This is a genomic window from Streptomyces sp. NPDC027663 (assembly GCF_055566415.1).
This window is the reverse complement of record NZ_JBVHSK010000005.1, coordinates 396,110-451,397: the sequence shown is the minus strand read 5'-3', so window position 1 is coordinate 451,397 and position 55,288 is coordinate 396,110. Positions and strand designations below refer to the sequence as shown.

53 protein-coding genes and 1 riboswitch (1 of these 54 only partly in view) are annotated in these 55,288 nt (G+C 72.5%); of the genes, 21 read left to right on the top strand and 32 right to left on the bottom strand.

Features of this window, described 5'->3' with window-relative positions; translation table 11 throughout:
* The 5 genes in view from ACZ4SF_RS17585 to ACZ4SF_RS17565 are tightly spaced (at most 47 nt apart) and all read left to right on the top strand, a layout consistent with a single transcriptional unit that may run on beyond the window.
* A protein-coding gene (locus tag ACZ4SF_RS17585; RefSeq protein WP_468384737.1) for an MFS transporter crosses the window boundary here: on the top strand, positions 1–786 show its 3' portion. The gene continues 534 nt to the left of window position 1, outside the view; 786 of the gene's 1,320 nt are visible here — the last part of the coding sequence; its start codon lies off the left edge, out of view; the stop codon is at positions 784–786.
* Between the two features lie 5 nt (positions 787–791).
* A complete protein-coding gene (locus ACZ4SF_RS17580) occupies positions 792–1,622 on the top strand; it encodes a putative hydro-lyase (protein WP_468384875.1) in 831 nt (276 codons plus the stop codon).
* Between the two features lie 47 nt (positions 1,623–1,669).
* On the top strand, positions 1,670–2,428 hold the full coding sequence (locus ACZ4SF_RS17575; protein ID WP_468384734.1) for a LamB/YcsF family protein: 759 nt from the start codon (positions 1,670–1,672) through the stop codon (positions 2,426–2,428).
* On the top strand, positions 2,425–3,042 hold the full coding sequence (gene pxpB, locus ACZ4SF_RS17570) for a 5-oxoprolinase subunit PxpB (RefSeq protein WP_468384731.1): 618 nt from the start codon (positions 2,425–2,427) through the stop codon (positions 3,040–3,042). Before ACZ4SF_RS17575 ends, pxpB begins: the two co-directional genes overlap by 4 nt.
* Positions 3,039–3,908, top strand: coding sequence for a 5-oxoprolinase subunit C family protein (locus ACZ4SF_RS17565; RefSeq protein ID WP_468384728.1), 870 nt, complete (start codon positions 3,039–3,041; stop codon positions 3,906–3,908). The genes pxpB and ACZ4SF_RS17565 overlap by 4 nt, the downstream gene beginning before the upstream one ends.
* 131 nt (positions 3,909–4,039) lie before the next feature.
* Here the strand turns inward: ACZ4SF_RS17565 and ACZ4SF_RS17560 are convergent, their stop codons facing one another.
* The 5 genes from ACZ4SF_RS17560 to ACZ4SF_RS17540 form a co-directional block, all read right to left on the bottom strand.
* Entirely contained in the window at positions 4,040–5,017 is a 978-nt protein-coding gene (locus ACZ4SF_RS17560) for an SGNH/GDSL hydrolase family protein (RefSeq protein WP_468384725.1), read from the bottom strand.
* Positions 5,014–6,189 (bottom strand): glycosyltransferase, encoded by a 1,176-nt coding sequence (locus tag ACZ4SF_RS17555; protein ID WP_468384722.1) that lies wholly within the window; start codon positions 6,187–6,189, stop codon positions 5,014–5,016. The genes ACZ4SF_RS17560 and ACZ4SF_RS17555 overlap by 4 nt, the downstream gene beginning before the upstream one ends.
* Positions 6,186–7,313 (bottom strand): glycosyltransferase family 4 protein, encoded by a 1,128-nt coding sequence (locus ACZ4SF_RS17550; protein WP_468384719.1) that lies wholly within the window; start codon positions 7,311–7,313, stop codon positions 6,186–6,188. The genes ACZ4SF_RS17555 and ACZ4SF_RS17550 overlap by 4 nt, the downstream gene beginning before the upstream one ends.
* Before the next feature lie 202 nt (positions 7,314–7,515).
* On the bottom strand, positions 7,516–8,934 hold the full coding sequence (locus ACZ4SF_RS17545) for a HEAT repeat domain-containing protein (RefSeq protein WP_468384716.1): 1,419 nt from the start codon (positions 8,932–8,934) through the stop codon (positions 7,516–7,518).
* A 300-nt stretch (positions 8,935–9,234) separates the two neighbouring features.
* Entirely contained in the window at positions 9,235–9,627 is a 393-nt protein-coding gene (locus tag ACZ4SF_RS17540) for an ankyrin repeat domain-containing protein (RefSeq protein ID WP_161287044.1), read from the bottom strand.
* 323 nt (positions 9,628–9,950) lie between these two features.
* Here ACZ4SF_RS17540 and ACZ4SF_RS17535 point away from each other — a divergent pair, with 323 nt between their 5' ends.
* Positions 9,951–10,145 carry a hypothetical protein gene (locus tag ACZ4SF_RS17535; RefSeq protein WP_468384713.1) on the top strand — a complete coding sequence of 65 codons (195 nt, stop codon included), beginning with the start codon at positions 9,951–9,953 and terminating at the stop codon, positions 10,143–10,145.
* 39 nt (positions 10,146–10,184) lie between these two features.
* Positions 10,185–11,798: a hypothetical protein gene (locus ACZ4SF_RS17530; RefSeq protein ID WP_468384710.1), complete on the top strand. Its 1,614-nt coding sequence runs from the start codon at positions 10,185–10,187 to the stop codon at positions 11,796–11,798.
* A 58-nt stretch (positions 11,799–11,856) separates the two neighbouring features.
* Here ACZ4SF_RS17530 and ACZ4SF_RS17525 read toward each other — a convergent pair whose 3' ends face one another.
* Positions 11,857–13,365 (bottom strand): SCO1417 family PLP biosynthesis transcription factor, encoded by a 1,509-nt coding sequence (locus tag ACZ4SF_RS17525; RefSeq protein WP_468384707.1) that lies wholly within the window; start codon positions 13,363–13,365, stop codon positions 11,857–11,859.
* A gap of 64 nt (positions 13,366–13,429) precedes the next feature.
* On the opposite strand from ACZ4SF_RS17525, the gene yczE reads away from it, so the two are divergent.
* The 4 genes from yczE to ACZ4SF_RS17505 all read left to right on the top strand — a co-directional run bounded on the left by yczE (position 13,430) and on the right by ACZ4SF_RS17505 (position 17,054).
* Positions 13,430–14,230 (top strand): membrane protein YczE, encoded by an 801-nt coding sequence (yczE, locus tag ACZ4SF_RS17520; protein WP_468384704.1) that lies wholly within the window; start codon positions 13,430–13,432, stop codon positions 14,228–14,230.
* A complete protein-coding gene (locus tag ACZ4SF_RS17515; protein WP_468384701.1) occupies positions 14,227–15,003 on the top strand; it encodes a glycerophosphodiester phosphodiesterase in 777 nt (258 codons plus the stop codon). The genes yczE and ACZ4SF_RS17515 overlap by 4 nt, the downstream gene beginning before the upstream one ends.
* A gap of 54 nt (positions 15,004–15,057) precedes the next feature.
* Positions 15,058–16,401: an MFS transporter gene (locus ACZ4SF_RS17510; RefSeq protein ID WP_468384698.1), complete on the top strand. Its 1,344-nt coding sequence runs from the start codon at positions 15,058–15,060 to the stop codon at positions 16,399–16,401.
* A 278-nt stretch (positions 16,402–16,679) separates the two neighbouring features.
* Positions 16,680–17,054: an RNA polymerase-binding protein RbpA gene (locus tag ACZ4SF_RS17505; RefSeq protein WP_003977404.1), complete on the top strand. Its 375-nt coding sequence runs from the start codon at positions 16,680–16,682 to the stop codon at positions 17,052–17,054.
* Between the two features lie 182 nt (positions 17,055–17,236).
* Here the strand turns inward: ACZ4SF_RS17505 and fxsA are convergent, their stop codons facing one another.
* The 4 genes from fxsA to ACZ4SF_RS17485 form a co-directional block, all read right to left on the bottom strand.
* Positions 17,237–17,788 (bottom strand): FxsA family membrane protein, encoded by a 552-nt coding sequence (gene fxsA, locus ACZ4SF_RS17500; protein WP_468384695.1) that lies wholly within the window; start codon positions 17,786–17,788, stop codon positions 17,237–17,239.
* Positions 17,789–17,926: 138 nt separating this feature from the next.
* Positions 17,927–18,721: a polyprenol monophosphomannose synthase gene (locus tag ACZ4SF_RS17495; RefSeq protein WP_468384692.1), complete on the bottom strand. Its 795-nt coding sequence runs from the start codon at positions 18,719–18,721 to the stop codon at positions 17,927–17,929.
* A gap of 556 nt (positions 18,722–19,277) precedes the next feature.
* Positions 19,278–20,891, bottom strand: coding sequence for an amidohydrolase (locus ACZ4SF_RS17490; protein WP_468384689.1), 1,614 nt, complete (start codon positions 20,889–20,891; stop codon positions 19,278–19,280).
* 52 nt (positions 20,892–20,943) lie between these two features.
* Positions 20,944–21,384, bottom strand: a complete 441-nt coding sequence (locus ACZ4SF_RS17485) for an Lrp/AsnC family transcriptional regulator (protein WP_201825251.1) — start codon at positions 21,382–21,384, stop codon at positions 20,944–20,946.
* Between the two features lie 233 nt (positions 21,385–21,617).
* Between ACZ4SF_RS17485 and ACZ4SF_RS17480 the strand changes: the two genes are divergently transcribed.
* A complete protein-coding gene (locus ACZ4SF_RS17480; RefSeq protein ID WP_468384685.1) occupies positions 21,618–22,052 on the top strand; it encodes a hypothetical protein in 435 nt (144 codons plus the stop codon).
* A gap of 6 nt (positions 22,053–22,058) precedes the next feature.
* Here ACZ4SF_RS17480 and ACZ4SF_RS17475 read toward each other — a convergent pair whose 3' ends face one another.
* The 3 genes from ACZ4SF_RS17475 to ACZ4SF_RS17465 form a co-directional block, all read right to left on the bottom strand.
* Positions 22,059–23,156: a phosphotransferase family protein gene (locus ACZ4SF_RS17475; RefSeq protein ID WP_468384682.1), complete on the bottom strand. Its 1,098-nt coding sequence runs from the start codon at positions 23,154–23,156 to the stop codon at positions 22,059–22,061.
* An 11-nt stretch (positions 23,157–23,167) separates the two neighbouring features.
* Positions 23,168–24,268 (bottom strand): Rv3169 family protein, encoded by a 1,101-nt coding sequence (locus tag ACZ4SF_RS17470; RefSeq protein WP_468384679.1) that lies wholly within the window; start codon positions 24,266–24,268, stop codon positions 23,168–23,170.
* 342 nt (positions 24,269–24,610) lie between these two features.
* Positions 24,611–25,783, bottom strand: coding sequence for an acyl-CoA dehydrogenase family protein (locus ACZ4SF_RS17465; RefSeq protein WP_468384676.1), 1,173 nt, complete (start codon positions 25,781–25,783; stop codon positions 24,611–24,613).
* A 331-nt stretch (positions 25,784–26,114) separates the two neighbouring features.
* Here ACZ4SF_RS17465 and ACZ4SF_RS17460 point away from each other — a divergent pair, with 331 nt between their 5' ends.
* A complete protein-coding gene (locus ACZ4SF_RS17460; protein WP_468384671.1) occupies positions 26,115–27,347 on the top strand; it encodes a glycoside hydrolase family 18 protein in 1,233 nt (410 codons plus the stop codon).
* Between the two features lie 55 nt (positions 27,348–27,402).
* Here ACZ4SF_RS17460 and ACZ4SF_RS17455 read toward each other — a convergent pair whose 3' ends face one another.
* The 5 genes from ACZ4SF_RS17455 to ACZ4SF_RS17435 all read right to left on the bottom strand — a co-directional run bounded on the left by ACZ4SF_RS17455 (position 27,403) and on the right by ACZ4SF_RS17435 (position 32,535).
* Positions 27,403–28,050: a TetR/AcrR family transcriptional regulator gene (locus tag ACZ4SF_RS17455; protein ID WP_468384668.1), complete on the bottom strand. Its 648-nt coding sequence runs from the start codon at positions 28,048–28,050 to the stop codon at positions 27,403–27,405.
* Positions 28,051–28,151: 101 nt separating this feature from the next.
* Positions 28,152–28,292, bottom strand: coding sequence for an SCO1431 family membrane protein (locus tag ACZ4SF_RS17450; RefSeq protein ID WP_356124600.1), 141 nt, complete (start codon positions 28,290–28,292; stop codon positions 28,152–28,154).
* Between the two features lie 104 nt (positions 28,293–28,396).
* Positions 28,397–29,764, bottom strand: a complete 1,368-nt coding sequence (locus ACZ4SF_RS17445) for a peptidase C39 family protein (protein ID WP_468384665.1) — start codon at positions 29,762–29,764, stop codon at positions 28,397–28,399.
* A 234-nt stretch (positions 29,765–29,998) separates the two neighbouring features.
* Positions 29,999–31,525 (bottom strand): amino acid permease, encoded by a 1,527-nt coding sequence (locus ACZ4SF_RS17440; protein ID WP_468384663.1) that lies wholly within the window; start codon positions 31,523–31,525, stop codon positions 29,999–30,001.
* Between the two features lie 53 nt (positions 31,526–31,578).
* The gene (locus tag ACZ4SF_RS17435; protein WP_468384660.1) at positions 31,579–32,535 is read right to left on the bottom strand and encodes a hypothetical protein; all 957 of its coding nucleotides are present in this window, start codon (positions 32,533–32,535) and stop codon (positions 31,579–31,581) included.
* Between the two features lie 212 nt (positions 32,536–32,747).
* On the opposite strand from ACZ4SF_RS17435, the gene ACZ4SF_RS17430 reads away from it, so the two are divergent.
* Positions 32,748–33,413 (top strand): uridine kinase family protein, encoded by a 666-nt coding sequence (locus tag ACZ4SF_RS17430; protein WP_468384872.1) that lies wholly within the window; start codon positions 32,748–32,750, stop codon positions 33,411–33,413.
* A 431-nt stretch (positions 33,414–33,844) separates the two neighbouring features.
* Positions 33,845–35,725 carry an AAA family ATPase gene (locus tag ACZ4SF_RS17425; RefSeq protein WP_468384658.1) on the top strand — a complete coding sequence of 627 codons (1,881 nt, stop codon included), beginning with the start codon at positions 33,845–33,847 and terminating at the stop codon, positions 35,723–35,725.
* Positions 35,726–35,896: 171 nt separating this feature from the next.
* On the opposite strand, the gene ACZ4SF_RS17420 is transcribed toward ACZ4SF_RS17425, so the two are convergent.
* The 9 genes from ACZ4SF_RS17420 to ACZ4SF_RS17380 form a co-directional block, all read right to left on the bottom strand.
* A complete protein-coding gene (locus tag ACZ4SF_RS17420) occupies positions 35,897–36,985 on the bottom strand; it encodes a hemolysin family protein (protein WP_468384656.1) in 1,089 nt (362 codons plus the stop codon).
* A complete protein-coding gene (locus ACZ4SF_RS17415; protein WP_468384653.1) occupies positions 36,982–38,316 on the bottom strand; it encodes a hemolysin family protein in 1,335 nt (444 codons plus the stop codon). Before ACZ4SF_RS17415 ends, ACZ4SF_RS17420 begins: the two co-directional genes overlap by 4 nt.
* Before the next feature lie 164 nt (positions 38,317–38,480).
* Positions 38,481–38,951, bottom strand: coding sequence for a PH domain-containing protein (locus tag ACZ4SF_RS17410; protein ID WP_468384651.1), 471 nt, complete (start codon positions 38,949–38,951; stop codon positions 38,481–38,483).
* 15 nt (positions 38,952–38,966) lie between these two features.
* Positions 38,967–39,815 (bottom strand): ATP phosphoribosyltransferase, encoded by an 849-nt coding sequence (hisG, locus tag ACZ4SF_RS17405; protein ID WP_468384648.1) that lies wholly within the window; start codon positions 39,813–39,815, stop codon positions 38,967–38,969.
* Between the two features lie 54 nt (positions 39,816–39,869).
* On the bottom strand, positions 39,870–40,142 hold the full coding sequence (locus ACZ4SF_RS17400) for a phosphoribosyl-ATP diphosphatase (protein WP_137305876.1): 273 nt from the start codon (positions 40,140–40,142) through the stop codon (positions 39,870–39,872).
* Positions 40,143–40,176: 34 nt separating this feature from the next.
* Positions 40,177–40,662, bottom strand: a complete 486-nt coding sequence (gene ribH / locus ACZ4SF_RS17395) for a 6,7-dimethyl-8-ribityllumazine synthase (RefSeq protein WP_351028309.1) — start codon at positions 40,660–40,662, stop codon at positions 40,177–40,179.
* A gap of 21 nt (positions 40,663–40,683) precedes the next feature.
* Complete coding sequence (locus tag ACZ4SF_RS17390; RefSeq protein WP_468384645.1) at positions 40,684–41,997, bottom strand: bifunctional 3,4-dihydroxy-2-butanone-4-phosphate synthase/GTP cyclohydrolase II; 1,314 nt, start codon at positions 41,995–41,997, stop codon at positions 40,684–40,686.
* Entirely contained in the window at positions 41,994–42,635 is a 642-nt protein-coding gene (locus tag ACZ4SF_RS17385; protein ID WP_468384642.1) for a nicotinamide mononucleotide transporter family protein, read from the bottom strand. Before ACZ4SF_RS17385 ends, ACZ4SF_RS17390 begins: the two co-directional genes overlap by 4 nt.
* Positions 42,632–43,237: a riboflavin synthase gene (locus tag ACZ4SF_RS17380; RefSeq protein WP_468384639.1), complete on the bottom strand. Its 606-nt coding sequence runs from the start codon at positions 43,235–43,237 to the stop codon at positions 42,632–42,634. The genes ACZ4SF_RS17385 and ACZ4SF_RS17380 overlap by 4 nt, the downstream gene beginning before the upstream one ends.
* Before the next feature lie 163 nt (positions 43,238–43,400).
* Positions 43,401–43,531: riboswitch (FMN riboswitch) on the bottom strand.
* A gap of 340 nt (positions 43,532–43,871) precedes the next feature.
* On the opposite strand from ACZ4SF_RS17380, the gene ACZ4SF_RS17375 reads away from it, so the two are divergent.
* Both ACZ4SF_RS17375 and ACZ4SF_RS17370 read left to right on the top strand, forming a co-directional pair.
* The gene (locus tag ACZ4SF_RS17375) at positions 43,872–44,762 is read left to right on the top strand and encodes an RNA polymerase sigma-70 factor (RefSeq protein WP_468384636.1); all 891 of its coding nucleotides are present in this window, start codon (positions 43,872–43,874) and stop codon (positions 44,760–44,762) included.
* A 104-nt stretch (positions 44,763–44,866) separates the two neighbouring features.
* On the top strand, positions 44,867–45,625 hold the full coding sequence (locus ACZ4SF_RS17370; protein WP_468384633.1) for an SDR family oxidoreductase: 759 nt from the start codon (positions 44,867–44,869) through the stop codon (positions 45,623–45,625).
* Between the two features lie 11 nt (positions 45,626–45,636).
* Here ACZ4SF_RS17370 and ACZ4SF_RS17365 read toward each other — a convergent pair whose 3' ends face one another.
* Positions 45,637–46,887, bottom strand: coding sequence for an ROK family transcriptional regulator (locus ACZ4SF_RS17365; protein WP_468384630.1), 1,251 nt, complete (start codon positions 46,885–46,887; stop codon positions 45,637–45,639).
* Positions 46,888–47,006: 119 nt separating this feature from the next.
* Here ACZ4SF_RS17365 and ACZ4SF_RS17360 point away from each other — a divergent pair, with 119 nt between their 5' ends.
* Complete coding sequence (locus tag ACZ4SF_RS17360; RefSeq protein WP_468384627.1) at positions 47,007–48,221, top strand: MFS transporter; 1,215 nt, start codon at positions 47,007–47,009, stop codon at positions 48,219–48,221.
* On the opposite strand, the gene ACZ4SF_RS17355 is transcribed toward ACZ4SF_RS17360, so the two are convergent.
* Positions 48,181–48,639, bottom strand: a complete 459-nt coding sequence (locus ACZ4SF_RS17355) for an acyl-CoA thioesterase (RefSeq protein WP_468384625.1) — start codon at positions 48,637–48,639, stop codon at positions 48,181–48,183. The two genes, ACZ4SF_RS17360 and ACZ4SF_RS17355, sit on opposite strands and share 41 nt — an antisense overlap.
* A gap of 283 nt (positions 48,640–48,922) precedes the next feature.
* On the opposite strand from ACZ4SF_RS17355, the gene ACZ4SF_RS17350 reads away from it, so the two are divergent.
* From ACZ4SF_RS17350 to ACZ4SF_RS17340, 3 genes are all read left to right on the top strand, one after another.
* Positions 48,923–50,326, top strand: coding sequence for a uracil-xanthine permease family protein (locus ACZ4SF_RS17350; protein WP_468384622.1), 1,404 nt, complete (start codon positions 48,923–48,925; stop codon positions 50,324–50,326).
* A 76-nt stretch (positions 50,327–50,402) separates the two neighbouring features.
* Positions 50,403–51,098 carry a DUF5995 family protein gene (locus tag ACZ4SF_RS17345; protein ID WP_468384619.1) on the top strand — a complete coding sequence of 232 codons (696 nt, stop codon included), beginning with the start codon at positions 50,403–50,405 and terminating at the stop codon, positions 51,096–51,098.
* 73 nt (positions 51,099–51,171) lie between these two features.
* Positions 51,172–52,101 carry a TIGR03619 family F420-dependent LLM class oxidoreductase gene (locus ACZ4SF_RS17340; RefSeq protein ID WP_468384617.1) on the top strand — a complete coding sequence of 310 codons (930 nt, stop codon included), beginning with the start codon at positions 51,172–51,174 and terminating at the stop codon, positions 52,099–52,101.
* A 35-nt stretch (positions 52,102–52,136) separates the two neighbouring features.
* Here ACZ4SF_RS17340 and ACZ4SF_RS17335 read toward each other — a convergent pair whose 3' ends face one another.
* The 3 genes from ACZ4SF_RS17335 to ACZ4SF_RS17325 form a co-directional block, all read right to left on the bottom strand.
* Positions 52,137–53,834, bottom strand: a complete 1,698-nt coding sequence (locus tag ACZ4SF_RS17335; RefSeq protein ID WP_468384614.1) for a flavin monoamine oxidase family protein — start codon at positions 53,832–53,834, stop codon at positions 52,137–52,139.
* A 77-nt stretch (positions 53,835–53,911) separates the two neighbouring features.
* Positions 53,912–54,700: a carbon-nitrogen hydrolase family protein gene (locus ACZ4SF_RS17330; protein WP_468384611.1), complete on the bottom strand. Its 789-nt coding sequence runs from the start codon at positions 54,698–54,700 to the stop codon at positions 53,912–53,914.
* A gap of 331 nt (positions 54,701–55,031) precedes the next feature.
* On the bottom strand, positions 55,032–55,288 hold a 257-nt coding region (locus ACZ4SF_RS17325; RefSeq protein ID WP_468384608.1), incomplete at its 5' end, for a hypothetical protein.

Here is a 55,288-nt window from a genome sequence, read left to right as displayed (position 1 = left end):
CTGGCGGCCGTCGTCTACACGCTGGTCTTCTCCTTCGCCGGCGACGACCTGGCCTGGCGGGTGATGTTCTGGACCGGCGCGCTGCCCGCGCTGCTGGTGGTGTGGCTGCGCCGCCGGGTGCACGACGCCCCCAGGGCGACGGCGGCGCGCGAACAGGACCCGGGCCGGGGCTCGTTCGCGGCGATCTTCCGGCCGGGCCGGGAGGGCCGGCCGGGCCTGCTGCGCACCACGCTCTTCGCGAGCCTGCTGTCGACCGGTGTGCAGGGCGGCTACTACACCCTGGCGACCTGGGTACCGACGTATCTGAAGGCCGAGCGCGGCCTGTCGGTGGTCGGCACCGGCGGCTATCTGACCTTCCTCATCTCCGGCGCGTTCCTCGGCTACCTGACCGGCGGCCACCTGACCGACCGCATCGGCCGGCGGAACAACATCTGGCTGTTCGCGCTGCTGTCGGCGCTGTGCATCGTGGCGTACGCGAACATCCCGCACGGCGCCGACACCCTGTTGCTGGTGCTCGGTTTCCCGCTCGGCTTCTGCATGTCGGCCATCTTCAGCGGCTTCGGCTCCTATCTGAGCGAGCTGTACCCGACGGCGGTCCGCGGCACCGGGCAGGGCTTCACGTACAACACGGGCCGCGCGGTGGGCGCGGTGTTCCCGACCCTGGTGGGCTTCCTCGCCGACAGCTGGGGCGTGGGCGGCGCGCTCGTCTTCGGCGCGATCGGCTACGGCCTCGCGGCGCTGGCCCTGCTCGGGCTGCCGGAGACGCGCGGGAAGGAGCTGGCGTGACGCAGGTGAACCGTACCGAGGACCGTCCCGTCACCACCGTCGACGAGCACGCGCCCGCCTGGAGCCCGCACACCGCGAGGACCCGCTTCCGCGCGGGCCTGGCCGGTCCCACGGCGGGGGTCGCTGCGGGCCACACGCAGGCCAATCTGATCGCGGTCCCCGCCGACTGGGCCTACGACATGCTCCTGTTCTGCCAGCGCAATCCCAAGCCGTGTCCCGTACTCGACGTCACGGACGCCGGCTCCCCGGCGACGGTCCTCGCCGAAGGCGCCGATCTGCGTACCGACCTGCCGCGCTACCGCGTGTGGCAGGACGGCGAGCTGGTGGACGAACCCACGGACGTGCGCGCGTACTGGCGGGACGACCTGGTGTCGTTCCTGCTCGGCTGCAGCTTCACCTTCGAGTGGGCGCTGGCACGCGCGGGCGTGCCCATCCGCCACGTCGAGCAGGGCCGCAACGTGCCGATGTACGTGACCGGCCGGGAGTGCCGTGCGGCGGGCCGGCTGCGCGGGCCGATGGTGGTGTCCATGCGGCCGGTGCCGCCCGAGCGCCTGGGAGCCGCGATCCGGGAGAGCAGCCTGCTGCCGGCCGTGCACGGCGGCCCGGTGCACTGCGGGGACCCCGCGGCCCTCGGCATCGAGGACCTCGGCAGGCCGGACTTCGGCGACCCGGTGACCGCGGAAGACGGGGACATCCCCGTGTTCTGGGCCTGCGGGGTGACGCCGCAGGCGGCCGTGATGGCCTCCCGGCCGCCGTTCGCGATCACCCACGCCCCGGGCCAGATGTTCCTGACCGACGCCCGCGACGAGCAGTACCGGCTGGTCGGCATCGACTGAGACCGTCGGCCGACGGCCCCCACGAGAACCGGAGACACGAGAGCACCATGACCGCGATCGATCTGAACGCCGACCTCGGCGAGGGCTTCGGCCGCTGGCGGCTGACCGACGACGAACAACTGCTGTCCGTCGTCACCAGCGCCAATGTGGCCTGCGGCTTCCACGCCGGGGACGCGGCGACCATGCGCCGGGTGTGCGATCTGGCGGCCGCGCGCGGGGTGACGATCGGCGCGCAGGTCTCCTACCGGGACCTCGCCGGGTTCGGGCGGCGCGCGATGGACGTCCCGCCCGCCGAACTGGCGGCCGAAGTCGCCTACCAGATCGGCGCCCTGGAGGTGTTCGCGCGGGCGGCGGGCGCGCGCGTGGCGTACGTCAAGCCGCACGGCGCGCTCTACAACCGGGTCGTGCACGACGAGGAACAGGCGCGTGCGGTGATCGAGGGCGTGCGCCTGGCCGACTCCTCGCTGCCGGTGCTGGGCCTGCCCGGCTCGCGGTTGCTGGAGCTGGCCGCGGAGACGGGGCTGCCGGCCGTCACGGAGGCCTTCGCGGACCGCGCGTACACCGACGAGGGCACGCTGGTGCCACGTGGCCGGGAAGGTGCCGTGGTGACGGACCCGGACACCGTCGTGGAGCGTTCGGTGAGCCTCGCCCGCTCCGGCGCGGTCGCCGCGCTGTCCGGCGCGCGCATCCTGGTGCGCGCGCGGTCGCTGTGCCTGCACGGCGACACTCCCGGCGCGGTGGACCTGGCCCGCCGGGTGCGCGAGCGGCTGCTGGCGGCAGGCGTACGGGTGGAGGCCTTCGCGTGAGGGCGCTTCCCGTCGGCGACGACGCACTGCTGGTCGAGGTGGCCTCCGGGGAGGAGGCGCAGGCCCTGCACGCGGAACTGCTGCGGCGCCGCTCGGACGGCACGCTCCTCGTCCGCGAGATCGTCCCGGCAGCCCGTACGGTCCTGCTCGACGGGCTCGACGACCGGGCCCGCTGGGTGGCCGAACTGGCGTCCTGCGGCGTACCGGCGGCGCCGCCACGCGCGCGTGAGCTGATCGAACTGCCCGTGCGCTACGACGGCCCCGACCTCGCGCAGGTCGCCGCGCACTGGCAGGTGCCCGAGCGGGAGGTGGCCCGCATCCACGCGGACACCGAGTTCACGGTGGCCTTCTGCGGCTTCGCCCCCGGCTTCGGCTACCTCACCGGCCTCCCCGCCCGCCACCACGTCCCGCGCCGCGCCACCCCCCGCACGGCGGTCCCGGCCGGCGCGGTCGCGCTGGCCGGACCGTACACGGGCGTGTACCCGCGCTCCTCACCGGGCGGCTGGCAGCTGATCGGCACGACGGACGCGGTCCTGTGGGACCACGCGCGCGTACCCGCCGCACTCCTGGTACCGGGCACGCGCGTGCGGTTCGTACCGGCGGAGGGCGCATGACCGACCGTGCGCTCGTCGTGGTGCGCGCCGGCGCGTTGACGACCGTGCAGGACCGCGGGCGGCCGGGACACGCGCATCTCGGTGTGCCCCGTTCCGGGGTGCTCGACCCTCCCGCGGCGGCGCTGGTGAACCGGCTCGTCGGCAATCCGCCGGACGCCGCCGTCCTGGAGACCACTCTCAACGGCTGTGCGCTCCGCCCCCGTTCGGCGGTGACCGTCGCGGTCGGCGGTGCGCACGGCCCGGTGTGGGTGGGCGGCCGCCCGGCCGCCTGGGGCGCCCCGGTCCTGGTCCACGCCGGTGAACTGCTGGAAGTGGGCGCGGCCACGGCCGGCGTGCGCAGCTACGTGGCCGTCTCCGGCGGCATCGCCGTGGAACCGGTCCTCGGCAGCCGCGCCACCGACCTGCTGTCCGGTCTGGGCCCGGCTCCGCTCGCGGACGGCACGGTGCTACCGCTGGGCAGCCCGGCCGGCCCTCCCGCGCGCGTGGACGGCACACCGCAGCCGCGTCCGCCGGCCGAACTCGTGCTCCGCGTGACACCGGGTCCCCGCGACGACTGGTTCACGGCGCAGGCGCTCCGGGACTTCACCACGCGCGCGTACCGGGTCTCCGCGGCGAGCAACCGCATCGGTCTGCGCACCGAGGGGCCCGCGCTGGAGCGGGCCCGGGCCGGTGAACTCCCCAGCGAGGGCATGGTCCTCGGCGCGGTGCAGGTCCCGCCGGACGGGCGGCCGGTGGTCTTCCTCGCGGACCATCCGACCACCGGGGGCTACCCGGTGATCGCGGTGGTCCGCTCCGCCGACCTGCCGGCCGCCGCGCAGGCACTGCCGGGTACCCCGCTCCGCTTCGTGCCGGTGCGGCACCGCTGAACCCCGACGACACCGCACCGGCCGGCCCGCCGGTACGGCCCACGGGGGGGTCGGTACCGCCCACGGAGGGATCCGTTCACGCCCAGCGAACCCGGCACCGTACGGCCCCGAGAAGCGGGCGCCGTACGGCTCTACGGCGCCGGCACCGCCTCCACGGCGCTCTCCGGTACGGCCGCGCTCTCGCCGGTCCGGCAGCGCTGCACCGGAACCGCCGCGGCACCTTCCGGCACAGCCGCGTCCTCCCCGGCGCGGTGCCGCCGTGCCCCGGCACCGACGGGGTCCGGGAGGGCCGCGAGGGCCGCGGAGACCGCTGTCGACGCGCGCAGGTCCAGACGGTCGCTGGTGCCCCGGGCGCGGTGGTGGAGTTCGTCGGCGGCGAGGCGCAGCAACTGCGGCAGCAGGTCGTTGCACCGCCGGATCACCCAGCCGGTCCCGGCCGTGGCCAGCCACCACAGGCTCGCCGTCCGGGTCGGCACGGGGAACTCCGGCTCGGGGGAGGGCGGTTCCCCGGTCGCGCGGCCGGCCCCGGCGAGCAGCGCATGGCAGCGGACGGCGAACTGCCGGTGGCCGCGCTCGCCCGGGTGCAGCCGGTCCGCGCTCCACAGGCTCCGGTCCGTGACCCAGATTCCGTCCGCCGCGTGCAGGTGGACGGCGCCGTACCGGTCCGACAGTGCGTGGACGACCGTGTTGACCGCGCGCTGCCGGCGGGCCAGCGGGCGGGCCAGGGCGTCCGGGAGCCGGAGCATCGCGCCTGGGTCGGGCAGGCAGGCGGTGAGCACAGTGGCGCCCTGTCGGGCGAAGGCCGCGTACACCTGGTCGAGATGGGCGGCCACGGCGTTGACGTCGAAGGTCCGGCGCAGCGTGTCGTTGACGCCGATGACCACGGACACCAGGTCGGGGCGCAGCTCCAGGGCGGCCGGAGTCTGCCGTTCCAGCACGTCCCGGGTCTGTGCCCCGCTGACCGCGAGGTTGGTGAACCGCACGCGGTCGCTGTTCTCGGCGAGCGAGGGGGCCAGCAGCGCGGCCCAACCCCGCCACCCGGTGCCGGCCGGGTCGCCCACGCCCTCGGTCAGCGAGTCCCCGAGGGCGACGAAGCGGAGGGGTCTCATGCCACGCCCTCCGGCACGGTGGGACGGGAGCCCGCGGGGCGCACGACCTCCGCGTCGTGGGCCGCGAGGAAGGCCTCCACGGCCGCTCCCCACCCGAAGCACTCCGCACGCGCGCGTGCCGCCTCCCGCCGCTCGGGCTCGCCGCGCTCCAGGAGCCGTTCCACGGCGTCCGCGAACGCCTCTCCGGTGCCGGCCGCGGTGGCCCCGGCGGACCCGATGACCTCGGGCAGCGCCGAGGACGCGCTGGCCACGACGGGCGTGCCGCACGCCATGGCCTCCAGCGCGGCCAGGCCGAAGGTCTCGGCGGGCCCGGGCGCGAGGCAGACGTCGGCGGACGCCTGGAGCGCACCGAGGGCGGCCCGGTCGCAGACGTGCCCCAGGAAGGCCGCCGGGAGCCCGCGGTCCCGCGCGCGCTGCTCCAGCCGGGCCCGCAGCGGCCCGTCCCCGGCCACCACGAGCACCGCCCGCCGCCCGCGCCGCAGCAGCGCCTCCAGGGCGTCCAGAGCCGTGCCGGGGCGCTTCTCCACGGACAGCCGGGAGGCCATCACGAGCAGTGCCTCGTCCTCGCGCGCGTGCAGCGTGCGCAGCCCGGCGTCGCGCAGACTGGGGTGGCGTTCCGTCAGGTCGACGCCGAGGGGGGCGCGTACGACGTTGCGGGCGCCGATGCGGACGAACTCGCGCTCGGCGAACTCGGTGGTGCACACCACCCGCGAGTAGACGTGCGCGGTGCGGGTGTTGAGGCTGTCGGCGGCGCGCCGTGCGAGGTGCTCGGGCAGGCCCCAGGTGCGCAGGACGCCGTCGGCGGTCTCGTGGGAGACCATGACGGCGGGCACGCGCGCGCGGCGGGCCCAGCGGCCGGTCCAGCGCAGGGTGGTCCGGTCGGAGACCTCCAGGCGGTCCGGGGCCAGTTGTTCCAGGAGGGCGGCCACGCGCCGCTTGTCGGTGAGGACGCGGTAGCCGCCGGTGCCGGGCAGCAGCGGGCCGGGCAGGGTGATGACCCGGCCCTGCTCGGTGTCACGGTCGGTGTGCCGCTCGCCGGGGATGATCAGGACCGGCTCGTGGCCGGCCGCGCGGAAGCCCTTGCCGAGTTCGCGCAGGGCGGTGCGCAGGCCGCCGGAGGCCGGGGCGACGAAGTTGGCGAGGCGGACTATGCGCAGGGACGGTCCGCTCATGCCGCCACCGCCGTCCGGCGGGCCGCGAGGACCTCGTCGTAGTGGCCGATGAGCTGGTCGCCGACGGCGGCCCAGGTGCGGCTCTCGACCATCGCGCGGGCGGCCGAGCCGTACGCGGCGCGCTGTGCGGGGTCGGCGGCCAGGGCGCGGACGGCCTCCTGTACGGCGTCGGAGTCGCGCGGCGGGACGAGCAGGCCGGTGCGGCCGTGGGCGACCAGGTCGAGCGGGCCGCCGGCGGCGGGCGCGACGACCGGGACGCCGCTGGCCATGGCCTCCTGGACGGTCTGGCAGAACGTCTCGAAGGGGCCGGTGTGCACGAACAGGTCCAGCGAGGCGAAGATGCGGGCCAGGTCGGGTCCGGTGCGGCGGCCCAGGAAGACGGCGCCGGGCAGGGCCTCGGTCAGCTGGGGCCGGCTGGGTCCGTCGCCGACGACCACGACCCGTACGCCGGCGAGCCCGCAGACCCCGGCGAGCAGTTCGACGTGCTTCTCGGGGGCGAGCCGGCCGACGTATCCGACGATCAGCTCACCGTTCGGGGCGAGTTCGCGACGCAGCGCCTCGTCCCGGTGCTGTGGCCGAAAACGTACGGTGTCCACGCCGCGCGGCCACAGCCGTACCCGCGGTACGGCGTGCGCCTCCAGGTCGGACTGCGCGGCGCTGGAGGGGGCCAGGGTCCGGTCGGCGGCGGCGTGCACGGAGCGGATCCGGCGCCAGGCGGCGGCCTCCCCGGCTCCCATGTAGGTGCGGGCGTAGCCGGCCAGGTCGGTCTGGTAGACGGCGACGGCGGGAATGCCGAGCCGGGCGGCGGCGGCCATGCCGCGGACGCCGAGGACGAAGGGACTGGCCAGGTGGACCACGTCGGGGCGGTGCGAGACGAGGGCCGCGGCGAGCCGCCGGCTGGGCAGGGCGACCCGGACCTGGGGGTAGCCGGGGAGCGGGAGGGAGGGGATCCGGAGTACCGGGCACGGGGCGTCCGTGTCCGGGCCGGTGCCCGGGGCAGGGGCGGGGGCGACGACGAGCGGATGGTGACCGCGATCTACGAGGTGCCGGGCGGTCTGAAGCGCGCAGTGGGCCACGCCGTTCACATCGGGGGGAAAGGATTCGGTCACGATGACGACACGCATACGGGTGTTGTCGCCGCGCCGGAAGTGCCCGCGTCGACTTCGATCTTTCCGCCCGGGGAACGTCCCATGAGCGTTGGGCTGCACACCCGAGCAGGTCAGACGGCCGTCATGGCCGCCTGACCTGCGGGCCACCCGGTGTTCACCCGGCGGGCGGTGGTCCGCCCGGGCGGGAGGTGCGGGTGAGGACCGGCCTGTGCGGGGCTCAGTCGAGGGCCGCGTCGGGTCCGATACGGCTGCGCACCGCCGTCTGTACCTCGGCCTCCTCGGCCGGATCCGCGGCCAGGCGGCGCAGTCGCTCCACGACCCGGGCGTCACCGGTCTCGGCGTGCCGGGCGGCGAGTTCTCGGGTGGTCTCCTCGCAGTCCCACAGGCATTCGACGGCGAATCCGGTGGCGAAGGAGGGATCGGTGGCGGTCAGGGCGCGGGCGGCGCGACCGCGGAGGTGGGAGGAGGCCGTCTCGCGGTAGATGTGGCGCAGGACGGGCGCGGCGCAGGCGATGCCGAGGCGTCCGGCGCCGTCTACGAGGGTCCACAGGGTGGGTGCGTCGGGGCCTTCGCCGCGCACGGCCTCACGGAGGGCGCCGAGGACCAGGTCGCGGTCCTGTGCGCCGCCGCGGCAGGCGAGCATGCGGCCGGCGGCGGCGCCGAGCGCGTCGGGGCGCTGGGCCCAGCCGCGCGCGCGGTCGACGGCGGCGACGCTGCGCATCCGTTCGAAGGCGTCGACGGCGGCCTCCACGACGACGGCCGTACCGTCGACGACCGCGGTCTCGATCAGGCCGAGGGCGTCGGGGTCGTTGCCGTCGGCGAGGTAGCGCAGCGCGGTGCAGCGGGCTCCGTCGCCGCCGTGCCTGGCGGCCTGCAGGATCTCGGGCCGGTCCTCGGGGCCGGCCACGGCGACCAGGCAGCGGGCGGCGGGCACATGGAGGGCGGCGCCGCGCTCCAGGCCCTGCTGGGCCCACTCGAAGACGGCGCGCACGCTCCAGCCGGGCCGCGGCCCGGTGGGCCGCATCTGCCGCTGCCACCGGTCGAAGCAGCCGGTCTCCTGGGCGGCACGCACGCGCGTGGCGATCGATTCCCGCGGATCGTCGGCCCACAGCCGCCAGGGCCGCGGCTCGAAGGCGTCGCGCACGGCGGCGGCCAGCTCGGCCTCGCCCTCGGGATCGGTGGCGAAGCGGGCCAGGACGGGGGCGGCGAGGGCGCGCAGGCCCGCGTCGTCGTCCCGCAGGGCCAGCTCGTCCAGGGCCCACGCCCAGCTGGAGCCGTGAGCGGCGTACCTGCGCAGCAGTTCGAGGGCGTCCCGCCTGCCGTACGAGGCGAGATGCCCGAGCACCGCCAGGGCGAGCCCGGTGCGGGACTCGTCGGTGTCGAGGACGTCCTCGGGACCGAACAAGTGCGCTTCCACGGCGTCCAGCTCGCCGTTCAGATCGAGGTAGAGGCGGGCGTAGTACAGGGAGCGGTTCTCCACCTGCCAGTCGTGGCGGGGGTCGCGCAGCACACAGTGGTTCAGGGCCGCGAGCGCTTCGGCGCGCGGGGCCGTGAGCGCGTGCAGCGTGCCGTCGCCACGGCCGCGCTGGAGCAGCCCGAGCAGCGTACCGCTGGGCGCTATGACCGGATCGAACATGGGAAACAGCCTCACATCAAGCGTCGACGCAACCGGGGAACACGCACTACCTGGCCGCGTGACACAACGTCGGAGCGCCCGCCGTCTCTTGCTTGCTGTAGACCATCTCTCTCTGCCTCTCGTCGGTGGCCCATGCGGACCGCATCACGGTCCGCGCGGTGCGGCATCACCTGCCCAGCCATCGCGTCCGTGAATCACGTCGTCATGATGACCCGCGGTGTGTGCTGCCGCGACCGTATTTCCGGCGGCCTCTTACCGCCTCCCCCGTTTTCCGTGTCGTACCTGGTCAGGACGCTCGGCTCAGTGTGCGCCGAACAGTTCCAGGAGTTCCGCCTTGCCGAACATCCGGGCCGTGTCGACGGCCGACGGCGTGCCCGCGGAAGGATCGGCTCCGCCCTCCAGGAGGGCCTTGATCACGTCCGTCTCGCCCTTGAAGACGGCACCCGCGAGCGGGGTCTGACCCCGGTCGTTGATCTGGTCCGCCGCCGCGCCGCGGGCGAGCAGCGCGCGCACCGCGTCGGCATGGCCGTGGTAGGCGGCGAGCATGACCAGGGAATCGCCGCGGTCGTTGGTGAGGTTGGCCGGAACACCGGCGTCGACATACGCCACGAGCGCCTCGGTCTGCCCCTGCCGGGCCAGATCGAAGATCTTGGTCGCCAGCTCCACGACCTCGGGGTCGGGGGCTTCACTCATCGGCCGGACCGCCTCTCCTTGCGCGTTCGGGGACTGCTTCGGGGACTGAGCGAGCGTACGGCAGCGCGCGGAACGCGGCCGTACGAGTGAATCGTCAGCGTACTGGCTCCCGCGGCACATGACCCGATGTGCCCGAGGTAAAGATCACCGACGGCCCACTTCTGCGGCAATTGACCTGGTCAGCAGGGCCAGGACGAACTCCGCCGAGTGGGGGATATCTACCCCTTTTCACCCAGTTGCACCTTTAATCGTATGGATACATCCTGTGATCCTGGAAGAACTCATGGTGACTGTCCCCCACCTTCGACACCAGGAGGCCCGAAATGATCCTCTCCCTGTCAGGCGTGTTCCTGCTCGGCATCGTCGTCTTTCTCTTCTTCCGCAAGGACGGGCTGAAGGGCTCGCACGCCACGGTCTCGGCCCTGTTCGGCTTCTACCTGTCGAGCACGGCCATCGCTCCGAGCATCAAAGCCGGCGGCGAGAGCCTGGCCAGCCTCCTCGGCGGCCTCAAGTTCTGATCCCGCCAGCCCACCCGCACGCACGATCAGGAGACAGCAGTGGCCCGGCGCCCTCTCCCCCGCATCCTGAGCAAGGACAGCGCCCAGATCGCCCGGACGCAGATCGCCCGGAGCCGGGAGCTGGCCCGGACGGCGGCCGACAGCGCCACCGACGTCCTCCACCCGCTGATCACCGTCACGCGCGGGCTGCGCCGGCTGGCCTCGGCCGGGCGGCGCAAGTGGGCGGACACGCCCAAGGACAGACGGGGGCCACTGCTGTTCCTGGTGGCCTCCCTGTTCCTGGTCGTGGCCCTGGTGCCGTACGGACCGCTGCTCGCCGTCATCACCGTGATGGCGGCCGCGGCCTGGCAGGGCCGCGACCGCACCGCGTCGGAGCCCGAAGGGCCCGACGAGTCCCAGACCGAACGGCTGCAGTCGCTGTACGAGGCCCTGGTTCCGCACTTCTGCGGCCCCGATGACCCGGCGCCGCTGTACACGCACGGCGGGGACTGGGAGAAGGTCTTCTCGGCTCCCGAGTTCGACGACGCCGGGCGCGTCGGCCACCTCGTGATCCGCTACCCCGCCTACTTCCCGGACGGCGAGTCCCCGGCCCGCGCGCGGATCGAGCTGCTGCTCACCACGAAGGCCGGGCGCGGCCGCGAGTACCACTTCGCGTGGGACGAAGCGGGCAACCAGCTCACCGTCACCGCCCTCGCCCCGCTGCCCGCCGACATCCCGGCCCAGCACTTCGTCACCGCGCCCGGCGAGACCGTCCTCGGCTTCACCGACCCGAGCGAGGTCCAGCGCACGCTCCCCCTCTCCTACGGGGAGGAACAGATCGACGTTCCGCCGGTCGTCTGGCGCACCGGCATCCGCTCCACCGAGCCGCACCTGCTGGCCATGGGCCAGCCCGGCAGCGGCACATCCAGCCTGATGCGCTCCATCGCCCTGCAGGCCCTGCAGTACGGCGATGTGCTGATCGTCGACGGCGGCGGCACCGGCGAGTACTCCTGCCTGACCGGCCGAAGCGGCGTCCTGGCCGTGGAATGCGCCCTCGCCGGGGTTCTGGCCAGCCTGGAGTGGGCGGCGCAGGAGACCGAGCGCCGGCTCATCGCGATCAACCTGGCCCGGCAGGCGGGCGACCCGCCCCCCGAGGACACCCGGCGCCCGCTGTGGCTCCTGCTGGACCGCTCGAGCGTCTTCACCCACCTCGCCGCGAGGGAAGGCCGCAAGGACCCGCAGACCCTGCTGCAGGTGCCGCTGCGGCACGGCCGCGCGGCGAACGTGACCGTGGTCGTGGCCGAGCAGTTCGACAGCATGGACACGCTGAGCGACGGGGTACGACAGCACACGCGCGCGCGTGTCGTGCTCGGGGCCGTGGCCCCGCAGCAGGTGGAGGCGGTGCTGGGAGTGCCGCCGCACACGACCACGCCGGCGCACGTGCCGCCCGGCCGGGGGTACGCCCGGCTGGGGTCCGGTCCGGTGCACCGGCTTCAGGTGCCGCGTACGCCGGATCCCTACGACGACGCCACGAGTGACGCCGACCGGCAGGCGGTGCTGGAGTTGCTTCCCGCGCGAGCCACCGCCGTGGAGGCCGAGCCGACGGATCCTTCGAAGGCGGCGCTGCGGAAGACACCGGCGACCGCAGAGCCCGTGGCGGCCGAGTCGTCCTAGACGCGCCCCCGGTCCTCACGCCCCTACACCCCTCCGGCCCCTAAGGCCCCTAGGGGCCTTAGGCCACGAACGTCCGCGGCGCCTCCGTCGTCCCCGTCGCCCCCGACTCCACCAGCCGGGCCGTGGCAGCAAGCCGCGCGGCCGCCTCCTCCGCCACCGCTCCCCCGACGGTGAACGGAAGGCGGACATAGCCCTCGAACGCGCCGTCGACACCGAAGCGGGGGCCCGACGGGACGCGGACGCCGGCACGTTCGCCCGCTTCGGCGAGGCGGGAGCCGGAGAGGCCGCCGGCACGGACCCAGAGGGTCAGGCCACCCCGCGGCACCTCGAACTCCCAGTCGGGCAGCTCCCGGCGGATCGCGGCCACCAGAGCGTCCCGGTTCTCCCGCGCCTGCACACGCCGCAGCTCGACCGCCTGCTCCCACCCTCCGGTGCTGAAGAGCCAGTTCACGGCGAGCTGTTCCAGCACCGGCGTCCCCAGGTCGGCGTACGCCCGCGCGGCGACCAGGCTGCGGATGACGTCCGGCGCCGCCCGCACCCAGCCGATGCGCATGCCCGCCCAGAACGCCTTGCTGGCCGAGCCGACCGTGATGACCGTGGAGCCGGCGGGGTCGAATCCGCACACCGGCCGGGGCATCCCGCCGTCCCGGAACTCCTCGTCGAGCCACAGCTCGCTCATCGTCTCGTCGGCGACGAGGACGGTGCCCGCCGAGCGGGCCGCGTCCACCAGCCGGCGCCGCTGGTCATCGTCGGCGAGCGCCCCGGTGGGGTTGTGAAAGTCGGCGACCACGTAGGCGATGCGCGGCGCGGCCTCGCGCAGGACCTGCCGCCAGCGGTCCATGTCCCACCCGGACAGGCCCTCGGCCATGGCGACCGGAACGAGGCGGGCGCCCGCCTCCCGCATCAGCTGGAGGATGTTGGCGTAGGACGGGGACTCCACGGCGATGCGTTCGCCACGGCCCGCGAAGAGGTGGCAGATGGCGTCGATGGCCCCCATCGCGCCGGTCGTGACCATGATCTGCTCCGGCATGGTGGGGATCCCGCGCGCGGTGTAGCGTTCGGCGATCATCGAGCGCAGGGCGGGCAGTCCGGCCGGGTAGTCGCCGTGCGTGTGGGCGTACGGCGGCAGTTCCTCCAGGGCGCCCTGTACGGCCCGGGTGAGCCACGGCTCGGGGGCCGGGAGCGAGGCACAGCCCAGGTCGATGACCGAGCCGAGGGCCTCCGGGGGCAGGGGTTCGAGGCCGCGGGCGGGGATCGGGTTGCCGGCCGGTACGGCGGTCCAGCTGCCGGCTCCGCGCCGGGACTCCAGGAAGCCCTCGCTGCGCAGCGCCTCGTAGGCCGCCGCGACGGTGGTGCGGCTCACGGAGAGCGCCATGGCCAGTTCGCGTTCGGCGGGGAGGCGGGCGGCGACCGGGACACGGCCTTCGAGGACCAGCAGCCGGACGCCGTCGGCGAGGGCGCGATACGCGGGGGGACGGCGGGTGCCGGGGCCGGCCGGGCGGTCCTGCTGGGAGTTGAGGAGCCGGGCGAGCTGCGCGGCCCCCACCGCCGAGGTCCAATGCGCCATGACGATCAGTCCACCTTCCCCGAATTGGCCATGGATGGGGTTCCACCCCAAGCCACAGAGTGTCATGAGCCAGGCCACTGCCACCACCCAGGGGGGTTATCCCGTGTCCACTCCCAGCGACCCCGCTCCCAGCGAGTCCGCTACCGCCGACTCCGGCCCCGGCGGTTGCGACCCCGACGGTTCCGGGTCCGGCGCGTCCGTTCCCGGCGGGCCGGAGCCCAGCCGTCGTGTCGGACGCCGGCTGGTCCAGCTCTACGCCGGCCTGGCCCTCTACGGCGCGAGTTCCGCGCTGCTCGTGGTGGCCGGGCTGGGGCTGGAGCCCTGGAGCGTGCTGCACCAGGGGCTCGCCGAGCTGGCCGGGCTGAGCATCGGAGTCGTGTCGATCGTCGTGGGTGCCGCGGTGCTGCTCCTGTGGATCCCGCTGCGCCAGCGCCCCGGGCTCGGCACGGTCTCCAACGTGTTCGTGGTCGGCCTCGCCATGGACGGCGCGCTGGCGCTCCTCCCGGACGCGCATTCCCTCGCCGTACGCGTCCCGCTGCTGCTCGCGGGGATCGTGCTGAACGGCGTGGCGACCGGTCTGTACATCGCCGCGCGCTTCGGGCCGGGGCCGCGCGACGGACTGATGACGGGGCTGCACCGGCGCACCGGCCGTTCGATCCGGCTGATGCGGGCGGCGGTCGAGGTGGCGGTGGTGGTCACCGGGTTCGTCCTGGGCGGCACCGTCGGGGTGGGCACCGTGCTGTACGCGGTGTCCATCGGCCCGCTTGCCCAGGCGTTCCTGCGGGTGTTCGCCGTCCCGCCGGCATCGGCAGGCAGCACGGTCGTTGCCACCTCGACACCCGCGCGAGCCATACTGCCGGGGTGACCCTCACGACACCGCCCACGCGCCACCCGTACCTGGACCATCCCGGACCGATCGCCTTCGCCCACCGGGGCGGGGCGGCCGACGGCCTGGAGAACACCGTGGCGCAGTTCCGGCGCGCGGTGGAGCTGGGCTACCGGTACATCGAGACCGACGTGCACGCCACGGCGGACGGCCTGCTGGTCGCCTTCCACGACGCCACTCTGGACCGGGTCACCGACGGGGCGGGCCGGATCGCCGACCTGCCGTGGGCCGAGGTGCAGCGCGCGCGCGTGGGCGGCCGCGAACCGGTGCCGCTGTTCGAGGAGCTGCTGGACACCTTCCCCGAGGTGCGCTGGAACGTCGACGTCAAGGCGGAGCCCGCGCTGCGGCCCCTGCTGGAGCTGATCGAGCGCAGGGACGCCTGGGACCGGGTCTGCGTGGGCTCCTTCTCCGAGGCGCGCGTGCTGCGGGCCCAGCGGCTGGCCGGGCCGCGGCTGGCCACCTCGTTCGGCACCCGCGGAGTGCTGAGCCTGCGGCTGCGCTCCTGGGGGCTGCCGGCCGCGGTGCGCCGGTCGGCCGTGGCCGCGCAGGTACCCGAGGCCCAGTCGGGCGTGCCCGTGGTCGACCACCGCTTCGTACGGGCCGCTCACGCGCGCGGGCTGCAGGTGCACGTGTGGACGATCAACGAACCGAAGCGGATGCACCGGCTCCTGGATCTCGGGGTTGATGGCATCATGACCGATCACATCGACACGTTGCGCAAGGTCATGGAGGACCGCGGCGTCTGGGTCTGACCGCCCCGCCGCCCGACCCGAACCTTCGCATTCAGCGGGGAAGCGAGGGCACGGGTGGGTACGGACACCGTGCAGACACGGGCGGCGGACGACGCCGGTCTCAGGAGCGAGCAACGCGGCTGGTACTTCTACGACTGGGCGTGCTCGGTCTATTCGACCAGCGTCCTGACCGTGTTCCTCGGCCCGTACCTCACCGCGGTCGCCGAGCGGGCGGCGGACGCCGACGGCTATGTGCACCCGCTCGGCATCCCGGTCCGCGCGGGCTCCTTCTTCGCCTACTCGGTCTCCCTGTCGGTGATCGTGGCGGTCGTCGTGATGCCGCTCGTGGGCAGCGCGGCCGACCGCACGGGCCGCAAGAAGCCGCTGCTCGCCGCGGCGGCGTACACCGGCGCGGCGGCGACCACCGGAATGTTCTTCCTGGACGGCGACCGCTATCTGCTCGGCGGGACGCTGCTGGTCGTGGCCAACGCGGCGCAGTCCGTCGGGATGATGCTCTACAACTCCTACCTGCCGCAGATCGCCCCGCCGGAACAGCGCGACGCCGTCTCCTCCCGTGGCTGGGCCTTCGGCTACGCGGCCGGCTCCCTGGTTCTCGTCGCCAACCTGGTGCTGTACTCGGCGCACGACTCCTTCGGCCTGTCCGAGACCGCCGCGGTCCGCATCTGCCTGGCCTCGGCCGGCCTGTGGTGGGGCGCCTTCACGCTCGTCCCGCTGCGCAGGCTGCGCGACCGCCGCGCGCGCGTGGAGGGCGCGACGGCGCCCGGGCTGCGGCAGCTCGCGGCGACGGTACGGGACATGCGCCGGTACCCGCTGACCCTGGCGTTCCTGCTGGCGTACCTGATCTACAACGACGGCATCCAGACCGTCATCTCCCAGGCGTCGGTGTACGGCTCCGAGGAACTGGGGCTCGGGCAGTCGACGCTCATCGTGGCCGTGCTGCTGGTGCAGGTGCTGGCGGTGGCGGGGGCGCTGGCGATGGGGCGGCTGGCGCGGACGTACGGCGCGCAGCGGACGATCCTCGGCTCGCTGGTGGCGTGGACGGTCACGCTGGCCGCGGGCTACTTCCTGCCCGTGCGGGCGCCGGTGTGGTTCTTCGTGCTGGCCGCGGGGATCGGCCTGGTCCTCGGCGGCAGCCAGGCGCTGTCCCGGTCGCTGTTCTCCCATCTGGTGCCGCCGGGCAAGGAGGCCGAGTACTTCTCCGCGTACGAGATGAGCGACCGCGGGATGAGCTGGCTCGGGCCGCTGCTGTTCGGCGTGACCTACCAGCTGACCGGAAGCTACCGCTCCGCGATCATCTCGCTGGTGGCCTTCTTCGTCCTCGGTTTCGTCCTGCTCGCACGGGTCCCGGTACGGCGGGCGATCGGCGAAGCGGGCAACGTGATTCCGGAAAAGATCTAGCGCCGATTTAGCACTCGGCGTGAAAGGGCGGTAGTGTACGCGTTTGGCCTGCCAGGCGTACCGTTACTGCGCGTCAAAGATGCCGAAACGCTGGGTGACATCTGCTAGCAGATGTGACAAACCGGGCGCCTGTGGGTAGAACAAGGGGCGGCTACGACGGCGACGCATGACCCGGAACGGGACTCGGAACGGGAATCTTTACCGCCGACCGGACGTTGACCGGATGACGACGACAGCGACACCTGTCCTGTGGGCGACAAGCCCGGGAGGCACGATTCATGAGTGAGCGAGCTCTTCGCGGTACGCGCCTCGTGGTGACCAGCTACGAGACGGACCGCGGTATCGACCTGGCCCCGCGCCAGGCCGTGGAGTACGCATGTGAGAAGGGGCACCGCTTCGAGATGCCCTTCTCGGTCGAGGCGGAGATCCCGCCGGAGTGGGAGTGCAAGGTCTGCGGGGCCCAGGCTCTCCTCGTTGACGGCGACGGCCCTGAGGAGAAGAAGGCCAAGCCCGCGCGTACCCACTGGGACATGCTGATGGAGCGGCGCACCCGTGAGGAACTCGAAGAGGTCCTCGAGGAGCGTCTGGCGGTTCTGCGCTCGGGGGCGATGAACATCGCGGTTCACCCCAGGGACAGCCGCAAGAGCGCGTAACGCGCGCGACAACAGCACCGACGATCGCGGGCGCCGTACGTGAAGACGTACGGCGCCCGCGGTTTTTCATGCCGCCGTCCGCAGGCCTGCCCGGCCCCGGCGGCTCAGCCCGCCGTTGACGGCTCAGCCCGTCGGTGACGGCTCAGCCGCGCCGGCGGCGGCTCAGCCGCGCCGGCGGCGGCTCAGCGCGTCAGCGGTGGCCACTGCTCCCCCGGCCCGGGGCGGTCCTCCCTGATCACCTCGCCCTGCACCACCTTGCCGTCGGGCCGGTGCATCCGGGCCTGCTGGAAGGCGTCGCCCAGGCTGCCCGGGGCCGCCTTGCGCAGTCTCTTCTCCAGGGCGCTCTCGGCGAAGCGGCTCACCGCCTTCTGGACCGGCGGGAGCAGCAGGAGCAGGCCCGCCACGTCGGAGACCAGGCCGGGGATCATCAGCAGGAGGCCGCCGAGCATCATCAGGCCGTTGCCACCGCCGCGGGCCGGTGAACCGCCCTGCTGCAATGCTTCGTTGAGGCTCTGGAAGGCGCGGCGGCCCGCCCGCTTGATGACCACGGAGCCGGCCACGACGCCCGAGACGAGCAGCAGGAACACCGCGAGGCCGCCCGCCGCGCCCGCCACCAGGGTCAGCAGCCAGATCTCCAGCACCAGCCATCCGGCGAGGCCGAGCGGCAGGTACCTGCGCAGCCGGGAGCGACGGGGCCGGGTGGTGTACGGGGTGGTGGGAGCGCCAGTCGTCATGCCCCCAGTGTGCCTGGACGCATCTCAGCACGGGATAAGCGCGTGATCAGCCGGAAGCCGTGAGCCGGGCTTCCCGGCCGGTCCCCCGGCCCTTCCGGCCCGCCCGCGCGGGCCCTTCCGTCCGGTCTGCCCGGCCCCTCAGCCCTGCTTGCCCTTGCCGGTGAGCTTGCCGAAGCGGTCGCCGACGCCCCAGGCGGTGACCCGCCACAGGGCCTCGACCACGATGTCGCGGCTCATCTTGGAGTCGCCCAGTTCACGCTCGACGAAGGTGATGGGGACCTCGACGACGTGGTAGCCGGCCTTCACCGCGCGACGGGCCAGGTCGACCTGGAAGCAGTAGCCCTGCGAGGCGACCTCGGCGAGGCCGAGGCCCGCCAGGGTCTCGCGGCGGAACGCCCGGAAGCCGCCGGTCACGTCCCGGATCGGCACATCGAGCATGAGCCGCGAGTAGGTGGAGCCGCCGCGCGAGAGGAACTCCCGGGACTTCGGCCAGTTCACCACCCGGCCGCCGGGCACCCAGCGGGAGCCGAGGACCAGGTCGGCGCCCTTGAGGGCGGTGAGCAGCCGGGGCAGTTCCTCGGGCTGGTGGGAGCCGTCGGCGTCCATCTCGACCAGCACGCCGTAGTCCCGCTCCAGGCCCCAGCGGAAACCCGCGAGGTAGGCGGCGCCGAGGCCTTCCTTGCCCTTGCGGTGCAGCACGTGGACCTGGTCGTCCTCGGCGGCCAGCTCGTCGGCGAGCTTCCCGGTGCCGTCGGGGCTGTTGTCGTCCGCGATGAGCACGTGCGCCTCGGGGACGGACCTGCGCACCCGGCCGACGATGGTCTTGATGTTCTCCGCCTCGTTGTAGGTCGGGATGATCACCAAGGCCGTGCCGAGCGGACCGAACTGCCTCCCCTGGGCCGTGGCCGCGAGGGTCCCGTCGCCGTCGTTCACTGCTGCCCCTTCATGTCGTACGCAGAGGTCCACCATAGTGGCCGCGGCCTGGGAAGACGTGACGGCTCATGCGCATGGTGGTGTCAATTCCTCAAGAACGGGGTAAGAGCCTGCTTTTTGGCGCCGTCCCCATCATGCCCCGGCACCGCCCGGCGCGGCGGATGGGGGCCCGGCGCCCTTCGGGCCGACCTGGGACCCGCTGGCTGCGGGTCGACCGAAGCCGTTGTCTACTGAGCACGCGGGCCCCACCCGGGTCACACCTGGCCGGCCATCTGGAACGTTCCCTCGTCGGCGCGGGCGCTGAGCCTGGCTCCCAGTGACGGTGCCCCGGTGCGGCACACCGTCCCTGACCCAGCGGCGCTGCGACGAGCCGTCTGAACGCTCCCCGGTCGGGCGTCCGGTGGTGGACTCGGACGAACCTACCGGCCCCCGGGCGCCGACTGTCAACAGCCGTCTGACCAGGGCAGACACCGGGGACACGGCGGCCCTTGCAGAGGATGCGCAGGTAGGGCGGCGGGGCCGCGGCGCTGGGCGCCCGCCGCGCCACCCCAGGAGATCACTCGCCCGGCCGTACGAACACCGTCCGTCCGCCCACCACTGTCCGCAGGCAGACCGGCAGGTCACGGCCCGGAGTCAGGTCGGGCAGGCCGGGGGTGCCGGAGCGCGGGTCGGTGGACCAGCGGGCGACCCGGTCGTCGGGGGCCTGGACGATCAGCTCGTCGGTGCGCCAGACCGCGTAGTCCGCGGGCGCGCCGGGGACCAGGATCCCGGCATCGTCCCGGCCGACGGCCCGCCAGCCGCCGCGCGTGTGCGCGGTGAACGCGGCGCGGACGGAGATCCGGTGCTCGGGCGTGTGGTGGAAGGCGGCGGCGCGGACCGTGCCCCACGGGTCGAGCGGGGTGACCGGGCTGTCGGAGCCGAACGCGAGGGGTACGCCGGCGCGCAGCAGCGCGGCGTACGGGTTGAGGGTGCGGGCCCGCTCGGCGCCCAGGCGCTGGGCGTACATGCCGTCCGCACCGCCCCACAGTGCGTCGAAGGCGGGCTGGACGGACGCGATCAGGCCCAGCTCGGCGAAGCCGGCGACGGTCTCGGGGGTGAGCATCTCGGCGTGCTCGACGCGGTGCCGGGCGGCGCGGATCCGGGCGAGGCCCACCTTCTCGGCGGCGGCGCGCACACCCTCGACCACGGCGGACACGGCGGCGTCGCCGATGGCGTGGAAGCCCGCCTGCAGACCCGCCTCGGTGCAGGCGACGACGTGGGCGGCGACGGCGTCGGCGTCCAGGTAGGCGGTGCCGGTGTGGCCGGCGTCGGCGTAGGGGTCGTGCAGGCAGGCGGTGTGCGAGCCGAGGGCGCCGTCGGCGAAGAGGTCACCCGCGGCACCCGCCGCGCCCAGCTCGCGGGCCTTCGCCACCCCGTGCTCGGCCCGCTCGGCCCAGTAGCCGACCACGCGGGGACCCGGTGTCTCGGCGGCGAGCCGCAGCAGGGCGGTGAAGTCGTCCTCGGAGGAGATCTGCGGGCCGCCGCACTCGTGCACGGTGCCGATGCCGAGGGAGGCGGCGCGGTCCAGGGCGGTGCGCTGGGCCTCGGCGCGCTGGGCCGGGGTGACGGCGGCGAGGGCGGCCTCGCGGACGACGTGGTGGGCGTCCCGGGTGAGCGGGGCGTCCGTGCGGGGGACGTCGGCGGGGATCAGGTCCAGCAGTGCCGTGGTGACGACGGCCGAGTGGACGTCGATGCGGGACAGGTAGAGCGGGCGTCCACCGGTGGCTTCGTCCAGTTCCGCGCGGGTCGGCGGGCGGCCGCCGGGCCAGCGGGCCGCGTCCCAGCCGTGGCCCAGCAGGACCCGGTCGCCGGGGCGGGCGGCGGCGAACGCGCGGATCCGCGCGAGGGCCGCCTCCAGCGAGGGAGTGCCGGACAGGTCCAGGCCGGTCAGGGCGAGGCCGGTGGCGGTGGTGTGCACATGGGCGTCGGTGAAGGCCGGGGTGACCAGGGCGCCGCCGAGATCGACCACCTCGTCCACGCCGTCGGCGAAGGCGTCGGCGGCGCCCTCCGAGCCGACCCAGGCGACCTGGCCGCGCTCCACCACCATGGCGGTGGCGAAGGGGTCGGCGGGGCTGTGCACCTCACCGCGGCGCAGGAGGACGGTCTGGGGCTCGGCGGACTGCTCACTCATGGGGCACAGTCTCTCGCGTGCACGGGGTACGCCGGGCACCGGGGCGGCCGGTTCAGATCTTCGGGGGCCGTGCCTCGTAGGGGGTCGACAGGACCACGGTGGTGCGGGTGGAGACGCCGGCCAGCGAGCGCAGCCGGGCCAGCAGTTCCTCCAGCTCGTGCGGGGTGGACACGCGGACCTTGAGGATGTAGTTCTCGTCGCCGGCCACGCTGTGGCAGGCCTCGATCTCGGGGACGCCGGCGAGGCGGTCGGCGATGTCGTCGGGGGCGCTGGGGTCGAACGGCTTCACCGAGATGAACGCGGTCATCGGCAGCCCGATGGCCTCGGGGTCGACCACCGCGGCATAGCCGCGGATGACGCCACGCTGTTCCAGCCGGCGCACCCGCTGGTGCACGGCCGACGTGGACAGGCCCGTGGCCTTGCCCAGGTCTGTGTAGCTCATCCGCCCGTCCTTGACGAGCAGCTGCACGATCTGACGGTCCAGCTCCTCCATGCCGCCACAACCTACAGTGCGCTTGATCTCCGCGGATACTCGGAGGTGCAGGTCATTCCCGGTTCGGCAGAAAAAGCACCGGGACGGGCACCCACTCGCGGCATGTGATGAACGCCACACGCCTCGAACGGGCTCCGTGATGTTCTCGTGATTACCGCCGAGACCGGACGGGAAGTGCTTGCTGTGGTCGAGGCCGCAGCGCCTTCACGGCCCAGCCTTAGGGGGAGAATCCCATGCAGAGTGTCAATCGCCCTGGCCGATCCGCGTCCAAGCGGCAGCAGCCGGTCGTCGAGCCCCAGCCGGAGGGCGTCGAACCCGACGCCTTCGACGAGGAACTGGACGCTTACGACACGTTCGAGATGTACCGGGTGATCTGCCCGGACTGCGCGCAACCGATCGCGCTGCTCGCGGACGAGGAGGTTCTGCCGGAGCACGCGCTGTGCGCCTCGCCGTGGAACCCGTTCGGGCTCACGGTGTGTGCGGGCACGGGCCGTGCGGCGGCCGGGGCCCGCCCCGCGGACGAGTCCTTCGAGCCGCAGGAGCAGGACACGGCGCTGCTGCTGACGCTCCCCCAGGGTCTGGACTGGCGGACGCAGCCCTTCTCGCACGTCGGCGGCCCGGGCTCGCGCCCGATGCGCATGCCGGCGATGCGCCGCCAGGCCGCCTGAGCCGCCTCACTCCACCCAGTAGGTGCCCTGCACCATGGCGCGCAGGCTGTCGTGGTGCAGGATCAGCGTGTCCGGGTCCGCCGGGACGGCGACCTCCCCGAAGTACGCCTGCCGGTAGGCGATGCGCAGCATGACGATCGCGTGCCGCAGGGCGGCGTACAGGGTGTAGAAGTCCATGTCCCGCGGGGTGTGGCCGGTCAGCCGGGCATAGCGGGCCTCGACGCGGTCGCGGCGCAGGAGGCCGGGCAGTCCGCGCTGTCCGGAGCCGACGGTGAGGTCGTGGAAGAAGCGGTGCAGATAGACCGTCCAGCCGAGGTCCACCTCGCGCGGGGCGAGCGCCGCCATCTCCCAGTCCAGCACGGCGGCGGGCTCGAAGCCGTCGTAGACGACGTTGCCGATGCGCGCGTCGCCCCAGGTGAGGACTGCTTCGCCCGGCTCGCGCGGCCACAGCTGCGCCAGCCGGTCGAACGCGGCCTCGATGAGGGGCGACCGGGCGAGACCGTCGATCACCCAGGCGTAGTAGGCGCGTTGGGCCGCCACATGGCGGCGCAGCGCGTCGCCCTGCCCCGGCAGGACGAGGAACGCGGCCTGGGACAGCGGTACTTGGTCGTGCAGCCGGGCCAGCAGCCCGATGGTGGCTGCTTCCAGGTGTTCGCGCTCGGCGTCGCTCGCCGCGTGCAGCCAGCTGCCTTCGTAGGTGTAGGGCATCACGTCCGGGGGCACGCGCCCCGCCGCCCGTTCCATGACGAAGAACGGCGCGCCGAGCGGGCCCGGATCCTCCTCCAGCCAGAGCACCCGGGGCACGGGCACGTCCGTGTGCGCGGCCACCAGTTGCAGGGTGCGGTACTGGCGGGTCATGTCGTACTCGGGGAAGACCGTGTACGCCGCCGGGTCGGCCGCCAGCCGCAGCGCGCACGAGCGGACCGGCGGCCGGGGGTGGTCGATGTCGAACAGCAGGGTCTCACTGGACATGCCGTTCGAGGCCGGGACGGTGACCCCGGTCGCCCTGGCGCCGGCCAGCCGGGTACCGAGCCAGGCCGTCAGGCGCCGGGTCAGTTCCCCGGGGTCGCGGGTGGTGGTGCGGGGACGCGGTGCCGTGGCCATCTCGTCCTCCTTCAGGGCGCGACCGAGTCGAAACCGGTGAAGCCGCTCGGGTCGTGCCGGCCGAACGTGCCGTGTTCGAAGATCCCGTGGCCGGTGCGCCCGTCGAGCCGGAAGCGGGCGGAGTGGTCGGTGACGCCGTACGCCGCCAGGGGATGCGGCGCGGACAGGTCGTAGGTACGGCGGTCCACCCAGCCCCTGCCCTGCCAGGTCCCGTGCTGCCAGTCGTCGGCCGGCGGATAGCCCGCGCCGACGGCGAGCGGTGAGGAGGCGAGGATCTCCACCTCCAGCTCCTGCGGCTTGCGGGGATCACCGAGATGGATGACGGCTCGCTCGGGGTGCCGGGTGCCGGAGCGGTAGCCGATCTCGGTGTGCGGCCAGCCCAGTTGGCGGTCGCGGTGGCCTGGGCGGACCAGGGTGGCGTCGTTCAGGGACCGGTGGCCGTCGGCGTCCTCCTGCGTGATGACCATCAGGAAGCGGTCCTCGAAGGCGACCGGGCACCAGATCCAGTGGAAGCCCTCGGTGGGATGGTCGGCGGCGAGCCGCCCGCCGTCCTCGCCGGGCACCGGGCGCACGCCCCAGCTGCGGTCCCGGGTGCCGGTCCAGCCCTCGGCGCAGACGCGGAACTCGGTGCCGGCCGCCCGGATCACGCCCTCGGCCTGCCCGGCCTGGACGAAACGGCGGCCCTCCAGAGTGAGCCGGTCGCCCCGGCGCTGGAGGTGGTGCGGCTCCCACAGGGCCGGGAAGGCCGCGGTCCAGGTGAGGTCGTACGACAGCTCCTCGTCCGTGCCGACCAGGCGCAACTGCTGCAGCGGCCGTACCACCTCGATGCGCAGCGGGCCGACGGCGAGCCGCATCCGGTCCTCGCCGAGGGCGTCGGAGGCACGCACGGCGTGCAGGGTGTTCCCGGTGCGGAGGGTGGCGTAGGCGTCGATCACACCCAGGTTGGGGTAGACGCCGAGGCCGAGGATGAGCAGGGCGTGGCCCGCGTGGTCGAAGACGTGGAAGATGCAGCGGTCGTAGGCGTTGCGGTCACCGGTCGCCACGTGCTTCATGGAGAGCGGCACCTGGTGCACCGGGTACTCGTCGAGCGGTACGGGTCGGTCGTCGGCCACGGACACCCCCTGAACGATGGTCAGCTGACGGTACGTCAGCTGACCGGAGGTGGCCAGAGGGGGAACCGGACGGGCATGGACTGACGCTCGATTCCGCCGGGCGGTGACCTGTCCGGCCACCGCCGCGTTGCCCAGGCATGACCCCCATGTACTCGGCCACCGGGCGTCAGCGCCGCATCTTCGTTCCCCGGCCTGCAGAATCGCTTCCGCCGCCCACGCCGCAGGATCCGCCCATCTATCGCGACCTCATGCGCACCTGGGCCGACCGGGGCCGCACCCTCCCGGGACGTGACGACCCGGAGTGGGCCAGGCTGGCGGCCCCGACGGTCCTGAGGGGTCAGTTCAGCGACCCTCGGGTCCCGCCACGTGACGGGCGATGACCATCCGCTGGATCTGGTTCGTGCCCTCGACGATCTGCAGGACCTTGGCCTCGCGCATGTAGCGCTCGGCCGGGAAGTCGGCGGTGTAGCCGTACCCGCCCAGTATCTGCACGGCGTCCGTGGTCACCTTCATGGCCGTGTCGGTGCAGTGCAGCTTGGCCATGGCGGCCTGCTTGGCGAACGGCCGGCCCGCGTCGCGCAGCCGGGCCGCCGCGAGGTACAGCGCGCGGCCGGCCTCGATCTGGGTGGCCATGTCGGCGAGCATGAAGCGCAGGCCCTGGAAGTCGGCGATCGGACGGCCGAACTGGCGGCGCTGGCCGGCGTAGCCGACCGCCTCGTCCAGTGCTGCCTGGGCGAGGCCGATCGCGCAGGCCGCGATGCCGAGCCGGCCGGAGTCGAGGGCGGACAGGGCGATGGAGAAGCCCTGGCCCTCCTCGCCGATGCGCCGCTCGTCGGGGACCCGGACGCCGTCGAAGTGGACCTGCGCGGTGGGCGAGCCCTTCATGCCCATCTTCTTCTCCGGCGCCGCACCGCTCACGCCGGGCGCGTCACCGGGCACGAGGAAGGCGGTGATCCCGCGCGGGCCGTCCTCGCCGGTGCGGGCCATCACGGTGTAGAAGTCGGCGATGCCGCCGTGCGTGATCCAGGCCTTGGTGCCGTCGATCACCCAGTCGGCACCGTCCCGGACGGCCTTCGTACGCAGCGAGGCGGCGTCCGAACCGGAGGACGGCTCGGAGAGGCAGTACGCGCCGAGCAGACCGCCGCCCAGCATCGCGGGCAGGTGCTCGACCTGCTGCTGCTTGGTGCCGTAGGCGGCGAGCGCGTAGGACGAGAGCGTGTGGACGCTGACGCCGAGGCCGACGGTGAGCCGGGCCGCGGCCAGCTCCTCCAGGACCTGGAGGTAGACCTCGTAGGGCTGGTCGCCGCCGCCGTACTCCGCGGCGTACGGCAGGCCCAGCAGGCCGGACTCGGAGAGCAGGGTGAAGGTCTCGCGGGGGAAGCGTCCCGCGTCCTCCTCCTCCGCGGTCTTCGGCGCGATCTCGCGCCGGGCGATGTCCCGGACGAGGTCGAGCAGATCCCTCGCCTCTTCCGTGGGCAGTTGACGCTCCACCGGCTGCGGGTCGCGGTCGGACATGGCGTCGGGCTCCTCCCTGTTCGGGCACCGGCGGTCCGGCCCGTGGGTGGGGGCGGCTCCGCCTGATCGTGGTGCTTGGCCGAAGGCGCCCTCTTCCGGGTCTCGGAAGCTGCTGACCAGCGGCATGCGCTGTGAGTATGCCCGATCGGCGACCTCCCGTCACCAGTTAACGACCGCTTACTTGCATAGTCCAGTCACAACTTCGCCGCGGCCCGAAATTGGTCCGAACCATTGACCTAATGGTCTAGTCCTCCTACTGTGCATGACCAACGCTTTACCGCGTTCATGCCAATCGGCGCGCGTTCCCCTCTCCCCCACGAGGAGCCACCCGATGCACATTCCCCACCGTTCGCTCCTGAGGACAATCGTCTCGGCCGCGTGTACCGCCGCCCTCGGGGCGGGCCTGCTGGCGGGCACCGGCACGGCGACCGCGGCGGCGCCGAGCGCCCCGCAGCTCAAGGCCGGGTCCAAGGTCGTCGGCTACTTCACCGAATGGGGCACCTACGACCGCAAGTACTACGTCAAGAACGTCGAGACCTCGGGCTCCGCGGCCAGGCTGACCCACATCAACTACGCCTTCGGCAACGTCAGCGGCGGCAAGTGCGCCATGGGCGACTCCTACGCGGCCACCGACCGCGCCTACACCGCCGCCGAGTCCGTCGACGGCGTCGCCGACACCTGGGACCAGCCGCTGCGCGGCAATTTCAACCAGCTGCTGAAGCTGAAGAAGAAGCACCCCGGCCTGAAGATCCTGTGGTCCTTCGGCGGCTGGACCTGGTCCGGCGGCTTCGGCGAGGCCGGCAAGAACCCGGCCGCCTTCGCCCAGTCCTGCTACGACCTGGTGAAGAACTCCAAGTGGGCAGGTGTCTTCGACGGCATCGACATCGACTGGGAGTACCCCAACGCCTGCGGCAACACCTGCGACACCAGCGGCCGCGAAGCCTTCAAGAACCTGATGGCAGCCCTGCGGTCGAAGTTCGGCTCCGGCAGCCTGGTCACCGCGGCGATCACGGCCGACGCCACCAGCGGCGGCAAGATCGACGCGGCGAACTACGCGGGCGCGGCCCAGTACGTCGACTGGTACAACCCGATGACGTACGACTACTTCGGCGCCTGGGACGCGACCGGCCCGACCGCCCCGCACTCCGCGCTGAACTCCTACTCGGGCATCCCCAAGGCGAACTTCCACACCTCGGCGACCATCGCCAAGCTCAAGGGCCTCGGCATCCCGGCGTCCAAGCTGCTGCTCGGCATCGGCTTCTACGGGCGCGGCTGGACCGGCGTCACCCAGGCGACGCCCGGCGGCACCGCGACGGGCCCCGCGGCGGGCACGTACGAGCAGGGCATCGACGACTACAAGGTGCTCAAGACCAAGTGCCCGGTGACCGGCACGGTGGGCGGCACCGCGTACGCCAAGTGCGGGAACAACTGGTGGAGCTACGACACCCCCGCGACCATCGGCACGAAGATGACGTACAAGAACCAGCAGGGACTCGGCGGCACCTTCTTCTGGGAGCTGAGCGGCGACACCCCGGGCGGTGAGCTGATCAAGGCGATCAACTAGACCTCACCCGAGGGAGACCGGGAGCGGAGGACCACGAGCCTCCGCTCCCTCGCGTTCAGACGTGCCGGCGGGCGGGCGGCGGCGCCGGATGGGCGGGGTCCAGCTCCTCGATGGCGCGCAGGGCCCCGCCGAGCGTCTTCACCAGCAGCTCGCGCATGGTGTCGCGGGACAGCTCGGGGCGGTCGATCCAGTCCAGGGTGGCGCCCTCCACGCTGCACACCCAGGCGAGCAGGCCCATCCGGGCCAGCGGGGTGATGTCGCTGCGGCCGTAGGCCCCTTCGGCGATGGTGGCGATGATCGCCTCCCGTACGCCGTCCCGGATCGCGTGCACCTCGCTGTCGAAACCGACGCCGCCGCTGACGATGGTGCGGTAGGCCGCCTGGTGGTGTTCGGCGTAGCGCAGATAACCGTCGATGGTGCGGTGCACGCGGTCGACGGCGGGCAGCTGGAGGTTCCCGGCGGCGGAGTCGACCAGTTCGGCGACGGAGTCCTGGACGATCGCCAGGTAGTAGCCGCGCTTGGACCGGAAGTAGTAGTAGATCAGCCCCTTGGCGACCCCCGCCTGGCGGGCGATGTCGTCCATGGACAGCGCGTCGTAGGACGTGTCCGCGAACAACGTGCGCCCGATGGCGATGAGTTCGGCGCGGCGCGCGACGGAACGCTCGGTGCCGCGCACCTGGGTGGCGGCACGCTGCTGCGGCATGTTCAAGGTCGACCCTGGTCTAGGCGCGGCGGGACATCCGCAGTATGTCAGAACAAGCCGCACATGTGAGCGATCGCTTCGGACGTGTGTGCGCGGTCCGTTCAGAGCAGGCCGAGCTGGGTCACGAGCATCGCGAACACCGCGACGAGGACCCAGCCCATGACGTGCTCGACGATCTTCGGGCCGTCTTCCTGGGGGCCGCCGGTGACGGCGCGGGTGGCGGTGGCCGGATGTGCGGTCATGATGTTACTCGCAGAGGTCGGACGTATACGGCGGAATCCCCCCATCCATCCGTCCACCATGCCACCCGCGCCGGCGTTTGCGGCGATGAGCTTGGTCACAGGCCTCAGTGCACGCCCACCGCGGCGAGCGCCTTGCGCTGGCGCGGGGTCGGGTGGGCGGGGAAGTAGAGGTAGCAGACCCCTCCCGTGCCGGAGACGACCTTGCCGGAGGCGTTGTACCGCTTGGTCCTCAGCCAGATGTTCTCGAACTCCCGGCGAAGGTAGACCCGCCGCACCGCCGCGTCGTCGGCCGACGCCGGGTCGTTCGCGATCACGTCACCGTCCGCGGTGAACCCGATCACGGTCATCAGATGCCCGGAAGTGCCGTACCCGGCGCCGGTCAGCTCGGTCTTCAGGAAGGACTGGGACGTTATGGCCGGGATGCCGGCCGCGATCAGCGTCTCCAGATCGGTGAGCGAGGCGAGCCGGGTGACCACGCCCTGCAGCCCCTCGAAGGTGGCCGCGTAGGCGGCGTTGAAGGGCCAGTTGCCGCAGCCCTGGTACTGGTGGTCGTAGGTGAAGCGGGCCGCGTGGTCGACCTGCGGATCGGCGTAGGACGGGTCGACCCAGGACAGCTGCTCGGCGGTGAGCCGGCCGCCCCAGTACTCGACGATCATCTGCGAGGAGGTGGGACTGCACCAGGCCTCACCGCCGTTGTCGTACTCGGGGTACTGGCCCTTGTGGATCTCCTGCGAGTAGCGCGGGACGGCCAGTTCCTGGGCGAGGCCGGGGGTGGAGGCCGGGACGGTGAAGCGGTCGGGGATGTCGGAGCCCATCGCGCCGAGCCGCCACACGGTCGGGGTGAGACGGGTGCCGGGCCGGCGGTGGAGGGTGAGGCGCAGCCGGTACGCCGTCAGGCGCAGGCCGGTGCTCGCGTCGTCGATGGCGAACGTGTCCGTCCAGATGGTGCTCTTGCCGTCGCTCTGGTCGTCCACCGAGGTCCGCTTGATGTCCTGGTCGCCGGCCGCCCAGCGGCCCATCACGTACCAGGGTGTGCCGGTGCCGTCGGAGTACGTGCCCTCCAGCTCGACCTGGATCCAGGTGCCGTCGGGGGTGTGCGCGTTCCAGGAGGCGACGACCTCGGTCGCGGGCACGGTGAGCCGGTGGACCGGGGAGGTCCAGGTGGCGTACTCCCAGGTGGCGGTGGTGCCGGTGTGCGGGTCGGTGTAGTCGGTACGGCCGGCGGGGGCGCCGATCACGACACCTGGGCGCGGGCCGGAGACGGCCCGGGTGCCCTGCGCGGTCCCGCAGCGCCACTCACGGTACGTGGTCCAGGCGTGGTACTCGATCGGGCGGGCCTGCGCCTGGCCGGGGGCGGTGGTGCCGGCGGTCCCCGGGGCCGCGGTGGCTGCGGGGGCCGCCGCGCCGGTCACCGCGGCGGCGACGGCGACGGCGAGGACGGTTCTGCGGGACGGCTGTTCGGCTCTGCTCATGGGCGCGTTGACCCCCAGGTGTCCGAGTCGGGCTGGTCCGGTGCGCCAACTATGGAGCAGGCCGGACCCCCCTGCCAGCACTTCGACGCATGCCGCGGAACGAATATTGGTCTGGTCCTGTGGAGGGTCCGGCAAGCTGTGCGTGGGCAGCGTCTGCCGGGGGCGCCGGGCACTGCGCGAGCAGCCCCCCGCCCCGGGTGCGACGCGCAACCGCCCGGGCCGGACCCCGCCCGGTCAGACCAGATCCATCGCGGCGACCTCGTCCGGGCGGCCGTAGCTGACCGGGCCCTGGAACCGGCGGCGCGCCGTGGCGAACCACCACACCGTGGCGATCAGCAGCACGACGGCGAGCGCGATCGGTGCGTAGTTGAACGAGTCCACGGTGATCGGCGAAGCCTGCGGCAGCATGAACAGGAGGCTGCTCAGCAGGATCCACACCACCGCGAGCCACCCGATCGGCCTGCCCCAGCGGCCCAGGTGCCAGGGGCCGGGCTGGAACTCGTCGCCGAGCCGCAGCCGCAGGAAGATCGGCACGGCGTAGGCGAGGAACAGCCCGACCACATTGACGCTGACGATGGCGGTGAACGCCGTGTGCGACCACCAGCCCGGCACCACCAGGGCCAGCGAGCAGGCGACCGCGAGCCACACCGCCTTCACCGGCGTGCGGGTGCGCAGGGAGACCGAGTGCCACCAGCGGGATCCGGGCATGGCCCCGTCCCGCGAGAAGGCGAAGATCTGCCGGGTGTTGCTGGTGAGGTTGGCGAGACCGCAGAAGAGCATCGCGCCGATGACGATGAGCAGCATGACCTTGGCGGTGCGCAGACCGAGTCCGTCGATCAGGATCTGGACGGGCGGGGCGGCTGCACCGGCCACCTTCCCGTAGTCACCAATGCTGTAGACCAATGCAAGCATCAGGATCAGACCGGTGATCGCCGAATAGCCGATGGCCCGGGTGATCCCCTTGGGCGCGCTGACCGTCGCACGGACCGTTTCCTCGGACATGTGGAAGCTGCCGTCGAAGCCGGTGAAGGTCCAGCTGGTGACCAGCAGGCCGAGCAGGCCGCCGTAAAGTCCGCTCGTGAAGCCGGTGTTGTTCTCGAAATGCGTGACGAAGGACGCCGACTGATGATGGTCGGGCATCACTATGAGTGCGCCCACGATCACGACGAGTCCGATCAGCAGCCACCACACGGAAATACGGTTCAGTACGGCGACGAGCTGGACGGTGTAGGTGTTGGCGAGCCCCTGCAGCACGATGACGAGCGCCGTGATCAGCACGGTCTGGTGCGCGGTCGGCTGGTAGGAGGGCCACTGCAGCTGCACGAAGACCTGGATGAAGGTGGCGGCCGCGTAGCCGGTGGCGGCCGTGCCGCCGATCTGTCCCACGAAGTTCAGCCAGCCCGTGAACCACGACCAGGCGCCTTTGTGCCGCTTGGCGAGTTTACCGGCGGAGAAATAGAGGGCGCCGCTCGTCGGATAGGCGGAGGCGACTTCCGCCATGGCCGCGCCGATGAGCAGCACCATGACGGAGACACCGATCCAGCCGAACACGAGAATGCGCGGGCCGCCCGCACTCATGCCGAAACCGAAGGACGAGAAAATACCCGAAAGGATATTGATGATGGTGAAGGAGATCGCGAAATTGTCGAACGCCTGGAAGCGCCGGGTGAGTTTCCGCGGATAACCCATCGCGTGCAGGGTGGCGTCGTCGTCGAGCACGACGGAGTCCGCCGCGCGCGCTCGCGCCCGGGGAGTCGACATCCGTTCCGACACAGATCGGCCTTTCTCTCGATGGGAAAAGGGGGACGAGCGGGTCAGGCGGGCGCCGGGACGGGCAGGCCGCACGCACGCCGGGCCCGGGAGAGCTGCTCGGCGGGATCCCCGAAGGCGCTCCAGGGCATGCGCGAGGCGTACGGGCCCATCGCCGTGAACACCGCCCGGGCCTCGAACTCGCGCTGGGCCATGACCAGCGCATGCGCGAGGTAGGCCAGGTCGAGCACCGGGGTGAAGCGATAACCGGCCACCGCGGGCAGCCAGTTCTGGTAGATCGCGAGTGCGGTCGAACGCCACTGGGGCTGCTCCCACACCTGTTCGGCGAGGAGCTGGGTCGGGTTGTAGCTCTCCACCAGGGCCACGAGGGGCAGCAGCCGGAGGGCGGAGTCGGCGGGCGCCCGCTGGCTGAGGAAGGCGGCCACGTCCCAGGCCGCGTTGACCGAGCCGCCGTACCGCGTGAAGAAGAAGGACAGGAAGCGGTGGTGGGCCTCGCGGTGCCAGGGGTCGAGGGACAGGATGTGCGCGAACAGCCGCCAGGGGCCCGGCGGCGCGGTGAGCAGACCGTGGGGTGCCGGGTCACGCAGCCGGTGCAGCCGGGCCATGGCGAGCCTGGCGACCCAGGGGGTGGGGTCGGCGGGAGCGGACTCGGCGGCCCGGTCGCAGGCGGTCAGCGCGATCCGCTCCAGCGCCTCGGCACGGTCGTCGCGCGCGTCGGCGGCCCGCAGCGCGCGCTGCACCGCGACCCGCGCCCACATCAGCTCCGCCTCCGGCGTCGGCTCCTCGTCCAGCCAGCGTTCGACCAGATCGGTGCCGGCCGCCTCGGAGGCGAGGACCAGTGAGCGGTGGGCACGCAGGGCGAAGTCGGAACGGGTCTCGGCGAGCGCCTCGCAGGCATACCGATAACGCCCGGCGCGCACATCGACGCATACGCTCGCCAGGACGCGGTCGTCGGCCGCCGGATGCCATACATAGTGCCCTTCGAATAACTCCGCGACCATGTCCCCCTGCCGTCCCCGTTCGACGCATCACGTTGCGCAAGAGGCACCTTACTCAGCGTCGGCCACACCCGGAACGCCGAATTCGACATATCGGTCAGGGAATTCGGAGCGTTTATGCGGGTCATTGACTGGCTGCCAGCCGATGGTTCAATGTGCGACGTTTTTCCGCCCGCAGGCTCCTGCCGGTCCGGTCACCAGGGGCCGCTACTAGACTGTTCCGCGGAAATCAGCCCACATCGCATCACACCTCGGGAATCGCCATTCACGACCTAGCCGCCCGGCTGCGCGGGCTCTCCCCCTCCCTGGGACCGGTCCGGCTGATCGGTGTCGACGGACATGCCGGCTCCGGCAAGTCCACCTTCGCCGGGCGGCTGGCCCAGGCGCTCGGCGGCGCGCCGGTGCTCCATCTCGACGACATCGCCAGTCACGAGCAGCTCTTCGCCTGGACCGGGCGGCTCGTGGCACAGGTGATCGAACCCCTCGCCCGGGGGGAGAGCGCGCATTACACCCCCTACGACTGGCAGGCCCGCACCTTCGGCCCCCCACGCCCGCTGCCGCCCGCGCCCGTGGTCGTGATCGAGGGCGTCGGCGCCGGCCGCCGGGCCCTGCGACCGCATCTCGCCCGGCTGCTGTGGATGGAGCTGCCCGCGCAGGAGTCGTGGGCGCGCGGCCGGATGCGCGACGGGACGGCACAACGGGAGTTCTGGGACGGCTGGATCGCGGCGGAGCGCGCGCACTTCGCCGCGGACGCCTCGCGCCCCCATGCCGATCTGCTGGTGCTCCAGCGACCGGAGGGGTACGAGGTGCTGCCGGGACCCGGCGCGGCTTCCACGGCGGACCAGAACGTGACCCTGAGTGATGAAAGTTCGGCGAAGTGATGAAGCCGTGAAGAGCCCTGTGAGGCAACTTCTCCGAGTGCCTCAACTCTGCTTGACCCGGGGGCCGTACAGGACTTACGTTCTGAATGTGCGGCTTTCGTAGCCGCCCACCGACGCGAAGCCCCCGGTTGTTCCCCCGTGACCGGGGGCTTCGTCCTGTCCGAAGTCCCTTCCCCGGCCGCCCCGCGCACCGATCCGCTCACCCTCGGTCACGAAGCCGCGTGCGCCCCGTCTGCTCCCACCTCGTCGAACGCCCGGTGCGGCACCCTTCGGCCCGCGGTCGTACCGCAGGTACGATGCCCTCGGTGCGACCTTCGAGCCTGCCTCGCGCACCTGCAACTCCGGTCCGTGGCACAGCTGTTCGGCCGCGGCAGGCCACCGGGCGACTGCCCGGTGGTGAACCACGGGGGCACGGTCTGTGGGGGGACGTGATGGACTTCGGCACGCAGGGCCCCGAGGCCCCGGCCGACCTCGCCTGGCTGCGGGGTGTGGACGCCTACACGATGGGCGCCTATCCGCAGGCCGAGGAGGAGTTCCGGACCGCGGTACGCATGGACCCGGGCATGGCGGACGCCTGGCTCGGGCTGCACGCGCTGCGGGTCGACACGACGACCGCGCTGCTGCGGATGTTCCGGCACCGCGAGCGCTTCGGGGAACAACGCACCCGGCACCGCCGGTCCCTCAACTCCTGGTACTGGCTGGGCTGGTGGGTGCAGCCGGTGCTGGAGAGCCCACGCGATCTGCTGCTGGCACACGCCTCGCACTGGCTGGACGGCCGGCACGTGCCCGAGCTGGACCGCGCCCTCGCGGGACTGCCCCCGGTCGACACCGACGCCCAGGTCCGCTTTCTGCACGCGTGCCGCGCCTACCTCGTCAAGGACTGGGAGCAGCTCGTCAGGCACACCGATCCGCTGCTGGGCGATCCCATGCTCGGCATCGAGGCCGGACTGTTCGGCGGCATGGCCCGGGTGCGGCTGGAGATGTACGGCCAGGCCGAGCCGCTGCTGTCGGCGGCACTGATGCGGTGCCGCAGCGAGCAGCCGCAGCGCAAGGAGCTGCGGTACTGGCTGGCGCGGGCCCACGAGGGCACCGGCCGCAGCGCCGCCGCGCTCCCCTTGTACCGGGCGGTGCACCGGGTCGACCCCGCCTTCATGGACACCTCCGCCCGGCTCGCCGCGATCGCCGAGGGCGACGGGTACGACGATGCGGCCGACCTCGCCGCGATCACACTGTCCGGCGCGGGGCAGGACACGGTGGACGGGCAGGACGCGTTCGATCCGCTGTTCGGCACGGAGGGCCGGGATCTGCGGCTGCCGGAGCCCGATCTGCCGACCGGGCCGCTGCCGTCGGTGACCGACCCCTCGGTACGGACGAAGACCGGGGTGTCCGGGATGCCCGGGGTCTCCGCCTCGCCGGTCCCGACCGGGCCGACCGATCCCGCGTTACTCGAGGAGGCGCTCGCCGAGTTGGAGCGCATGGTGGGACTCGAACCGGTGAAGCGCCAGGTCAAGGCGTTGTCGGCGCAGTTGAACATGGCCCGGCTGCGGGCCGGGCAGGGGCTGCCGGTGCAGCCGCCCAAACGGCACTTCGTCTTCTCCGGGCCGTCCGGGACCGGCAAGACCACGGTCGCCCGCATCCTGGGCCGGGTGTTCTACGCGCTCGGCCTGCTCGGCGGCGACCACCTCGTGGAGGCCCAGCGGGCCGACCTGGTCGGCGAGTACCTCGGGCAGACCGCCGTGAAGGCCAACGAGCTGATCGACTCCGCGATCGGCGGAGTGCTGTTCGTGGACGAGGCGTACTCGCTGTCCAACACCGGGTACGGCAAGGGGGACGCCTACGGCGACGAAGCGCTCCAGGTACTGCTGAAGCGGGCCGAGGACAACCGGGACCACCTCGTGGTGATCCTGGCCGGCTATCCGGAGGGCATGGACCGCCTGCTGGCCGCCAACCCCGGCCTCTCCTCCCGCTTCACGTCCCGCGTGGACTTCCCCTCCTACCGGCCGCCCGAGCTGACCGAGATCGGCAAGGTGCTCGCCGCCGAGAACCGGGATCTGTGGGACGACGAGGCGCTGGAGGAGCTGCGCTCCATCGCCGGGCACGTGGTCGAGCAGGGATGGATCGACGAGCTGGGCAACGGGCGGTTCCTGCGCACGCTGTACGAGAAGAGCTGCGCGTACCGGGACCTGCGGTTGTCGACGTACGCGGGCGCCCTGTCCAGGAACGACCTGGCGACGCTACGGCTGCCGGACCTGATGCAGGCGTACGGAGAGGTGCTGTCAGGGCGAGGACCGCAGGATCCGCCGGCGATGTAGCTGCGGTGGCCTGCCGCCGGTGCCCCCGGCTGAGTGAGCGCCCCGGAGGAGGGCGGGGAACTGCGCGACCGGCCCTCACGGGCCGCGGTCGCGCAGCTACCGCGCTCCTCGAAGACCGGCAGGGCGTTCTCCCAGCCCTCGGGAAGCTCGCCCTTGCTCACGTCACCCGAGCTATGTGGCGAGCACCCCCTCCGGCTCCCCGCTCACCCTCGGTTCCATCAGCTTCACGTCGGGCGTCTCCCGGTGCGCCGGATCCCGTACCTCGCCCACCAGAAGCTCCAGTACGTCCTCCAGGGCGACCAGACCGAGCACCTTGCCGGTGGCGTCGGCCACCTGGGCCAGATGCGTGGCCGCCCGGCGCATCACGGTGAGCGCGTCGTCGAGGGGCAGCTCGGCGCGGAGGGTCGTCATCGGGCGCCAGACGTGCTGGGGCACAGCCCGGTCGGAGTCCTCCAGGTCGAGGACGTCCTTGACATGGACGTACCCCATGAAAGAGCCCTTCTCGGTCGCCGCGACCGGGAAGCGGGAGTACCCGGTGCGGGCCGTGAGCTCGACGATCCGGCCCGGAGTGACCGCCGGGGTCACCGTGACCAGCGACTCCCGGGGCAGCAGGACGTCCGTCACCGGGCGGGAGCCCAGTTCCAGGGCGTCCTCCAGCCGCTCCTGCTCCTCCGGGTCGAGGAGGCCCGCCTGGCCGGAGTCCTCCAGGAGCCGGTTGAGCTGCTCGGTGGTGACGACCGCCTCCACCTCGTCCTTCGGCTCGACCCGGAACAGCCGCAGGATGCCCCGGGCGCAGGCGCCGAGGGCCACCGTGATGGGCTTGCACAGGCGGGCGAAGTACACCAGGCCGGGGCTGAGCCAGAGCGCCGCCTTCTCGGGCGCCGCCATGGCGAGGTTCTTGGGCACCATCTCGCCGATGACCAGGTGGAAGAAGACCACGGCGGCCAGGGCGATGACGTAGCCGAGCGGGTGGATCATGCCGTGCGGCAGGTGGATCCATTCGAACAGCGGCTCCAGCAGGTGCGCCACCGTCGGCTCGGCGACCGCGCCCAGCGTCAGGGAGCAGACGGTGATCCCGAACTGGGCGGCGGCCATCATCTGGGGCAACCGCTCCAGGCCGTACAGCACCTGGCGGGCCCGGGCGGTACCGAGCGGCTCGATCTGGCTGCGGCGCACGGAGACGAGCGCGAACTCGGCGCCGACGAAGAAGCCGTTGGCGAGCACGAGCAGCGCGGCGAAGACGAGTTGGAGGACGCTCATCGGGCGGCCTCCATCACGTTGGCCGCCGGGACCGTCCTGACCAGGCGGACCCGTTCGGCCCGGTAGTGGCCGACCTGGCGGACGGAGAGCCGCCAGCCGGGAAGTTCGGCCTTGTCGCCGGGGGCCGGGATCCGTCCCAGCAGGTCGGCGACCAGGCCGGCGACGGTCTCGTACGGCCCCTCGGGCACGTCGAGGCCTATGCGCAGCAGGATGTCGACGCGGCAGCTGCCTGCCGCGTCCCACGCAGGCCGGCCGTCCTCCGGCGGGGCGGGGGCCAGCTCGGGGACGTCCTTGGCGTCGTGCTCGTCACGGACCTCGCCGACGAGTTCCTCGACGATGTCCTCCAGGGTGACCACGCCGGCCGTGCCGCCGTACTCGTCGACGACGACGGCGATGGGCTGCTCGCTGCGCAGCCGCGCGAGCAGGGGCTGGACCGGCAGCGTCTCGGGGACGAGGAGTGCCTTGCGGGCGATCCGGCTCACCGGGGTGCGCAGCCGGTCGTGCACGGGCACGGCCAGCGCGTCCTTGAGGTGGGCCATGCCGACGATCTCGTCGATCTTCTCCCGGTAGACGGGGAAGCGGGACAGGCCGGTGGCACGGGTGAGGTTGACGACGTCCTCGGCGGTGGCCGAGTCCTGCAGCGCGCTGACCTTCACCCGGGGCGTCATGACGTGCTGCGCGGTCAGCTCGCCCAGGGACAGGGTGCGCACGAACAGGTCGGCCGTGTCCTGCTCCAGGGCGCCGGCCCGGGCGGAGTGGCGAGCCAAGGACACCAGTTCGCCCGGCGTGCGGGCGGAGGCCAGCTCCTCTGCGGGTTCGACGCCCAGGGCGCGCACGAGCCGGTTGGCGACCGTGTTCAGCGCGGAGATCACGGGGCGGAACAGACGGGCGAAGCGGTGCTGCGGGCCGGCGACGAAGCGCGCGACCTGCAGCGGCCGGGACACCGCCCAGTTCTTGGGTACGAGTTCGCCGATCACCATCTGGATCGCGGAGGCCAGCAGCATGCCGACGACCACGGCGACCCCGGAGACGGCGCCCTCGGGAATCCCGAGCGCGGCGAACGGGCCGTGCAGCAGCCCGGCCAGGGCCGGTTCGGCGAGCATGCCGACGACCAGGGAGGTGATGGTGATGCCGAGCTGGGTGCCGGAGAGCTGGAAGGACAGTTCCTTCAGCGACTCGACGACCGTACGGGCACGCTTGTCGCCGTCGGCGGCGGCCTTCTCGGCATCCGGACGTTCGACCGTCACGAGACCGAACTCGGCCGCCACGAAGAAGCCATTGGCGAGAATCAGCAGAAACGCCGCTCCGAGGAGCAGCAGAGGGGTGGTCACGCTGCCACCGCCTTCCCGTTATGTCGGGTCGGGGCGGCGCAGGTACTACAGGACGATCCGTCCATCGCCGGAGGGAGTCACTCCTCGGGTAGCAGGAACCCCTGGGCACCGGGCGGAGCGCAGGGGCGGAGGCACAGGGAGACGGCCTCCGCCCACCAGATTAATCAAGACTGGGGCTCGTGCGGCAGGGCGGAGGAGCCCGAGTGGGCTTCGGCGAGGGCGCGGAGCGCCCCGGCGTCGGCGATGGCGCGCTGCTTGGCGATGCCCGGCTGGATGCCGAGCGCGGGCAGGCTGGTGCCGTCACTGAGGTCGAGGAACACCCACGGGTCACCCGGCCGGAGGTTCACCCGGAGGATCTCCGCCCAGGCCAGGCGCCGTTTGCGGGTGATGTTGACCACGGTGACACCGGACTCGTCGGCGACCACCTTGACCCGGGCCAGCTGGGCCAGGAACCAGAAGCAGAGCGCTCCGGTGAGGACGAAGGTGATCCGGTCCCCCGGACCGAGCTGCTCCAGCAGCATCGCGACACCGGAGATCACCCCGAAGATCACTACACCGGCGGTGAGCAGGATCACCCGGGTGCGGCCCGGCCGGAAGGTGACGGGGAGGCCGGGAAGAGAGGTCGGGTCGGTCATCGGTCGACGCACCCCCTACAGGCGGCAGGCGTGGATGGCCGTGGTCAGGATGGCCCGGGCGCCGATGGCGAACAGGTCGTCCATGATCCGCTGCGCCTCCTTGGCGGGGACCATGGCGCGGACGGCGACCCAGCCCTCGTTGTGCAGCGGGGAGACGGTCGGGGACTCCAGGCCGGGGGTGAGCGCCACGGCCTTCTCCAGCTGCTCGACCCGGCAGTCGTAGTCCATCATCACGTACGTCCGGGCGACGAGGACGCCCTGCAGGCGGCGCAGGAACTGCTGGACCTTGGGGTCCTCGGCGTCGGCGCCGGTGCGGCGGACGACGATCGCCTCGGACTTCATGATCGGCTCGCCGAAGACCTCCAGTCCGGCGTTGCGCAGGCTGGTGCCGGTCTCCACCACGTCGGCGATGACCTCGGCCACACCCAGCTCGATGGCGGTCTCGACCGCGCCGTCCAGGTGGACGACGGAGGCGTCGACGCCGCTGTCGGCCAGGTGCCCCGCGACGATGCCCTCGTAGGAGGTGGCGACCGTGCGGCCCTTGAGGTCCTGGATGCCGTCCGCCGTGCCGGGCTTGGCGGCGAAGCGGAAGGTGGAGCGGGCGAAGCCGAGCGGCAGGATCTCCTCGGCCCCGGCGCCGGAGTCGATCAGCAGGTCACGGCCGGTGATGCCCACGTCGAGGCGGCCGGAGGCGACGTAGATCGCGATGTCGCGGGGGCGGAGGTAGAAGAACTCGACCTCGTTCTCCGGGTCGACGATGCGCAGCTCTTTGGACTCGCGGCGCTGCTGGTAGCCGGCCTCATGCAGCATCTCCGCCGCAGGGCCGGACAGTGAACCCTTGTTGGGGACGGCGATGCGCAGCATGAGGTCGGCTTCCTTTGCGTGAAGGGGTATCTACGGCTTCTTGCAGCGGGCGGTTCACAGGTGGGCGTAGACGTCGTCCAGCGAGATCCCGCGGGCGACCATCATCACCTGGACGTGGTACAGCAGCTGCGAGATCTCCTCGGCGGCCGCCTCCTTGCCCTCGTACTCGGCGGCCATCCAGACCTCGGCGGCCTCCTCGACGACCTTCTTGCCGATGGCATGGACGCCCTTGCCGACCAGCTCAGCGGTGCGGGAAGTGGCGGGATCGCCCTGGGCGGCCTTCTGCTGGAGCTCGGCGAAGAGCTCCTCGAACGTCTTCTTGGACATGGTGCGCCCCACCCTACGCGGTGCGGGCGACTCCCTAGTGCCAGGGTTCAGATACTGAGCGGAGCGTGGCCGCGGTCGCGACCGCGGCGGTCACCGCCTCATGGCCCTTGTCCTCGTTGGAGCCCTCCAGGCCGGCCCGGTCCAGGGCCTGCTCCTCGGTGTCACAGGTGAGCACGCCGAAGCCCACCGGAACGCCGGTCTCGATGGAGACCTGCGTGAGGCCCTGGGTGACGCCTTGGCACACGTAGTCGAAGTGGGGGGTGCCGCCCCGGATGACGACGCCGAGCGCGACGACGGCGTCGTAGCCGCGGCCCGCGAGGACCTTGGCGGCGACCGGCAGCTCGAAGCTGCCGGGGACCCGGATCAGGGTCGGCTCGTCGATGCCCAGGTCGTGCAGGGCGCGCAGGGCGCCGTTCACCAGACCGTCCATCACCTTCTCGTGCCACTGCGCCGCGATGACGGCGACCCGCAGATCGCTCGCGTTGCGTACGGACAGTTCGGGTGCACCCTTGCCGCTCACGTCTCTCCTCAGTGCTTTCTCTTACTGGTTGCCGCAGGTGGCCGCGGACGCGGCCGGGGAGGCCGGCACGGCCGGCGTGTCGAGCCAGGGCAGGTCGTGCCCCATCCGGTCCCGCTTGGTGCGCAGGTAGCGGAGGTTGTGCTCGCCGGCCTGGACGGGCATCGGCTCGCGGCCGGTGACCTTCAGTCCGTGGCGCAGCAGCGCGTCGGTCTTGTCGGGGTTGTTGGTCATCAGCCGGACGCTGCGCACGCCGAGGTCGGCGAGGATCTGCGCGCCGGCGCCGTAGTCGCGGGCGTCGGCGGGCAGGCCCAGTTCGAGGTTGGCGTCCAGGGTGTCGTGGCCCTGCTCCTGCAGTTCGTAGGCGCGCAGCTTGGACAGCAGGCCGATCCCGCGTCCCTCGTGTCCGCGCAGGTAGACGACGACGCCCCGGCCCTCGCTCTGGATGCGCTCCAGGGCGGTGTCGAGCTGGGGACCGCAGTCGCAGCGCAGGGAGCCGAAGACATCGCCGGTGAGGCACTCGGAGTGCACCCGGACCAGGACGTCCTCACCGGTGCCGAGGTCACCGTGGACGAGGGCGACGTGTTCGACGCCGTCGACGGTGGACCGGTAGCCGTACGCCCGGAAGGTGCCGTGCCGGGTGGGCAGACGGGTCTGCGCCTCGCGGCGGACGGTGGGCTCGCTGCTGCGGCGGTAGGCGATCAGGTCCTCGATGGAGATGATCGTCAGGCCGTGCTTGCGGGCGAACGGGATCAGCTCGGGCAGGCGGAGCATGCGGCCGTCCTCGCCGGCGATCTCCACGATGGCGCCGGCCGGGCGCAGGCCCGCGAGTCGGGCGAGGTCGACGGCTGCCTCGGTGTGGCCGTTGCGGACCAGGACGCCGCCGGTCCGGGCGCGCAGCGGGAAGATGTGGCCGGGGCGGACGAGGTCGGTGGGCTCGGCGGTGCCGCTCGCCAGCAGCCGGAGCGTGGCGGAGCGGTCGGCGGCCGAGATGCCGGTGGTCACGCCGTGGGCGGCGGAGGCGTCCACCGAGACCGTGAACGCGGTCTTCATCGACTCGGTGTTGTCCTCGACCATCTGGGGCAGCCGCAGCCGGTCGAGTTCCTCGCCCTCCATGGGGGCGCAGATCAGGCCGCGGCACTCGCTCATCATGAACGCGACGATCTCGGGGGTCGCCTTTTCGGCGGCGATGACGAGGTCGCCCTCGTTCTCCCGGTCCTCGTCGTCGACGACCACGACCGGGCGGCCGGCCGCGATGTCGGCGATGGCCTGCTCGACGGGGTCGAGTCCGAAGTTCTCGATGGTGTCCGTGTCGTACAGGATCGGTGCCGAGGTCATGCCGGCGCTCCTTCCAGGACGGGCTGCGGGCTCCGGCGGGAGCGCAGCCACCAGTCGCGCATGCCCCACAGGACGAGTGCGCCGTAGATGACGTAGACGAAACCGGAGAAGGCGTAGCCGTTGGCGAAGTTGAGGGGTACGCCGACGAGGTCGACGAGCAGCCAGGCGAACCAGAACTCGACCATGCCCTTGGCCTGGGCGTACATGGCGACGATGGTGCCGACGAAGATGTAGGCGTCCGGCCAGGGGTCCCAGGACAGGCTGGGGTAGGCCTTGAAGAGCAGGGCCACCGCGACGGTGCCGGCGGCTGCCGCGCCGAGCATCGCCGCGCGCTCGCGCCAGGTGGCGAACCGGGGGGCGATGTGGCCGTCCTCGGACCCGTCCCTGTTGCGCTGCCACTGCCACCAGCCGTACAGGGCGACGGCCATGACGACGGCCTGCTTTCCGGCGCTGCCGGTCAGGTGACCGTAGAAGGCGGCGAAGAGGACGAGACCGGACAGGAACTGCACGGGCCAGGTCCACAGGGAGCGGCGCCAGCCGAGGGCGAGGGTGATGAGGCCCAGGATGTTGCCGGCCATGTCCGACCAGATGATGTGCTGGCCGAGGAGGGTGAACGCCTCGGAGTTCATCCAGTTCACCGGTCGGCCCCCTGCCCGGCCGCGAGCAGCCGCTCCACGTACTTGGCGATGACGTCCACCTCGAGGTTGACCGGGTCGCCGGGCTGCTTCACGCCGAGCGTGGTCAGGGCGAGGGTGGTCGGGATGAGGCTGACGGTGAAGTAGTCCGGGCCGGCCTCCACGACCGTGAGGCTGATGCCGTCGACGGTGATGGAGCCCTTCTCCACGACGTAGCGCGCGAGATCGGCCGGGAGCGAGATCCTGACGATCTCCCAGTTCTCGGAGGGCGTGCGCGCCAGCACCTCGCCGGTGCCGTCCACGTGCCCCTGCACGATGTGTCCGCCGAGGCGGGCACCGACGGCGGTGGGGCGTTCGAGGTTCACGCGGGAGCCGACGGTGAGCGCGCCCAGGCTGGAGCGCTTCAGGGTCTCTGCCATGACGTCGGCGGTGAACTCGTCACCCTCGTGCTCGACGACGGTGAGACAGACCCCGTTCACGGCGATGGAGTCGCCGTGCTGCGCGCCCTCGGTCACGACGGGGCCGCGGAGCCGGAAGCGGGAGGCGTCGTCGAGGGTCTCGACGGCGGTGACCTCACCAAGCTCTTCGACGATTCCGGTGAACACTTCCCGGGTCCTCCTGCCTCTTCGGGCACGGACTCCGGGGCCTGTCGATGACGACAGAATCTACGGGTGAGCACACACCTGAGGCGTCGCCGGAAAGGGACGCGTCCGCACACGGACGCATCCAGATACGGCGGCGCGCACACGGAAAACGCATGCCCGCCCGCCGCGCACTGCCTCCCATCCGGACTTTAACCGTCGGTCCAGGAATTTCACCTGGTCAACCGGCCGCTGGAAGCGACCGGGTCGCGGACTGTAACCGCCGGTTCGGACTTTCACCGACCCCGGAGTGCGCTGCTTCTGGTACACGGCCAGTGTGCCACGCCCGCTGCTCGTCCATACGGATGAAGGGTGTGGGCTCGCTCACAGTCCGTGTCGTCGGTTTCGCGCCGCGCGGCCGCCCCGGTCAACTCGTCGGCGAGGCATGAGCGTTGGCCTTGGTCCGGACCCATTGACCGTACTGGTCTAGTCCTTTTAGGGTGCGGGCGGGCCCGGTGGCGGTGACGACGGCCCTTGCCCGCCGCCGGGCCGCCAGGGCGCCGGCCGGTGCCCGGCCGCCGCCAGGGCGCCGGCCGGTGCCCGGCGCCCCCGGTGGGGCTCCGGCAGGGCGTCGGCGGGGCTCTGGCAGGGTGACGGCATGACGACTGTCCTGCCCGACGAGGCGTTCGAAGCCCATCGCGCCCGGCTCTTCGGTCTGGCCTACCGGCTGCTCGGCTCCGCCCAGGAGGCGGAGGACGCGGTACAGGACGCGTATCTGCGGTTCGGCGGCGCCGACCGGGCCGCCATCGACCACCCCGGGGCCTGGCTCGCCAAGACCGTCACCAACCTCTGCCTGAACCGGCTGACCTCGGCCCGCGCCCGGCGCGAGCAGTACGTCGGGACCTGGCTGCCGGAGCCGGTGGTCACCTCCGACGGCACGCTCGGCCCCCTGGAGTCGGCCGAGCGCCGGGACCAGGTCTCGCTGGCCCTGCTGGTGCTGCTGGAGCGGCTGACACCGGCCGAACGCGCGGTGTACGTGCTGCGGGAGGCGTTCGGCTACGCGCACCGGGAGATCGCGGACGTCCTGGGGCTGGGCGAGGCCAACTGCCGTCAGCTGTACCGGCGGGCGGCACTGCGGGTGGCCGAGCCGGAGGGCCGGTTCGAAGCGGCTCCCGAGCGCCAGGAGGAACTGGTCACGTCGTTCGTCACGGCCGCCCGCGAGGGTGATCTCGCCGCCCTGGAGCGGCTGCTCGCGGCGGACGTCACCTGGTGGGCCGACGGCGGCGGCAAGGTCACGGCGGCGCTGCGGCCGATCGAGGGCCGGGACAAGGTGGTCCGTTTCCTGGCGGGCATCTCCCGGCGCTTCACGAGCGACATGGAGTTCACGACGGCCGAGGTCAACGGCGGGACCGCGCTCGTCACATGGGCCGGCGACACGCTCGTGGCGATCGCGGTCCCGGAGCTGCGGAACGGGCTGATCACGCAGGTGCGGGCGGTGGTCAACCCGGACAAGCTGGAGTTCGTACGGCAGCAGCTCACCCGCGTCTGAAAAAGTCTGCCCGCGGTTGTCACATTCTCCGGGGCTGTCCGGTCCCAGCTGGTGAAGGGCGCTCCGGCCGGGGTGCCCCGGTGTCCGAAGGGACGGAGAACAGCATGACCACGATCCTGGTGACCGGCGGAACCGGAACGCTGGGCCGGCTCGTCACGGAGCGGCTGCGGGCGGACGGGCACGAGGTCCGGGTGCTCAGCCGGCGCACCCAGCCGTACGCCGTCGACCTGCGCGAGGGCGGCCCAGGGCTGGATGCGGCCCTGGCAGGGGTGGAGACGGTCGTCCACTGCGCGAGCACCCCCCGCGGCGGCGACGAGGACGCCGCCCGGAACCTGATCACGGCGTCCCGGCGGGCCGGGGTCGGCCATCTGGCCTACATCTCCATCGTCGGGGTGGACCGGGTGCCCTTCGGCTACTACCGGAGCAAGCTCGCGGTGGAACGGCAGATCGAGGAGTCGGGGCTCGGCTGGACGGTCCTGCGGGCCACCCAGTTCCACGATCTGCTGGTCACGCTCTTCCAGGGGCTGGCCAAGCCGCCGGTGATGGCGCTCCCGGCCGGCGTGCCCGACCAGCCGGTCGAGGTCGCCGAGGTGGCCGCCCGGCTGGCCGAGCTGGCGACGGCGCCACCGGCCGGCCGGGTGCCGGACCTCGCCGGCCCCGAGGTCCGCACGCTCGAGTCGCTGGCCCGCGCCTATCTGCGGGCGGCCGGGCGGCGCCGCCCGATGGTCCGGGTCCCGCTGTTCGGGAAGACGTACCGCGCCTTCCGCGCGGGCGGCCACACGGCACCGGAAGGAGCACTGGGCAAGGTGACCTTCGAGGAGTACCTGGCACGGCGGTTCGGAGGCCGGGGCGGGCAGGGCTGAGCAGGCGGACTTCAGGACGCCGGTACCGCGAAGACGTCCTCCTGGGCTCGGTCCCGGGCCGTCAGCAGGGCTCCGCGCAGCACCGCGGTGCCGCCGAGGGTGCTTGCGCGTACCTCCGTGGCCAGCGGGGACATGCGGCGCAGCCGGTCCTCCACGAGGCCGGCCAGGATCTCTCCCCCGGCCTGGCCGACCTCGCCGCCGAGCACGACGCGTCCCGGGTCCAGGACGGCGACGACGGAGGCGGCGCCCATGGCGATCCGGTCGGCGAGGATCTCCAGGAAGCGGGCGGTGCCGGTTTCCTCACGAGTGCCGTCCGGGCCCTGCGTCGTCCGCGCCACCGCGTCCCGCACCACCGCCGCGACGCCCGGCCCGTCCGCCGTGTCCGGCGCCGGCAGCCCGCACTCCCGGGCCAGGGCCGCGATCGCGGCCGCGCCCGCCAGCGAGTGGAAGCCGCCCTCGCAGTCCGTCGCCGAGGGGAGCGACGCCGTGCCCGGGACGGGCAGGAAGCCGATCTCGCCGGTGCCGCCCGAGGCACCGCGGCGGAGGGTGCCGTCCAGGACGACCGCGGCGCCGACGCCGTGGCCGAGCCAGAGCAGGACGAAGGTGTCGCGGTCGCGGGCGGCGCCCTCGCGCTGTTCGGCCAGGGCGGCCAGATTGGTCTCGTTCTCCACGGTGACGCGGGCGCCGGGCAGCCGGTCCTGGAGGGCGGCGGCCAGGCTGCGGTGCCAGGCGGGCAGCCCCACGGAGTCGCGGAGGTCACCGGTGGCCGGGTCGATGAGGCCCGGTGCACCGATGCCGACGGTGTGCAGCCGCCCCGTCGTTCGAACGGACTCGCCCGAGTACACCCCCATGGCACCGGCCTGCCCGGCGGTGCGCTCCACCGCGGCCACCGCCTGTTCCACGGCCGGCCCGGTACCGGTATCCCCGCCGATCGGCACGAAGGTCTCGGCGAGCACCCGCCCGACCAGGTCGGAGACGAGGACGTAGACGCCTTCGGCGCGGACGTCGAGGGCGGCCAGGTGCGCGCGGTCGGCGACGATGCCGTACACCCGGGCGTTGGGGCCGCGGCGCTGCTCCCCGGCCTCCCCCACCACGGTGATCAGGCCGGAGACGGTGAGCCGTTCGACGAGGTCCGCGACCGTCGGCCGGGACAGACCGGTCAGCTGCTTCAACTGCCCGGCCGTCAGGGGGCCTTCCTGCTGCAGCAGCCGCAGGGCGAGCCGGTCGTTGATGGCCCGGGCGGTGCTCGGTGATGCGGGCATGACGGGAATCCTTCCAGACGGGGACGGCTTACTGCGCACTATCTATCAGGAAGGGTCCCTGATAGTTTGCGGCGGTGCCGCGAGGGCGCGGTGGGGAACTCCCGGGGAGGGGTTGCAACATGGGTGACGTGGGTTACGCACGGGACGAAGTCAGGCGCGCGCGGTGTGCGGTCGCGGCCGTCTTCGCCGTGCACGGCGCCGTGACCGGCTCCTTCGCCACCCGGGTGCCCTGGATCCAGGACCATGCCTCGCTGAGCGCGGGACAGCTCGGTTTCGCTCTGGCCTTCACGGCGTTCGGCGCCTCGTGCGCGATGCCGCTGGCGGGCCGGATCAGTCACCGCTTCGGCAGCCGTACGGCCCTTCGCGGACTGCTGACCCTGTGGACGCTGTCGCTGGTCCTGCCGTCCCTCTCACCGAACCTGTACACCCTGTGCCTGGCGATGTTCGCCTACGGCGCGACCTCCGGCATGGCCGATGTCGCCATGAACGCGCTGGGGGTCGAGGTCGAGCGGCGGCTCGGGAAGTCGGTCATGTCGGGTCTGCACGGGATGTGGAGCGCGGGCGCGCTCATCGGCTCGGCGGCCGGCACCCTCGCCGCGCACCTCGGCTCGGACGCGCGCCTGCACCACGTGCTCGCCGCGGCCACCCTCACCCTCCTCGGCCTGCTGGCCTGCACCTGGGTGCCGGACGTGCAGCCGGCCGAGGACGAGGAGCCGCCGCCGCGGTTCGCCCTGCCGCCGCGCTCGGCGCTGCTGATCGGCGCGGTCGGCTTCTGCGCGGTGTTCGCCGAGGGCGCGAGCCTGGACTGGTCGGCGGTGTTCCTGCGCGACCGGCTGGACAGCTCGGCCGGTCTGGCCGCGGCGTCGACGACCGGGTTCATGCTGACCATGGCGGTGGCCAGGATCGCCGGGGACGCGGTGGTGAACCGCTTCGGCGCGGTCCGTACCGTCCGGGCCGGCGGTGTCCTGGCCGGTGCGGGCGGGCTGCTGATCGTCCTCGCGGGGCATCCGGCGGTGGCGATGGCCGGGTTCGCGCTGACGGGACTCGGGATCGCCGTGGTCGTCCCGCTGTGCTTCGCGGCGGCCGGGCATGCCGGCCCGAACCCCAGTCAGGCGATAGCGGGCGTGGCGACCGTCACCTACACCTCGGGGCTGATCGCGCCCAGCCTGATCGGCGGGGTGGCCCAGGCCACCAGTCTGACGGTGTCGTTCTGCGTGGTGACCGCGCTGGCGTGCGGACTCGCGGTGTTCGCGGGTGTCCTGCGCACCGCCGGGCGCGGCGCCCGGACCGAGATCAGCCGGCCGGCCGAAGCAGTTCCCGGCCCGCGGCCCTGAAGGCGTCGCTCCAGGGCGCCGGGCGCATGGTCGTGGCGTCCAGCCGGACGAGCACCCGGGTGCCCTCTGCGTAGGTCTCGCTGCCGTCGGCCGAGCAGAACCGGAAGCCGTAGGTGAGGCCGGTGGTGCCGAGCCGCTCCAGCCAGAGGTGGACGGCGTAGACGCCCGGGCGGGTCACCGGTGCCCGATACGTGATCCGCACTTCCTTGACCGCATTGCAGGCGTCGCCGGCCGCCACCCAGTCGCCGTCGAAGCGGACGCCGTGCTCGTTCCACAGCTCCGTCCAGGCCCGCTCGACGAGCAGCGGGTAGCGGGCGTTGTGGAGGAGCCCGAGCGCGTCGAGGTCGTCGAAGTGGACGGTGACGGGGATGAGCCGGCCGTGGGTGACGACGGGGGCGATCGGGGCTTCGGCGGTCACGGGAAAGGCTCCTGAGCAGCGCTGGCGAGGGGTGACACCCCAGTACGCCACCATACTAAGCGACCGCTCAGGAGTCCCGTCCCGAGGATGCCCTGCCCGGCCGGGGGCTCGACCGGTTGTCGAGTCCAGTCGCCCGGCGGCCGGCCGCGACACTCGTCGGGCACTCCGAGCCAGTCGGCTATGTGAACACTGTTCACCAGTAGGACCGCGTGAGCGGAGAGCGGCCAGGTACCCGTGACAATGGTCCGGACCGTCTTCACGTACGTAAGGAAGCGAAACCACCATGGATCTCGGCGTGCGCTGGAAGCTGCACGGTGACGGGCGCACGCCCGCACCCGGAGCGGTGGTACGCCCCGACGAACGGCTCTCCTGGCCGCGTACCGCGGGCCTGGGGGCCCAGCACGTGGTCGCGATGTTCGGAGCGTCCTTCGTCGCCCCGGTACTGATGGGCCTGGACCCCAATCTCGCGATCATGATGTCCGGTGTCGCGACCATGATCTTCCTGCTGGCCACCCGCGGCCGGGTACCGAGCTACCTCGGCTGCTCCCTGTCGTTCGTGGGCGTGGCAGCCGTCATCCGCGCCCAGGGCGGTACCAGCGCCACCGTGACCGGCGCGGTCCTCGTCGTCGGCGTGGTGCTGTTCCTGGTGGGGCTCGCCGTGCAGCGCTTCGGCGCACGCATCATCCATGCCGCCATGCCGCCGATCGTGACCGGCGCGGTCGTCATGCTGATCGGCTTCAATCTCGCCCCCGTGACCGCGTCCACCTACTGGCCGCAGGACCAGTGGACCGCCCTGCTGGTGATGCTGTTCACCGGTCTGGCGGTCGTGTGTCTGCGTGGCTTCTGGTCGCGCATCGCGATCTTCCTGGGCCTCGTCTTCGGCTACGGCATCTCCTGGGCCTTCGACCGGATCTTCGGCAGGATTCACTCCATGAGCCCGGGCGGCAAGGTCACCGACCACTGGCGCCTGGACCTCTCCGGCGTCTCCGAGGCCGACTGGATCGGCCTGCCGCACTTCCACGGGCCGTCCTTCCAGTGGTCGGCGGTCCTGGTCGCGCTGCCGGTCGTCATCGCCCTGGTCGCGGAGAACGCCGGGCACGTCAAGGCGGTCGGCGAGATGACCGGCGACCCGCTGGACGACAAACTCGGTACGGCGATCTCGGCGGACGGCGTCGCCTCCGTACTCTCGACCGCCGTCGGCGGCCCCCCGAACACCACCTACTCGGAGAACATCGGCGTGATGGCCGCGACCCGCGTCTACTCCACCGCCGCCTACTGGGCCGCCGCCGGCTTCGCGCTGCTCTTCGGCGTCTGCCCGAAGTTCGGCGCGGTCGTGGCCGCCATCCCGGGCGGGGTCCTCGGCGGCATCACCGTCATCCTGTACGGCATGATCGGCCTGCTCGGCGCCCAGATCTGGCTCAACGCCAAGGTGGACCTGCGCAACCCGCTGAACCTGGTCCCGGCCGCCGCCGGCATCATCATCGGCGTCGGCAACGTCTCCATGAAGTTCACCGACAACTTCTCGCTCAGCGGCATCGCTCTGGGCACCCTGGTCGTCATCACCGGCTACCACGCCCTGCGCGCCTTCGCCCCTGCCCACCTGAAGACGCAGGCGCCGCTGCTGGACGAGGGCACGTCGTCCTACGACGCGAAGACGGGTACACAGGCGCCGCGCACCGAGTCGTAGCCCGCGGTTCCCCCGTTCCGGCGAAGCACCGGGCCGGTCGGCACGCCGGCCGGCCCCGGACTGGGACCCTTCCCCCATGGCGCAGCCGGCTCACCTCACCACCCCCGTCGACGCCGTCGACGCCGTCGTCGCGCGGATGCGCGCGCTCGATGCGGTCCTGCCCGAACGGGACGGCGTCGCCGTGTTCAACCGCGTCTACCTCGCCGTCACCGAGGAGGTCGGCCGTCGCCTGGACGCCGGGGAGTTCACCGACCCGCACGCGGCGGTGACGCTGGACGCGCGGTTCGCCGAGCGCTATCTCGCGGCGGTCGACGCGGCTGCCGCGGACCGCCGCCCGCCCGCCTGCTGGCGGCCCCTGTTCCAGCTGCGACGCCATCCGGGGGTGCGGCCGCTCCAGTTCGCGCTGAGCGGCATCAACGCGCACATCGGGCACGACCTGGCGCTGGCCGTCGTCGACACCTGCCGTGCGCTCGGCTGCGAACCTGCCGATCTGGAGGACGAGTTCGACCGGGTGGGCGAGCTCCTCGTGGCGCTGGAGGAGCGCATCCGCGAGGACCTCATGCCCGGCCCCGACCTGCTCCAGATCGCCGACCCGCTCACCCATCTGCTGGGCTCCTGGAGCCTGGAACGGGCCCGCGAGGCGACCTGGGCGGCGGCCCGCGCCCTGTGGGCGCTGCGGCACTGCGCCGATGTCGCCGAGGAGTTCACCGAACGGCTGGACGCGGCAGTGGGGTTCGCCGGGCGGATGCTGCTGACACCGCTTGCGGACTGACCGGTCCGGCCAGGAACCCACCCATGACCGCCGTACGTCGGCGGCACCCACTCGAACACGGAGGAGCAGCGCAATGGCGACCCGGCTCGGCCTCGGTCTTCCCCAGATGCGGCAGTACTCGACCGGCACGGACGTGCCCGAAGTGGCCCGCGCGGCCGAACGGATCGGCTACGACAGCCTGTGGGTCTTCGAAAGAGCCCTCTTCCCCGAACCCGCCACGCAAGGGCTGTACGGCATCGAGGGCCTGCCATGGCCCGACGAGTACCGGCACGTGGCCGACCCCCTGATCACCCTCGCCCTGGCCGCGGCGGCCACCGAACGGGCGGAGCTGGGCTCCAGCGTCCTGGTGGCGCCGCTGCACCTGCCGTTCCAGCTGGCCAAGGCGCTGGCCACGCTGGACGCGGCGAGCGGGGGCCGGGTGATCGCGGGCTTCGGCACCGGCTGGTCCCTGGACGAGTACGCGGCCTCGGGCGTCCGTCCGTTCGAGGAGCGCGGTGCGGTCCTGGACGAGGTCATCGAGGTGTGCCGGGCGGTGTGGGGCCCGGATCCGGTCGTCCACGACGGGAAGCTGGCCAGTATCGCCTCCGCCGTGGTCGGTCCCAAGCCGGCCCGGCCGATCCCGGTGCTGCTGGCCGCGAGCAACAGGCGGGCGTTCCGGCGGCTGGTCGACCACGCCGACGGCTGGCTGCCGACGAGCCTGCGCGCCGAACGGCTCGCCGCCCAGTGGCGGGAGCTGCGGGAGCTGGCCGAGGCGCGGGGCCGTACCGAGCCGATCCGGACCGTGCTGCGGGTGAACACCACCCGCGGGACCAAGCCGTACGAGGGCACCGGCCGCAGCCCCTTCCAGGGCAGCGTGGACCAGATCGTGGCCGATCTCGTGGACTACGCCGGGATCGGCCTGGACGAGGTCATCGTCGACCTGCAGAGCACCGCCCGGGACGCGCAGGAACTGGCGGACGTCGCCGCCGAGCTGTTCGAGAAGGCGCGGGCGGCCGGAGTCTGAGGCCGGCCGCCCACGCCTTGGTCCCTGGTTCCCGGTCAGTCCTCGGGAAGCTCCACCGGAGCGATCTCGTCGTAGACGTCACCGGGGCCCGGGTTGGCCGCGTCGGTGGTGCCGCCGAAGTGGTGCATGACGCCCCAGACCGCGTTCAGCGCGGTCTGGATCGCGCCCTCGGCCCAGCCGGCCGTCCACGAGATGTCGTCGCCGGCGAGGAAGATGCCCCGCTTGTCCTCGGGCAGCCGGTCCTGCATGAAGTGCGTGAACAGGCGCCGCTGGTAGCGGTAGTGGCCCGGCAGGTTGGCCTTGAACGCGCCCATGAAGTACGGCTCGTTCTCCCACGACACGGTCACCGGGTTGCCGATGATGTGCTTGCGGATGTCGACCTTGGGATAGATCTCGCCGAGCGACTTCAGCATGACCTCCATCCGCTCGTTCGCGGACAGCGGCAGCCACTTCAGGCTGTCGTCGCACCAGGTGTAGGACAGGCAGATCACGGCCGGCTTGTCCGGGCCGTCGTCCAGCAGGTAGGTGCCGCGGGTCATGCGGTCGGTCAGCGTCATCGACATGACGTCCCGGCCGGTGTCCTCGTCCTTGTCCAGCCAGAACGGCCGGTCGACCGGCACGAAGAGCTTGCTGGACTCCATGTAGTGGGTGCGCTCGATCGCGGTCCAGTGGTCGATCGGGAACAGCGAGTCGTCGCAGGCGATCTTGGACAGCAGCATCCAGGACTGGGCGGTGAAGATCGCCGCCTGGTAGGTGCGGATGTCGCCGTTCGCGTCGGTCACGGTGATCTGGTTGCCCGCGGTGCGGTGCAGCCGGGTCACGGCCGGCCTGGGCTCGCCGTCCACGTGCAGGGACTTCAGCGAGGTGCCGTACGGCCAGTGGACGATCTTCTCCGGCTCGCGCTCCCACAGGCGCAGCGGCAGCTGCTGGGAGCCGCCGACGATGCCGCGGTGGTGGTCGTCGGCCTCGGTGTAGACGACGCGCAGGATCTCCAGGATGGAGTTCGGGAAGTCGGTGTCCCAGCCGCCGGTGCCGAAGCCGACCTGGCCGAAGATCTCGCGGTGCCGGAAGGACTTGAAGGCTTCGGAGTCGCAGAGGAAGCCGTAGAAGGTCTGGTTGTCGAGCTTCTCGACCAGCTTCGCCCAGATCTCCCGGATGCGCGGGACGTCCCGCTCGCGCATCGCACGGTTCATGTCGGAGAAGTCGGCGCCCTCTTCGAGGCACTTGTTCCAGGCGTCGGCGACGTCCCGGTACACCTGGGGCAGGTCGTCGATGGTCTCGGCGTAGTGCGACTCGCCCTTGAGGTCCACGACGGTCGAGGGGGTGGCCTCGGCCAGCGGGTTCGGGAAGGGCGTGGTCTCCAGGCCCACCATGTCGATGTAGTGCTGCAGCGCGGTGGAGGACGGCGGGAAGCGCATGGCGCCCATCTCGGCGGTCAGCGAGTCGTCGCAGCCCTCGAAGCCGACCGTGCGGAGCCGGCCGCCGATCTGGTCGGCCTCGTAGACGACGGGCTTGAGGCCCATCTTCATCAGCTCGTACGCGGCGACGATGCCGGACAGACCGCCGCCGATGACGGCGACCTCGGTGCCGTGCTCGGTCGCGGGTATCTGGCCGAGGCCCGCCGGGTGGGCGAGGAAGGCGTCGTAGGCGTAAGGGAAGTCCGGGCCGAACATGGTGATCGGCGGCTGCTGCTCGTCGGCGTGCTCGACGGCGTTGGGCACCGTGGACGTCATGGGGTACGGACTCCTTGCGCGGGGGTGAGGCAGGGGAGGGCTCGGGTGGCGGTGGTACGGCGGGAGGCTCGGAGGGTTCAGACCAGGGACCCGTACAGGCCGGGGCGGCGGTCCTTCAGGTACGGGTTCGCCTCTCGGGAAGCGGCCAGGAAGGCGGGGTCGACGTCGGCGACCACCAGTTCCTCACCGCGGCCGGCGCGGCTGCGGGCGATGCCGTCGGGACCGGCGAGGGCGGAGAGGCCGAAGAACTCGAACTCGCCCTCGTGGCCGACCCGGTTGACGTACGCGACGTACATCTGGTTCTCCCAGGCACGCACCGGCACCATGGCCTCGGCGACGAACTGGAACGGGTGCATGTTCGCCGTCGGCACGACCAGCAGGTCGGTGCCGGCCAGGGCGTGGGCCCGGGCGTTCTCCGGGAACTCGACGTCGTAGCAGATCATGAGGCCGACGGTCAGGCCGCCCAGCCGGGCCTGGACGAGGGACTGCTCGCCCGGGGTGAAGTGCTCGCGCTCGGCGCAGCCGAAGAGGTGGGTCTTGCGGTAGTTCGCGAGGCGGGTGCCGTCGGCGGAGATCAGCTGGGCGGAGTTGTAGACCGTCTCGCCGACGCGCTCGGGGTAGCCGTAGGCGATCGCCAGGCCGTGCCGGGTGGCCATCTCGGCGATCGCGTCCGCGGAGTCGCCGTCGGCGGCCTCGGCCAGGCGGGCGATGTCGTCGCCGATCGCGTACCCGGTGAGGAACATCTCCGGCGCGGCCAGCAGCCCGGCACCCGCGGCGGCGGCCCGGCCCGCGGCCGCGTCGAGGACCTTGAGGTTCTCGGCGGTCGAGCCGGGGCGGCCGGAGCTCTGGAGCAGGGCGGTGCGCATGCGGGGTCCTCACCGGAAACGGGGGTTTTGGGGCCACGAAAAAGGTACGGTCGGCACGCTCGGCCGGACAAGAAGGAGCCGTTGCGCGCCGGTGCGCGGTTCATTGCGTGCCAGGGGGGTCGGGCGGCGATTCGTTGCGCGCCCCCGGGAGCCGGGCTCCTCCTCCCCGGTGCGCGGCTCACGGGCAGGGTGCCCTGCCGGGCGACGGGGGCGGGCTGCCCTCCGTGGTGCGATGTGCGCACGGCGGCGCGACGGGAGCGGGACGGGCGTTCAGCTCACGCGCTTGACCTGCGGAAAGAACCGCCATGAAGCGCCACACGGAGTTCGCCGCTCAGGTCACCGCTCGGCTGGTCGTCGCGGGGGCGGCCGGCTCGGCGACGGCCTCGGGAGGCGGGGTCACCCGGACTCCTCGCGCCGTCCCCGGCCTGGCGCGCGGCCGGCGCGGCCGGCGCAGCCGGGGGCTGAGCGGCTGGTGCTGCGGCCGGAAAGGTCTGCCGGAAAGCTCGCGGCGTCCGGTGCGGTGCATCGCAAGGCGGAGCACCACCCGCGTACGGGATGTACTCGGGTGGTGCGACAACGCGGCGGTGG

What these genes read in the sequence shown, in the direction of transcription:
- ACZ4SF_RS17440 (WP_468384663.1), bottom strand. Translation starts at nt 31,525, where the DNA reads ATGTCGACTCCCCGGGCGCGAGCGCGCGCGGCGGACTCCGTCGTGCTC.
- ACZ4SF_RS17475 (WP_468384682.1), bottom strand. Translation starts at nt 23,156, where the DNA reads ATGGCCACGGCACCGCGTCCCCGCACCACCACCCGCGACCCCGGGGAA.
- ACZ4SF_RS17450 (WP_356124600.1), bottom strand. Translation starts at nt 28,292, where the DNA reads ATGACCGCACATCCGGCCACCGCCACCCGCGCCGTCACCGGCGGCCCC.
- ACZ4SF_RS17335 (WP_468384614.1), bottom strand. Translation starts at nt 53,834, where the DNA reads ATGACGTCCACGGTGCCCAACGCCGTCGAGCACGCCGACGAGCAGCAG.
- ACZ4SF_RS17565 (WP_468384728.1), top strand. Translation starts at nt 3,039, where the DNA reads ATGACCGACCGTGCGCTCGTCGTGGTGCGCGCCGGCGCGTTGACGACC.
- ACZ4SF_RS17400 (WP_137305876.1), bottom strand. Translation starts at nt 40,142, where the DNA reads ATGTCCAAGAAGACGTTCGAGGAGCTCTTCGCCGAGCTCCAGCAGAAG.
- ACZ4SF_RS17460 (WP_468384671.1), top strand. Translation starts at nt 26,115, where the DNA reads ATGCACATTCCCCACCGTTCGCTCCTGAGGACAATCGTCTCGGCCGCG.
- ACZ4SF_RS17480 (WP_468384685.1), top strand. Translation starts at nt 21,618, where the DNA reads ATGCAGAGTGTCAATCGCCCTGGCCGATCCGCGTCCAAGCGGCAGCAG.
- ACZ4SF_RS17435 (WP_468384660.1), bottom strand. Translation starts at nt 32,535, where the DNA reads ATGGTCGCGGAGTTATTCGAAGGGCACTATGTATGGCATCCGGCGGCC.
- ACZ4SF_RS17485 (WP_201825251.1), bottom strand. Translation starts at nt 21,384, where the DNA reads ATGGAGGAGCTGGACCGTCAGATCGTGCAGCTGCTCGTCAAGGACGGG.
- ACZ4SF_RS17540 (WP_161287044.1), bottom strand. Translation starts at nt 9,627, where the DNA reads ATGAGTGAAGCCCCCGACCCCGAGGTCGTGGAGCTGGCGACCAAGATC.
- ACZ4SF_RS17465 (WP_468384676.1), bottom strand. Translation starts at nt 25,783, where the DNA reads ATGTCCGACCGCGACCCGCAGCCGGTGGAGCGTCAACTGCCCACGGAA.
- ACZ4SF_RS17350 (WP_468384622.1), top strand. Translation starts at nt 48,923, where the DNA reads ATGGATCTCGGCGTGCGCTGGAAGCTGCACGGTGACGGGCGCACGCCC.
- ACZ4SF_RS17420 (WP_468384656.1), bottom strand. Translation starts at nt 36,985, where the DNA reads ATGAGCGTCCTCCAACTCGTCTTCGCCGCGCTGCTCGTGCTCGCCAAC.
- ACZ4SF_RS17370 (WP_468384633.1), top strand. Translation starts at nt 44,867, where the DNA reads ATGACCACGATCCTGGTGACCGGCGGAACCGGAACGCTGGGCCGGCTC.
- ACZ4SF_RS17545 (WP_468384716.1), bottom strand. Translation starts at nt 8,934, where the DNA reads ATGTTCGATCCGGTCATAGCGCCCAGCGGTACGCTGCTCGGGCTGCTC.
- ACZ4SF_RS17360 (WP_468384627.1), top strand. Translation starts at nt 47,007, where the DNA reads ATGGGTGACGTGGGTTACGCACGGGACGAAGTCAGGCGCGCGCGGTGT.
- ACZ4SF_RS17345 (WP_468384619.1), top strand. Translation starts at nt 50,403, where the DNA reads ATGGCGCAGCCGGCTCACCTCACCACCCCCGTCGACGCCGTCGACGCC.
- yczE (WP_468384704.1), top strand. Translation starts at nt 13,430, where the DNA reads ATGAGCCAGGCCACTGCCACCACCCAGGGGGGTTATCCCGTGTCCACT.
- ACZ4SF_RS17455 (WP_468384668.1), bottom strand. Translation starts at nt 28,050, where the DNA reads ATGCCGCAGCAGCGTGCCGCCACCCAGGTGCGCGGCACCGAGCGTTCC.
- ACZ4SF_RS17365 (WP_468384630.1), bottom strand. Translation starts at nt 46,887, where the DNA reads ATGCCCGCATCACCGAGCACCGCCCGGGCCATCAACGACCGGCTCGCC.
- ACZ4SF_RS17490 (WP_468384689.1), bottom strand. Translation starts at nt 20,891, where the DNA reads ATGAGTGAGCAGTCCGCCGAGCCCCAGACCGTCCTCCTGCGCCGCGGT.
- ACZ4SF_RS17340 (WP_468384617.1), top strand. Translation starts at nt 51,172, where the DNA reads ATGGCGACCCGGCTCGGCCTCGGTCTTCCCCAGATGCGGCAGTACTCG.
- hisG (WP_468384648.1), bottom strand. Translation starts at nt 39,815, where the DNA reads ATGCTGCGCATCGCCGTCCCCAACAAGGGTTCACTGTCCGGCCCTGCG.
- ACZ4SF_RS17555 (WP_468384722.1), bottom strand. Translation starts at nt 6,189, where the DNA reads ATGAGCGGACCGTCCCTGCGCATAGTCCGCCTCGCCAACTTCGTCGCC.
- ACZ4SF_RS17425 (WP_468384658.1), top strand. Translation starts at nt 33,845, where the DNA reads ATGGACTTCGGCACGCAGGGCCCCGAGGCCCCGGCCGACCTCGCCTGG.
- ACZ4SF_RS17560 (WP_468384725.1), bottom strand. Translation starts at nt 5,017, where the DNA reads ATGAGACCCCTCCGCTTCGTCGCCCTCGGGGACTCGCTGACCGAGGGC.
- ACZ4SF_RS17445 (WP_468384665.1), bottom strand. Translation starts at nt 29,764, where the DNA reads ATGAGCAGAGCCGAACAGCCGTCCCGCAGAACCGTCCTCGCCGTCGCC.
- ACZ4SF_RS17390 (WP_468384645.1), bottom strand. Translation starts at nt 41,997, where the DNA reads ATGACCTCGGCACCGATCCTGTACGACACGGACACCATCGAGAACTTC.
- ACZ4SF_RS17525 (WP_468384707.1), bottom strand. Translation starts at nt 13,365, where the DNA reads ATGGCGCATTGGACCTCGGCGGTGGGGGCCGCGCAGCTCGCCCGGCTC.
- ACZ4SF_RS17375 (WP_468384636.1), top strand. Translation starts at nt 43,872, where the DNA reads ATGACGACTGTCCTGCCCGACGAGGCGTTCGAAGCCCATCGCGCCCGG.
- ACZ4SF_RS17550 (WP_468384719.1), bottom strand. Translation starts at nt 7,313, where the DNA reads ATGCGTGTCGTCATCGTGACCGAATCCTTTCCCCCCGATGTGAACGGC.
- fxsA (WP_468384695.1), bottom strand. Translation starts at nt 17,788, where the DNA reads ATGACGACTGGCGCTCCCACCACCCCGTACACCACCCGGCCCCGTCGC.
- ACZ4SF_RS17330 (WP_468384611.1), bottom strand. Translation starts at nt 54,700, where the DNA reads ATGCGCACCGCCCTGCTCCAGAGCTCCGGCCGCCCCGGCTCGACCGCC.
- ACZ4SF_RS17575 (WP_468384734.1), top strand. Translation starts at nt 1,670, where the DNA reads ATGACCGCGATCGATCTGAACGCCGACCTCGGCGAGGGCTTCGGCCGC.
- ACZ4SF_RS17505 (WP_003977404.1), top strand. Translation starts at nt 16,680, where the DNA reads ATGAGTGAGCGAGCTCTTCGCGGTACGCGCCTCGTGGTGACCAGCTAC.
- ACZ4SF_RS17410 (WP_468384651.1), bottom strand. Translation starts at nt 38,951, where the DNA reads ATGACCGACCCGACCTCTCTTCCCGGCCTCCCCGTCACCTTCCGGCCG.
- ACZ4SF_RS17535 (WP_468384713.1), top strand. Translation starts at nt 9,951, where the DNA reads ATGATCCTCTCCCTGTCAGGCGTGTTCCTGCTCGGCATCGTCGTCTTT.